Source organism: Symbiobacterium turbinis (assembly GCF_055383075.1).
Genome location: NZ_AP042433.1, coordinates 1,087,921 through 1,142,848 on the forward strand (window position 1 = coordinate 1,087,921; position 54,928 = coordinate 1,142,848).

Here is a 54,928-nt window from a genome sequence, read left to right on the forward strand (position 1 = left end):
GGGACCGCCACGCTGGCGGTCCCGCTTTCCTACTCCGAATCCTCCGCTTCCTGCCCCGCTTCGCCCCGCATGATCTGCGCCACGGTGACCGGCAGCGGCCGCATCGGCGTGATGGTGGACAGCGCGTGCTTGTACACGAGCTGCACCTTCCCCTCGAACTCCACCGCCACCGTGAAGTTGTCAAAGCCGCGAATCTGCCCCTTCAACTGGTACCCGTTGACCAGGTAGATGGTCACGGGGATGTTCTCCTTGCGAAGCAGGTTGAGGAACCCGTCCTGCAGGCTGGCTGACGCCTTTGTCACTTGATCCGCCCCTTCCTCTCTCTACAGGGCCATTTCTCCCTTATCAGTGTGACGATCTCCGCCACCGCCCGGTTGCGGGCCTCGTGCCCGGTCACATCCAGCCAGGTCAGCCGCCGCTCCCGCCGGAACCAAGTGAACTGCCGCTTGGCGAAGCGGCGGGTGTTCCGCTTGATCAGGGCCGCCGCCTCGTCCCAGGTGAGCAGGCCGCGCAGGTAGAGCACCAGCTCCCTGTACCCGAGGGCCTGCATCGACCGCACGTGCGGCGGGTACCGGGCCAGGAGCCCGCGCACCTCGTCCACCCAGCCGGCGGCCAGCATGGCGTCCACCCGCTGGTCGATGCGGGCGTAGAGCTGCGCGCGGTCCATCGTGAGGCCGATCATCAGGTCGTCGTACCGGGGCTCCGACTCGGCTGCGGTCTGCGTGGCCGAGATCGGCACGCCCGTCTGCGCGTAGACCTCCAGGGCCCGCACGATGCGGAGGAGGTCGTTGGGATGCAGCCTTGCGGCGGAGACCGGGTCCACCTCCGCCAGTCTGGCGTGGAGGTAGCCGGGGCCGTGCCGCTCCTCCTCCTCCCGGAGCCGGGCCCTCAGTTCGTGGTCGGCCTCCATCGGGGTGAAGGTGTACTTCTCCACCACGGCACGCACATAGAGGCCGGTGCCCCCCACCAGCATGGGCAGCCGGCCGCGGGCGCAGATCGCCGGGATCAGCTCGTCCACGCGGGCCTGAAACTCGGCTACCGAAAACTCCTCGTCCGGCTCCTTGATGTCGATCAGGTGGTGGGGCACCCCGCCCATCTCCTCGGGGCGGATCTTGGCGGTGCCGATGTCCATGCCCCGGTAGACCTGCATCGAGTCGCCGGAAATGATCTCGGCCCCCACGGCCTGCGCCACCGCCACCGAGAGGGCGGTCTTGCCCACCGCCGTGGGGCCCACCAGCACCACAAGTGGCAGTTTCACCGCTTGAACCTCTTCTCCAGTTCGGCTACTGACACGCAGATGATGGTCGGCCGGCCGTGGGGGCACGTGGCGGGCGAAGCGCACGCCGCCAAGTCGTGGAGCAGCGCGGCGATGTCCTCGGGCTGGAGCGCATCCCGCGCCTTGATGGCCGCCTTGCAGGCCGCCATCGCCGCCAGCACGCGCCGGCGCCGGTCGGTCACCGGCGTGCCCGGCGCCACCTGCTCCTCCTGAAGCCGGTCGAGGAAATCGGACACCAGCCGGGCCACGTGGTCGGTCCCGAGCCCGGCGGGCACCCCGTGAATCAGCAGGGTGCTTCCGCCGAAGGGCTCGGCCTCGAACCCGCTCTCGGCGAAGATGGCGGCGTTCTCCTGCCAGATGGCCATCTGCGCCGGCGTCAGGTCCAGGGTCAGCGGGAAGAGGAGCGGCTGCACGGCCGCGGCCTCCTCCTGCGCCGCCGCGTAGAGCCGTTCGAAGAAGACCCGCTCGTGAGCCGCGTGCTGGTCGATGAGGTAGAGCCCCTCCGGGCCGTCGCAGGCGATGTAGGAGCGGTGCACCTGGCCCAGCGGCCTGAGCGACCGGATCAGCTCGCCGGGGTCAGCGGGACGGGGCACGAAGCCCGCTTCGGCCAGGTCCATGGCCGGGGCGCCGGCCGCGACGACCTCAGTCGCCGACCGCTCCGAGAGGACCGCCTGCACGCCGCCCAGCGGAAGGTAGCTCTTCTCGGCCTCCCGGGCGGTAGTCTCCGCGCCCGCGCCGGCCGATACCCGCCACGGCGGCGGCGCGGCACGCCCGCCGCCCTCGCCGGGCCGCCCGGCGCCCGGCGGCACCCAGCCCCGCTGAACCGCCGCCTTCTCCGCGCTCCGGTCCGGCACCCGCACCTCGCCGTCGGGCGAGACCTCCGTGCCGGGAATCAGCAGGGCCGCGCCGAGCCCCTGGCGGGCGGCCTGGTAAACCGCCGCCCGCACCTCCCGGTCGCGCTGAAACCGCACCTCGGCCTTGGTCGGGTGGACGTTCACGTCCACCTCGTGCGGTTCCACTTCGATAAAGATGACACAGACCGGGTAGCGGCCGGTGGGCAGGAGGTGTGCATAGGCCTCCTCCAGGGCGTAGCGGGCGGCGATGGTGCGGACGGCCCGCTTGTTGACCAGGAAGTACTGGTGGCTCCGCCCGGCCCGGGCGATGGTGGGCCGTCCGATGAAGCCCCAGACCCGCGCGGCGTCGGTGCGGTGATCCACAGGAATTAGTTCCTTCGCCACCTCGCGCCCCAGCAGGGCGGTGATGGCCGCCAGCAGGTCGCCGGTCCCCGGGGTGGCGAAGACCTGGGCCTGACCGCTCTGGAAGCGGAAAGAAACATCGGGGCTCGCCAGGGCGAGGCGGGTCAGGATGTCGCCGATCTGGGCCATCTCCGTGGCGTTGGTCTTCAGGTACTTCAGCCGGGCGGGCACGTTGTAGAACAGGTTCCGCACCGTCACCCGGGTGCCGGCGGGGCAGCCGTGCTCCCCCTCCTCCACGATCTGGCCGCCCTCCACCAGGATGCGGTAGCCGGCCAGCTGGTCGCGGGGCCGGGTGATCAGCTCGAACTCCGAGACCGCGGCGATGGAGGGCAGCGCCTCGCCCCGGAACCCCAGGGTCGTGATGGCGCTCAGATCCTCGGCGGTGCGAATCTTCGAGGTCGCGTGGCGCTGCAGGGCGAGGCGCGCGTCCTCGGGAAGCATCCCCGCGCCGTCATCGCTCACCCGCACCAGCTCCCGCCCGCCGCCGCTCACCTCCACCACGATGCGCTTCGCACCGGCGTCCAGGGCGTTCTCCACCAGCTCCTTCACCACGCTGGCCGGCCGCTCCACCACCTCGCCCGCGGCAATTTGGTTGGCCGTCTGCTCGTCGAGCAGCCGAATCCTGGGCAAATCCTCACCTCCGACAACGGGCCCCGGCAGGGCGCAGTGACAGTGCGGCGGCGCTCTCCCAGCCGGAGGCGCCGCCCTTCAGGCTCACTTCTTCCTGGGCTCCTTGGGCTTGCCGTAGAGCTTCTCCATCTCCGCCTCGATCTGCTCCTGAAGCTGCATGACCTTCTTCTGCCGGCTCAGAATCGCCTTCTGCCGGAAGCCGCCGATCGCGGCCATCTGGTACATGGCCAGCGACTCCTTCGCGGCGGTGAGCGACATCTCGTGGAGCCGCTGGGCCTTCGGCGGTACCTTCATCTTGTTCATGTCCGCAATCAAGGCCTCGTAGGTGGAGATGATCTCCCGCAGCGGTTTGCGCATAAGTACGGGGTTCATGTTGGGGTTCTGGCCGAGCATCTGAGCCTGTTCGGCCTTCTCCTGGAGCTTATGCCTGTCATAAATGCGCTTGATGTCGATTGCGTACTTGCGAATCTTGAACCAGGGTGTCTGCCAGAGGATCAGAAAGGCCACACCGAGGGCGGCCAGTACGATGAGAAGCCATTGCCACCAGGTAAACACAGCGATTGTTCACTCCTCCAGGGAATCTCCCCACCGTCACATTGTGGCATGTCTCCTATGCAGAGGCAAGCCTTTCCGTTGACGGATTTCGGCAGGCGAGGGGCGAAGGATGACGGACTGCGGGCGGCGAAACGCCAGAGCATGACGGATTTCGCGTTCGCAGAGGAGGATGGGCGGTGGCCTGGTTCACACTGGTGAGCCACGGCGTCATCGTCGTCAGCCACGGCACCGTTACCGCCGCGCTCACGGGGCGTTCCCTGGCGTGCGGCGAGCACGTTCCGTACCGGCTGCCGCCACTTGAATCCGAAAGGGAGTGTCAAGCCTTGACCGCGTCCCCCGCTTACCTGCCCACCCAGGCCGCCGAGTTCAGCGGCCCGGACCGGCAGGCCATCGTCATCTTCTGCCCCGGCTGGACGGAACCCCTGCTTGCATTGCTGGAGAAGCGCCCCACCGCCTACGAGGCCGCCTGGCGCTACGCGGCGGACGAGCGGGCGCATGTGCTGGAGGTAGCCTATGAGGGCGCCGACCCGCTGCGCATCGCCCTGGTGGACGGGGTGCACAACCAGCTGATCGCCGCGCTGGTGCGAGGTCGGGCCCTGGTCCTCTCCCCGTACCCGCTCTACCGCGAGCCCGGCTGGGAGGGAGAGCTCTTCGCGCCGGAGACCTCGCTGGCGCTGCCGACCCTCCCGAGTCTCCTTGACAGCGCCGACGGAGGCTGACCAGCCGCTGCTTCAGCCCCGGCCGGTTCCCCCGCCCGGGCGTTGAGCATCACCGCGCTGCCCAGGACCAGCAGAATGCCGAGCATCTGGGGAAGCTGGAGCGGCTCCTGCAGGCGCAGGAACCCGAGGACCGCAGCCACCACCGGCTCCACCGTGGAAAGAATGGCCGCGTGGCTCGCCTCCACCGACTGCAGCCCGGTCAGGTAGAGGCCGTACGCCCCCAGGGTGGTCACCAGTGCGAGATAGGCGAGGGCAGGCAGCGCCTCGGGCGAGCGGGCGACCGCCAGGGCGGCTTCACGCCCGAAGAGCAGGAGCAGGGGGACCGCCCCCGCCAACAGCGAGTAGGTCTGCACCACCCACGGGTCGTAGCGCTTCAGGGCGTGCTTGCCGAAGATGGAGTACATGCCGTAGGTGAATCCGGCCCCGAGCCCCGTGAGCACCCCCAGGAGCTGTCCCCTGAAGGCGGCCGGCTCGTAGGCCTTGGCGACGAGGGTGCAGCCAGCCAGGGTCAGCGCCAGGGCCGCCAGCTTGATCCGGGTCAGCGGTTCGCCCAGGGTGAGGGCGGCCGCCACCGCGACGAACGCCGGCGCCGTGTAGAGCAGCACCGCAGCCGCGGCCACCGAAAGCTGCTGGATGGTCACGAAGTACAGCAGGTAGAACGCGGCGACGCTGACCAGCCCGTAGGCCGCGAAGAGCGGGACGTCCCGCAGGCGGACGCGCAGAGCGCGCGGCCGGAGCAAGAGCATCGCGGCCAGGAGCAGTGCAGCCGCCGCGCCCGCCCGCACCGTGACCACGGCCTGCGCAGAGAGGCCGCCGTCGTACAGGCCCCGGCTCACGACCCCCAGGGTTCCCCACAGACACGCGGCACCAGTGACCATGAGATAGCCCAGCGTACTCCGCCGCCTAACCCGCTCCATTGCGCCCGTTCCTCCCGGTTTCATCGGTCCCTGCCCGGCCGGGCAGGGACCGTCTCTTTAGTGCGTCTCTCTTTAATGGTCTGACGCCTGAGGCGGAAGGTGAGGTGCGGGCGGATGATTACACATAAAAAGATTGGGGCTGGACACAGCCCCCTGTTTCAGTGCAGCGGCGTGATGTTGAGCCGCCGCCCGTCCGGTCCAGCGTCCGGGTTTCGCTTCGGCGCCCTCACCTCCAGCAGGCCGTGCTGGAACGTCGCGGCCGCCTGCTCGCTGTCCACCGGAACGGGGAAGCTGACGGCGCGGCTGAAGGCGCCGTAGAAGCGCTCGGACCGGTACATGCCCCGCTGCCGGTCGGTCTCCTGGGCCCGTCGCTCGCCCCGGATGGTCACCCCCTGGTCGGTGATCCGCACGTCCACGTCCTCGGGGTTGAGCCCGGCCAGTTCGCAGCGCACCACGATGTCGCTGCCCTCTTCCACAACCTCCACCGGGAAGGCGTTGATCGCACCGCCGAAGGTCATCCCCGTGCCGAAGACGGGATCGGCGAAGAAGCGCTCCAGCGGCGAACGCACGCGCTCCAGCTCGCGCAAGGGATGCCACGGAATGAGATCCACGTCGTTCCCTCCTCGACCTGTTCCTCCGGGCGCCGCCGTGGCGGACGCGGCGCCCGTCAGGGAATCAGTATCTCCAGCGGCCCGCCGCCCAGATTCGCCTCAGGCACACACCGCGGCCCACAGCGTCGGAGGATTCTGACGCCCCGGACCGAATACTGACTCAGCGTAAAGGAGGTTGACACATGATCGCTGAAGCGCGCGCCTGTTCCGAACAACTGGCATTCGGGCTCCGTGCTCTGAAGAACGCCATCCGCGACCTCACCCCCGAGCAGCTGGCCTACGTTCCCCCCGGATTCGCCAACAGCATCGCCACGCTCGTGCTGCACGTCGCGGCCACCGAGGTGGTCGTGTGCGAACAGATCACGGGCAAGCAGGCCCCGGCGGACCTCAGGAAGGCGGTGCTCCTCGACAGGTACACGCCAGCCCCCGGCGGGCCCATCGCCTTCGCCGATCCCGGGGAGACGGTGGAGTCGCTCACCGAAAAGCTGGAGCGTGCCCGGGCCGAACTCACGGCCGTGCTGGAGCAGCTCACCGAGGCCGATCTGGAGCGCGGCTTCCCCATCTCCGCAGGCGGCCGCCCGCAGCCGCTCACCTTCTTCCTCCACCTCCTGCCCTTCCACCTCGCCTCGCATTACGGGCAGGTCATGATCATCCGACGCTTCTTCCAGCCTTCGGCCTGACAACAGCCGCCCCCCGGAACCCTCCGGGGGGCGGCTGCGCGTCAGCGGTTCTCCTTCGCCTTGGCCTGCAGCGCATACAGCATGTTGAGCGCCTCGATGGGCGTGAGGGCCATCACGTTCAGCCCGAGCAACTCCTCCACCACCGGGTCCTTCTTCGGTTCGAAGAAGCTGAGCTGCACCATGGGCTGCCGCCTGAGCTTCTGGGCCGCGGCCTCCCGGCGCGACTTGCGCTCGCCCTCCTGCTCCTCCAGGGTGGCGAGAATCTCCCGCGCCCGCTCCACCACCGCGCCCGGCAGTCCGGCCAGCCGGGCCACCTGGATGCCGTAGGAGCGGTCAGCCCCGCCGCGAATCAGCTTGCGGAGGAAGATGATCTCCTCCCCCTTCTCCATCACGGCGACGGAGTAGTTCTTGACCCCGGAGAGGATGCCCTCCAGCTCGCACAGCTCGTGGTAGTGCGTGGCAAACAGCGTCCGGCAGCCGATGGACTGGTGGATGTGCTCGGTGATCGCCCAGGCGATGGAGAGGCCGTCGAAGGTGGCGGTGCCCCGGCCCACCTCGTCCAGGACGACCAGCGAGCGCTCGGTGGCGCTGTGCAGGATGTTGGCCACCTCCGTCATCTCCACCATGAAGGTGGACCGGCCCGTGGCCAGGTCGTCGGAGGCGCCGACCCGGGTGAAGACCCGGTCGACCACGCCGATGTGCGCCGACTCCGCGGGGACGAACGAGCCCGCCTGCGTCAGGATCACCGCCAGGGCCGCCTGGCGCATGACCGTCGACTTGCCGCCCATGTTCGGCCCGGTGATGAGCAGCAGCCGGTTCTCGCCGGTGTCCACCAGCAGGTCGTTGGGCACGAAGGTGCCCTCCTCCATCACCCGCTCCAGCACCGGGTGGCGGGAGCCCTTCAGCTCCAGGACGGTGGAGTCGTCCACCAGGGGCCGGCAGTAGCCGTACAGGGCGGCCACCTCCGCAAAGGAGGCCAGGACGTCCAGCTCGGCCACCGCCCGGGCGGACTGCTGGATGCGGGTCACCTGCGCGGCCACCCGCTGCCGGATCTCTAGGAAGAGCTCGTACTCCAGGCTCATCACCCGCTCGGAGGCGTGGAGCACCTTCTCCTCCAGCTCCTTCAGCTCAGGCGTGATGAACCGCTCCTCGTTGGCGAGGGTCTGCTTCCGGATGTAGTCGGGGGGCACCAGGGAGAGGTTGGGCTTGGTCACCGCCAGGTAGTAGCCGAAGACCTTGTTGTAGCCGATCTTCAGCGACTTGATGCCGGTGCGCTCCCGCTCGCGCGCCTCCACCTGGGCGATCCACGCCTTGCCGTCCCGGGCGATGCGGCGCAGCTCGTCCACCTCCGGGTGGTACCCGTCCTTCAGAATGCCGCCCTCCGTGAGCGCGACTGGCGGCTCGTCGGCGATGGCGTGCTCGATGAGGTCCCGCACGTCGTCGAGCATGTCCAGCTGGTCCCGCAGCTGCACCAGCCGCTCAGCGGTGACCTCCTCCAGGGCAACCCGGATCGAAGGCAGGGCCACCAGCGACTTCTTCAGGGCCACCAGGTCCCGGGCCGTTGCGGTGCCCACGGCCACCCGGCCAGCCAGCCGCTCCAAGTCGTGCACCTCCTGCAGCAGGGCGCGCAGGTCGGCCCGCATCACCGGCATGTTGAGCAGCTCGCCCACCGCGCCGTGGCGCGCCTGAATCTGGCCGAGATCCAGCAGCGGCCGCTCGATCCAGCTCTTCAGCAGGCGGGCGCCCATGGCGGTCACCGTCCGGTCGATCACCCAGAGCAGGGTGCCCCGGCGCCCGCCGTCCCGCAGGGAGCGGGTGAGCTCCAGGTTCCGCCGGGTGGCGGGGTCCAGCACCATGTAGTCCCCGGGATAGTAGACGGCCAGCCCGCTCACGTGGCTCAGGCTGGACCGGTGCATCTCCTCCAGATACGCCAGGGCCGCGCCGGCGGCCGAGGTGGCCAGCTCCAGGTGCTCGCACCCGAAGCCGCTCAGGTTGGCGGTGCCGAAGTGCTGGGTGAGCCGCCGGTAGGCCGCCGCATGGCTGAAGTGACGCCCCTCGAAGACGGAGATGGCGATGCCCGCGGCCTTCAGCGGCCCAGTCACCGAGGGCTCCGCCGCCAGCCCCGGCTCCAGGATGACCTCCCGCGGCTCCAGCCGGCCGATCTCCTCCAGAAGGAGCCGGAGGCTGTCCGCGCCGTTCATCTGGGCCGCCGCAAACTCGCCGGTGGAGAGGTCGACGACCGCCAGGCCGAACCCCGTCCGCGACCAGGCAATGGAGGCCAGGAAGTTGTTGGCCTTCTCGGGGAGGAGACGGGGCTCCACCAGGGTGCCGGGGGTCACCACCCGGGTGACGTCCCGCCTCACGAGCCCCTTCGCCTTCTTCGGATCCTCCAGCTGCTCGCAGATGGCCACCTTGTAGCCCTTCTCGATCAGGCGGGCGATGTAGCCCTCAGCCGCGTGGTAGGGGATCCCGGCCATGGGCACCCGGCCCATGCCCTTGCCGGCTTCCCGGCCGGTGAGCACCAGCTCCAGCTCCCGGGCGACCAGCTCCGCGTCGTCCATGAAGGTCTCGTAAAAGTCGCCCAGCCGGTAGAACAGGATGCAGTCCGGGTACTGCTCCTTGATCTGCAGGTACTGGGCGAACATCGGTGTTGCCTTGGCTGGGTCCACTTGCCGCATATCCTCCTCATCCGCACAGCTTGACCCCTGCGGGCGGTGCGGTCCTTCCGGCTGTTCTTCGTCAGCCGCACCCGGTCTACCTTCTTTTCAAGTCGGGAGGGGGGCGACAGCCCCCCTCCCGACACCCACCCCTGCCAAATGCTACCCACTGCCACGGGGTCGGGCCGTACACGCCGCCCCGCCCCCGTGAAGGAAGGCAGGTGCCTCTGGCCATAGAGGGGGCCATAGCCCCCCCTCCCGACACCCACCCCTGCCAAATGCTACCCACTGCCACGGGGTCGGGCCGTACACGCCGCCCCGCCCCCGTGAAGGAAGGCAGGTGCCTCTGGCCATAGAGGGGGCCATAGCCCCCCCTCCCGACATCCACCCCTGCCAAATGCTACCCACTGCCACGGGGTCGGGCCGTACACGCCGCCCCGCCCCCGTGAAGGAAGGCAGGTGCCTCTGGCCATAGAGGGGGCCATAGCCCCCCCTCCCGACATCCACCCCTGCCAAATGCTACCCACTGCCACGGGGTCGGACCGTACACGCCGCCCCTCCCCCGTGAGGAAAGGCAGGTGCCTCTGGCCATAGAGGGGGGCCATAGCCCCCCTCCCGACACCACCTCATTTATCCTCCGCAGCCGCAGCCGCCGCCCGAGCCGCAGGCGCCGCCCTTCGTCTTCGGCGCCTCCTGGCCGGTGATCGGGAAGGTGATCACGGCGTTCAGCCGGTCCATGAAGGCATCCAGCGCCACCCGGGCGTTCCAGTAGGCCTGAATGGCCGGGTGGGCGTTGAACCGCTCCTCGACGGCCAGGAACCGTTCGACCAGGGCCTGCTGCTCCTCCGGGGGCCTGCCGCGGGAACGCTTCACCGCGCGCTTGGCCGCCTCGTACTCCTGAATGAGCGCGACCGCCTCGGGATCGGCCAGCACCGCGTCCTCGGTCCGCCGGTACTCCTGCAGCTCCGGCGTCTCCGCGATGGCCTCGGCCAGCTCCCGGGCGAGCATCCACACATCGCGACGTGTCGCGACCGACACGGAATCTCCCCCCATCGTGCTGACTAGGCCAGCGAGACCGGGCTCTCGACCAGCTCGCCCTCCAGCGTCCAGGTGCCGGCGCGGGTGATGCGCACGGGCACAATCTTGCCCCTGAGCGACTCGTCGCCGGGGAAGGTGACCAGGATGTTGCCCCGGGTCCGCCCGAAGACGACGTCGGGCTTGCCCTTATCGAGCCCCTCCACCAGGATGTCGTACACCTTGCCCACCCGGGCCTCGTTCTTGGCGCGGCCGATGCGGTTCTGCACCTCCATCAGCCGCTGGAGCCGCTCCTTCTTCTCGGGCACGCTGAGCCTGTCCTCCATCTCCGCGGCCGGCGTGCCGGCGCGCTCGGAGTACATGAACATGAAGGCGGCGTCGTACTGGACCTCCTCCACCAGGCTCAGGGTCTCCTGGAACTCCTCCTCCGTCTCACCCGGGAAGCCCACGATGATGTCGGTGGTGATCACCGCGTCGGGAATCAGCTCCCGGATCCACGACACCAGCCGCAGGTACTGCTTCCGGTTGTACGACCGCTTCATCCGCCTGAGCACGGCGTCGGAACCGGACTGCACGGGCAGGTGGAACCACTCGCACACCTTCTCGGCCAGGGCGATCTGCTCCACCATCTTGCGGGTGAAGTCCTTCGGGTGGTTGGTGGTGAAGCGGATGCGCTCGATGCCGGGGCTGTTCCGGTCGATGAGCTCGATCAGGTCGCCGAAGTCGAAGGCCCCCTCGCCGTGGCGGCCGTAGAGATCCTTGCCGTAGGCGTTGACGTTCTGCCCCAGCAGCGTGATCTCCTTGAAGCCCTGCCGTGCCAGGTCCTGCACCTCGGCCAGGATGACCTCGTAGGGCCGGCTGCGCTCCTTGCCGCGGGTGGTGGGCACAATGCAGTAGGTGCAGTGCTTGTCGCAGCCATACATGATGGTCACCCAGGCCTTCAGGTCGCCTTCCCGGGCGGCCGGCAGGATGTCCGGGAAATCGTCGCCCATCGACTCCCACACGTCGACCACGGTCTCCCGCTCATTGCGGGCCCGCTCGATCAACTCGGGCAGCCGGTGGATGTTGTGGGTGCCGAAGATCAGGTCCAGGTAGGGGAAGATCCGCAGCATGCGGTCGACCTGACCCTCCACCTGCGGCACGCAGCCGCAGACGCCGATCACCATGTCGGGGTTGGTGTACTTCAGGGGTTTCAGCTGGCCGATGCGGCCGAAGGCGTGCTCCACGGCCGACTCCCGCACGGCGCAGGTGTTGAAGAGCAGCAGGTCGGCGTCGCTGGGCCCCTCCGCCCGCACGTAGCCCATCTGGGCCAGGATGCCGTACATGATCTCACTGTCGTGCTCATTCATCTGGCACCCGTAGGTCTCAATATGCACCCGGGGCTCCGGCTTGCCGTGGATGCGCCGGCCGGCCTCGGGGTCGATTCTCATCTGGGCGACGGTGCGGGGCTCCAGGTGGTCGAAGCCGCCGGGCGTGAGGTCCGCATCGGCCTGCGGAGCGGCCATCGGCAGCTCCTCCAGCGTGCCTTCCTTCATCATCCGCTCCACCCGGTCGAGAATATGGTTGAGGTCATCTGCGCGATGGTCCTTTCGGGTCATGTATCGTCTCCCCCTTTGGGGCGGTGATTTACTGAATGTGCATCTAGTGTAGTGTACCACAACTGCGCGCCCACCCAAAGGGGCATTGGCCCGGTCGACGGCCGACCCCTGTCTCAGTCGGGCGCCTTCCTCCTGCGGCAGTAACGCAGGAAGCGCCGCGGTCGTCCAGAAAGGTACAGGGAGGGTATCACGAATGAGCGATAAGAAGCTGGAACTGGCCACCTTCGCCGGCGGCTGCTTCTGGTGCATGGTCAGCCCCTTCGAGGAGCAGCCCGGCATCCACAAGGTGGTCTCGGGATACACCGGGGGCCACAAGGAAAACCCCACCTACGAGGAGGTCTGCGCCGGCAACACCGGCCACTTCGAGGCCGTGCAGATCACGTTCGACCCGCAGGTCTTCCCCTACGAGCGGCTGCTGGAGATCTTCTGGCGCCAGATCGACCCCACCGACCCCGGCGGGCAGTTTCACGACCGGGGTGAATCCTACCGGACAGCCATCTTCTACCACAACGAGGAGCAGCGCCGGCTGGCCGAGCAGTCCAGGGCCGATCTGGAGGCCAGCGGCCGGTTCGACAAGCCCATCGCCACGCTGATCCTCCCCGCCGGCCCCTTCTACCCGGCGGAGGAGTACCACCAGAACTACCACAGGAAGAATCCGCTCCACTACCAGCGCTACCGTGCGGCGTCCGGCCGCGACGAGTTCATCCGCCGGCACTGGCGCGACCCCCGGCGCGAGGAGGAGCTGCGCCGCCGGCTGACGCCCATCCAGTACGCGGTGACGCAGAACGACGCCACCGAGCCGCCGTTCACCGGCGAGTACTGGAACCACTTCGAAGAGGGCATCTACGTGGACGTGGTCTCGGGCGAGCCGCTCTTCAGCTCGAAGGACAAGTTCGACGCCGGCTGCGGCTGGCCCAGCTTCACCCGCCCCCTGGTCGAGGGCAACATCGTCGAGCGGCTGGACCTCAGCCACGGCATGGTCCGCACCGAGGTGCGCAGCCGGGGGGCCGATTCCCACCTGGGCCACGTCTTCCCGGACGGCCCCGCGCCCACGGGCCTCAGATACTGCATCAACTCCGCGGCCCTGCGGTTCATCCCGAAGGAGGACCTCGAGAAGGAAGGATACGACGAGTTCCGGAAGCTCTTTGACTAACGCACAGAAACCGGCGCCCAAGTGGGCGCCGGGAGGGGGTGTGCCGAGGATGGCAGGCGATCGCCGCTGGGACGTGGTCATCGTCGGCGCCGGGATGGCGGGCCTCGCGACGGCGATCTGGGCCCGCCGGCTGGGGCTGGAGCCGCTGGTGCTGGAGCGGGAGGGCCGTGCCGGCGGACAGCTCAACCAGATCGGCGGGCGGATCTTCGACTACCCCGGTCTGGACCTGCCGAGCGGTGAGGCCCTCACCCAGCGCCTGGTGCGCCAGGCCGAGGAGGCCGGCGCCACCCTCCGGCTCGGCCGGCCCGTCTCCGCCGTGTCAGCCGCAGACCGCACCTGCGTGACCCCCGAAGGGCCGGTGACCGGCCGCGCCCTGGTGATTGCCACAGGGCTCAGCGCCCGGAGGCTCGGGGTGGACGGCGAGCAGGACCTCTACCGGGGCGGATGGGTCCGCCGCCCGTCCCACGACCTTCCCTGGTTCCAGGGAAGGCGGGTCGCCGTGATCGGCGGCGGCGACCGGGCGGTGGAGAACGCCGGCCTCCTGCTGCCGGTGGTGAGGCGGGTGCACCTGCTCAGCCGCAGCCCCCTCAGGGCACGCCCGGACCTCACGGCCCCGGTGCTCTCCAGCGAGAAGCTGGTTCACCACGAAGGGGCGACGGTGGCCCGCTTCCGGACCCGGCCCGACGCCGTCACGCTGGATGTGGAGCAGAGCGGCCGCCAGTGGAGCCTGGAGGTCGACGCCGTGTGCATCTACATCGGCAACCAGCCCAACAGCCAGCTCGTGGCGGGGCAGGTGGAACTGGACCCCGAGGGCTACATCCTCACCGACCGGTACGGGCAGACCTCGGTCCCCGGCGTCTTTGCGGTGGGCGACGTCTGCACCCCGCCCGCCTACCAGAGCCTGGTCATGGCCGGCGGGCAGGCCATGGCGGTGGCGAAGCGCATCGCCCTGAGCCTGTGATCCGGGCTCCCTCAGCAGACGGGGGCAGCCCATCCATCTCCCCGACTGTCGCCCACCGCTAACCGGGGCGGCCTGCGTCCCGGTTAGCCACCTGCTCACGCAGCCGCGGCGCCGACCCGTCAAACGGGAACCGGCGCTCCTCCACGAGCCGGATCAGTTCGGCCAGCCCTTCCCGGGCCAGCTGCACCAGCTCCTCGGGATAGCCCCACTCCCGCCGGTGCGCCTCGAACTCATCTTCATCTTCCACCCGATAGGAGAGGTCTTCCCACACGATCAGGTCCAGGTCGATGCTGGACAGCACATCGTCCGACAGCGCGGCCGGCGTCGTGATGTTGCAGTAGTAGTGCAGGAAGGAGCCGTCGGCGTGCCAGCCGGCGCTCACGCTGTAGGGCCGGGTGGTGAAGTGAAACTCGATGGACTCGTTGGGCACCGGCCAGTCCACCAGCCCCCGCCCCGGATGGGTCAGGGGGCGTCCGTACGGGCCGTGGACGATGACCACGTCAGGCCGCTCCTCGATGAGCCGGACGGGGTAGCTGTAGTGCCTTCTGCCGCCGTACTTGTACTCCTGAACCGATACTGTGCGCATCTGCGGTCTCCTCTTCTGTGTCCTCGCCGGATCGGCCCCGGCAGGCTCAGGTTTGCGCCGTAACGCCCCGCATCATGCTGCTGAAGCCCGCGACCGGGGACTCCGGGGGCGCCGCACGACCACCGCGCTTGCGGCACCATTCTGGCAAGCGCCATTCTACAGCGTGCCGATCGCCGGAGCAAGACGTACCTGTATACAGAAAAAAGCGCCCGGTGCATGTGCACCGGGCGCTGCGGTCTGCTCCGCTGTTTAGCGGCGAGGGCCGCGCTCCGGACGAGGCTGGGCCTCGTTCACGGTGAGCGCACGGCCGGCCCACTCGGCACCGTTCAGGGCGTCGATGACGGCCTGAGCCTGGTCGGCCGGAACCTCAACGAAGCCGAAGCCGCGGCTGCGGCCGGTCTCCCGATCGGTGGCGATGCGGGCGCCGAGCACCTCAGCATGCTGCGACACGGCGTTCTGAAGGTCCTCCGGCGTAACGGCCCACGGAAGGTTGCCGAAGTACAGGGTCTTGGTCATTCGCATTCTCTCTCCCATCATTCATGATATTTGGATTCGCGTTCGGGAGGGAGACGCGAGGAATTCGCCCGTAGTTCGGCAAACCAGCGCACCGCTCACCAAGCCGCTAACCAATGACAGGGTACGCCTTTTCCTCGCGAAATGCAACCCCTGTTTTTCGTTATCGGTGCGGATCTCCCCAGCGGCTCTTCCGCATCGGCCTTCCGGGGCTTCCGACACCGGGCTCCAGCTCGGAGCCGATCTCGTAGTTAGCCTTGGCGTCTGCGTCGCGCCAGCCGCCCCGCCGTTGGGCGAGAATCCGCCGCAACCCCTGCCCCGCTTTTAGCTTGCCGATCTTGTTGCCCGGCATATGCACACCTCCTCATGCCGTAGTCTTCCCTGCCCGCGCGCTACATAACGGCGGCGCGGCCGGTAAAGACTACTGTGCGCAACCACAGCGCGACAGGAGGTCGGAGAAGCGGTGCACTTCACTCTCAGGGCCCGCGGGGCGGTGTCGGGCGTGTCGCTCTTCGAGCTATCGGTGGACGGAGACGGAAACTGGCACTACCAGAGCCGCGCCATCGCGAGTGCGCACGGTCGGCTCTCAGAGGCCGACCGTGCGCAGCTGAAGGCACGCTATGAACAGGTGGACTGGGACGCCGAGGTGCTGAACGGCCCCATCGGCCGGGATGCGCACACCCTCTTCGAGCTGGAGGTCACCGGCGCCGGGGGCGAGACGCGGCTTTACCAGTTCGACGACGAGTTCCACCACCGGTCCTGGCAGTTCCGCGACCTGGTCCACTTCCTCAGGCACAACGTGGCCACCGGCGGGGAGCCGGTCGGCACGGGGGAGGCTGCTGCGCTACGGCGACGGGATGGTGACACTGTACCGCTGTTTCAGTAGGCCCAGGAAGGCCTTCACGGCGTCGCTGCGCCGCTCGCCGCGCCGCAGGATGAGCGAGGTGGTGCGGCTCGAGCGGGGCAGCCCCGGCACGTTGAGCCGCACCAGCTGGCCGGAGATCAGCTCCCGCTGCACGGCCGACACCGGCTCCAGCGCGATGCCGAAACCCAGGGCCACCATGGTCTTGATCGCCTCGTGATTGTCGAACTCCATGACGAACTTGGGCTGGATGCCCATCTCCTCCAGCACCTGGTCGGTGGTCATGCGGAAGCGGGCGCCGCGCACGTAGCCGATGAAGGGCAGCTGCGCCAGGTCGGCGTTACTGAGCACCGGCGGCAGGTCCGCCGCGAAGGAGGGGCCGGCCACGACCACCAGGGGGTCCTCGAAGAGGGGCACCACGTCGATGCGCTCGTGCACCTGCGGGGTGGTGACCAGGCCCACGTCCACCTCGCCGTGCAGCAGCATCGTCACCGTCTCACGGTTGTTGCCGGTCTTCACGTTGATCTTCACCCGCGGGTTCTCCCGCACGTAGGCCGCCAGCAGATCCGGCAGGGTGAAGAGGCCAATGGTGTGCACGCACCCCACCGTCACACTGCCGCTTCCCGGTGAGCGGAACTCCTGAACCGCAGCCTCGCACTGCCCCACCAGGTGGATGACCTGGCGGGCGTAATCGTAGACCAGCTCTCCCACGGGAGTCAGGTGCACCCGTTTTCCCTGCCGGGTAAAGAGCTGCACCTGCAGATAGTCTTCCAGCGCGCCCACCTGCTTCGTGACCGAGGGCTGCGTCAGGTTCAGGAGATGCGCCGCGCGGGTGAACGAGCCTTCCTCCACCACGCGGCAGAACGTGGTCAGGTGCTGAAGCAGCATGTAACTCCTCCTCTGGTCGGCTCTCGCAGCCTGCGCGGAATCCGATTCAAATGAGGAATGGGAAGGCAGATGTTGCCTTCCCGCTCATTATAGGTTAAGGCGATTACATAGTGAAGTCCTCGTCGCAACTCTCCTGCCAAGTCGCAGCCGCTGCCGCGACCGCCTTCGCATCGGGCGGGCGGGCGCCGTAGCGCTCCTGGTTGTACACCGCCGTCACGGCGGACACGGCCTCGGCCGCCCCGGGTTCCGCCGCCGCCAAAGCCGTCCGGTACGCGTTCGGGGTCTCCGCCGGCCGGCGCGGTCGCCCCCTCGCCGCTCCCCAGCGCTGTAGCCGCCGGTACAGCGCCCGGGCGCTGCCGGCCGGTACCGGCTCCTCGCCGGCCGCACCCCCGCCCGGCCCGCCTTCTGACCGGCGCTGCAGGAGCCCACGCAGGTCCTGCCAGAGAGAGGCCCAGAACCCGAGGCTGGTCCGCTCCTCCTCCACCTCCACCGTTCGCCGCCCGCCGGCCGTGGCGCGCCAGAGCCAGACCGCCAGAAGCCCCAATGCCAGCAGGAGCAGTCCGGCCCTGAGGAACGGTTCCAGGTCAACACCGGGGCCGGGGTCCGGCAGCAGGTCCGGGGCGCCCAGCTCGACCTCCTCACCGCCGCCGGATTCCACCGGTTCCACGCGGGCGGCCATGCGCTGCAGGAGGCGGAACAGCGGCTCCAGCAGCAGAGCGATCCACATCGCCACAGTGGCAACGGCCTCCGCGATGAAGTGGTAGACCGGCGCCACAGCCCGGCCGACGGCACGCAGGGCGGCCGTCACGCGGTCGACCGTCAGCACTGCCGACGCGGCCACCGTTCCCGCCACGAGGGCGAGCACGAAGCCCGTCACGGCGGGGGAGGCGGCCTCTGCGGCCTGCTCGCCGGCCTCCTGTGCGCCCAGCAGGGCCCTTTCACGCGTGAGGATGAGGAGCGAAAGGCCCGCCGCGAAGAGCAGCACGACGGCCCAGGCGAGCACCAGCTGCACCGGCCCCGACCGGCCCTCGCCCAACAGCAGGAGCAGGATGATGCCGGCCAGCTGCGCGCCGAAGGGAACCCAGGCACGGCTGAACAGCCGGCCGTACTCCAGCCCCTCCAGGGCATGGCGGGCCCCGGCGTACCAGAGGTACGCGGCCGCGGGCACGAAGGCCACGGCCGGGTTGGGCCTGAGCAGTCCGGTCTGCAGGTCGCCGGGCTGCACCGCGTACGCAGCCAGGTAGCCGAGGAAGGTGCCCGCGAGCATGGCCAACAGCCGTGCTGGGCGCGATTCGGCGCGGCTGCCCGATGTCCACACGGCGGCCGCAAGGAAGACCGCCAGCGGGAGCCAGGCCCCGGGCACAGCCGCGAACCAGTCCGCCGCGCCATCCGCGGCGTAGAAGAGCAGCATCCACGGGAGGGCCGCCGCCGTCTCCACCAGCGCGGCCAGTAGCCACCGCAGCGCCTGGCCGCTACTTCGCCAGAACCGCGCCATGCAGCCCCTCCTCTCCGCCCACACGGTAGATCCGCACGCCCGGCAGCTCCGGCGCCGGGGGTGCGTCCGCCCCCGTCAGCACCAGCGTCACCGGCCGGCCGGAGCGCTGGGCGCGGAGGATCGCGCCGGCCAGTTCGGGCCCCACCTGCCGGCTGATCACCACCAGCGAGGTGCCGTACGGCAGCGCAGGCACCTCCACCGCCATCAACTCCCACAGCGGCTGGGGCGAGCCGGTCTGCAGGCGGGCCAGCCCCTCCAGGGCCTGCACCAGCACCCCATCCCCCCTGGCCGGGGGCAGGCGGAGGCTGAAGCCCCACTCGTAGACCAGGCCGTTGGCGTACAGGCCTACGGGCAGGGCCTGCTCGTGCGCCCAGTTGACCACGGAGGCGGCCACGCTCACCCCCGCCTCCAGCGCATCCGCGTCATCGCCCTCCCAGAAGCGCTCGTAGGACCAGGTGTTCAGAAACACCGCCAGCCCCAGGCTGGCCGAGGGGTCCAGCAGCTTCACCTGCAGCTCCCCGGCCGCAGCCGTCGCCTTCCAGTGCACCTGGTTCAGCGGGTCGCCCGGCCGGTACTCGCGCACCCCGGCGAATCGGAGCGGGTCGGCGAAGAGCCTGTCGCGGGAGGCCAGGTCGCCGAAGGGGCGCCGGGAGGGCAGCCCCACCGCCTCCAGCGGCAGCACCCGGGGGTAGACCAGCAGCACGTCCGACGAGGGGACCTCCATGCGCTGCTCCGCCCAGCCGAACGGATCGCCCGCGCTCACCACCGCCGGCCCCAGCCGGTACGCGCCGCGCCGCGTCGCGCGCAGGGTGAAGCGCCGCTCCACCCGCTGGTACCAGCCCAGGCTGAAGCGCAGCCGCAGCCGCTCCCGGCCCCGCCCCTGAAAATGAAGCCGCTGCGCCTCCACGTGCAGGGCCGCGGGGACAGACTCGTCCACCACCACATACGTCAGCGGCAGCACCTTCCGGTTGGTCACCGCGACGCTCAGGGTGACCGTCTCCCCGGCGAAACACCGGCTCTGCTCAAAGCGGCGTTCATAGCTGAGCCGGCTGAGCCCGAACCGGCTCCAGAGGGCCACCACCCCCAGGACCAGGGCCACCAGGCCGGCCACCAGCAGCAGGAGGCCGCTCCGCAGCCACAGGGCCGCCAGCAGCAGGGCGCCCACCCCGAGCCACTGGAGCCCGGACCCGCCGCCTGCGCCCACCTACACCGCCCCCTTCGGCACGGGCTCGGCCGGCACGGGCGTGGACGCGAGGATCTGATCGAGCGCCTCGGCGGCGCCCCGCCCCCGCAGCCTGAGCTGGGTCGAGGCCACCAGCCGGTGAGCCAGCACGGGCCGCGCCAGGTGCTGCACGTCGTCGGGCAGGACGTAGTCGCGCCCGCGCACCGCCGCCAGGGCCTGTGCGGCGCGCAGCAGGGCCAGGGTGCCCCGGGGGCTCACCCCAAGTTCGATGCCCTCCGCGGTGCGGGTGGCCCTGGCCAGGTCCACGATGTACTGCTGCACCGGCCGGGCCACGTGCACACGCGGCACCGCCTCCTGCAGCGCGATGATCTCCCCGGCCTTTGCAACCGGCGCCAGCTCCCGGTAGGGATCGCCGCTCCGAAAGCGGTCCAGCATCGCCATCTCCTCGTCGGCCGAGGGGTAGCCCGCGGGCAGCTTCAGCAGGAACCGGTCAAGCTGCGCCTCGGGCAGGGGGAACGTTCCCTCCTGCTCCACCGGGTTCTGGGTCGCCAGCACCAGGAAGGGGCGCGCCAACTGCCGGGTGACGCCCTCCACGGTGACCTGCCGCTCCTCCATGCATTCCAGGAGGGCGGACTGGGTGCGCGGCGTCGCCCGATTGATCTCATCGGCCAGGAGCACCTGGGCGAACACGGGCCCGGGCCGGAACTCGAACTCGCCGCTCTTCTGGTTGAAGTAGGAGAGGCCGGTCACGTCGGAGGGCAGCAGGTCCGGGGTGAACTGAATGCGGCGGAACGACACGTCCAACGACCGCGCCAGCGACTTCGCCAGCATCGTCTTGCCCGTTCCCGGCACATCCTCGATCAGCACGTGCCCGCCGGCCGCCAGGGCCACCAACAGCAGTTCGATGACCTCGGCCTTGCCCACCATCACCTTCTCCATGTTGGCGCGAATGCGTGCTGCCAGCTCTGCCATCTGCTCCATCTCGCTGCCTCCCTGGCTGTACCCATGCCTGTACTTACTCCAAAGGACGTGTGGGTGGCATGAATCGTTCAGGGAAAGTGAAGACTAACACAGGCGGCTGGTTTCGCCTGGAACCTTCACTTGGTGCGAAGTGCTTGGTACAATGGCCTCAGAAGGAGCGAACAGGAGGTGGAGCTCGTGACCGAGAAGCGCAAGCAGACCCGGAACGGTGGCTCCGTCCTGAGCCTCAAGGAGATGGTACCCGAGGGCTGGCGGGATGAACGCCCGGCCTTCGCCGGCGATCCGTTCTTCGACTGGGAATCCCGCCCCGAACCTCCTCATCCAGATCGCCAGATTCGCTTCGGCGTTAAGCAGAGCAAACCTCAGCAGACATAGAGAGCAGGCGCCCCCGGGGAGATTCCCGGGGGCGCCCCGCTTCACCGGCCGGGCTTCCTCTGCACAGTCCCGCTAACCGGAAGAGGCGTCGTTCTGCCGCCGCAGCGACTCCTCCAGACGTACGATCCGGATGTTCTGCTCCAGCACCGCCCGGGCGAACCGGGCCTTCTCCCGCTGCAGGCGGCCGTTCTCCGCCTCCAGGCGGGCGATGAGCGCCCGCCGCTCACGCTCCTGCGCGGCCAGCAGGTTCATCAGAATCCGGCGGCTCGTGCGGAGCCCCCGCACCCGCTCCTCCAGCACGCGGACCCGATCGCGCAAGGCCTGCAGTTCGTCGTATCCCACGTTCGCACCCCTCAGGCAGCGGTATGCTCCAGGGTAGTTTACCGCCTGAGGAGAGAGATTATGCCAGTGAACCGCCCGTTCTCCGGTACCAGGGCGAAAGCGCCTTCAGCTGCTGCACCACGTCCATGCTGACGCTCACCGTGCCCGGCACGATCGTCCGGGTTCCCCGCGGACCGTGGCTGTCGGTGCCGCCGGTCACGACCAGGCCGGCGTCGAGCCCCCAGCGCGCGTAGAACTGCCGCTGCAGGTCGCTGTGGTCGGTGTGGTAGGCCTCGATGCCCATGACGCCCGCGGTAATCGTCTCCCGCACCCGCCGGTCGTCGCCGATCAGGCCCGGGTGGGCCAGCACCGGCACCCCGCCGGCCCCCTTCACGATGGCGATGGCCTCGGCGGGCTCCAGCTTGGGCCGAGGGACGTAGGCCGGCCGGCCACGGGCCAGGAACCGCTCGAACGCCTCGGCGATAGTGCGCACCACACCCAGTTCCACCAGCTCGGCCGCGATGTGCGGCCGGCCGACCGACTCCCCGCCGCGGGCGAGGATCCGCTCCAGCGAGACCTCCGTGTAGCCCAGCTGGTGAAGCTTCGCCACCGCCTCCTCGGCGCGCCTGCGCCGGCCGCCGCGCATGCGCCGCAGCAGGTCGGCCATCGCCGGTTCGGTGGGGTCGAAGTAGTAGGCCAGGATGTGCACCTCGGTCTTCCCCACCTCGGTGGAGAGCTCGCACCCGGGGACGAGATCGATCCCCGCCTCCTCAGCCGCGGCCCGGGCCTCCGCCCAGCCGGCGATGGTGTCGTGGTCGGTAATGCCCACGGCGGCCAGCCCCTGGCTGGCCGCCCATTTCACGTGTTCCGCGGGACTCAGCGTCCCGTCCGAGGCCGTGGTGTGGTTGTGCAGGTCCGCGCGCCCCGCGGGCGGGGGCATCGGCATCCGCACCATCTAGCGACCGCCCTCCGCAAAGCGGCGCGCCGCCTCGACGAAGGTGCGGGTTCCGGCGCCGGTGGCCCCCTCGTCCTCGTACTTGTCGCCGCTGTTCTTCCAGGCCAGGGCGGCGATGTCCATGTGCACGCACGGGGTGTCGCCCACATGCCGCATGAGGAAGAGGCCGCCGGCCACCGTGCCCGCCGCGCGGTTCTTCGTGCCGTTGATCATGTCCGCGATCGGCGACTTGATCAGGTCGTAGTACTCCTCGTCGTGGGGCAGCTTCCAGCCGCGCTCGCCCGCCGCCTCGCCGGCCTGGTACACCTCCTCCTCCCAGGCGTCGTCATTGGCCACCAGACCGAACCGGATCGGCCCCAGGGCGATGTTCACGGCGCCGGTGAGCGTGGAGGCGGTGATGATTTTCTGGCACCCCTGGCTGGCGGCGTAGGCCAGCCCGTCCGCGAGGATCAGCCGCCCCTCGGCGTCGGTGGAGCGGATCTCGACCGTCTTGCCCGAGAGCCCCACGACGACGTCGCCCGGCCGGTACGAGCCGCCGTCCGGCATGTTGTCCGTGGAGGGGATGACCGCCAGCACGTCGGCCTTCAGCTTCAGCCGGGCGATCGCCTGCATCGCGCCGATGACCGCCGCGGCGCCGCCCATGTCCATCTTCATGTTCCACATGCCCTCGGTGGGCTTGATCGAGATGCCGCCGGAGTCAAAGGTGAGCCCCTTGCCCACGAGGCCCAGCCACGGACCCTTGCCGCCGCCCCCCTTGTACCGCATCACGATGAAGCGCGGCTCCTCCCGGGAGCCCTGGTTCACCGCCAGCAGGAGGCCGAGGCCCAGCTCCTCGCAGCCCTTCTTGTCGTAGACCTCCACCTCGATGCCGTTCTGCCGGCACATCTCGGCGGCCCGCTCGGCCAGCCTGGTCGCGGTCATGTGGTTGCCCGGGGTCCAGGCCAGGGTCCGCGCCAGGTTCACGCCCTCGGCCACCGTGCGCCCGTGCTCCACACCCTCGGCGACCTCGTCGCCGCCCAGGATGTGCACGACCTCCACCTCGGGCCGCTCCTTCTTCTCCGACTTCCAGTCGGGCAGCCGGAAGAGGCCGTGCAGGGCGCCTTCGGTCACAAAGCGGGCCGCGGTGGCCGCCTTCATCTCAACGGTGCGCGGCTGGGCGAAGGCGATGGAGCGCGCACCGCTGGAGCGGGCCGCCCGGGCCCCGATGCCCGCGGCGCGGCGCAGCGACCGGTTGGTTACCTTTGCCGCCTTGCCGAGCCCCAGAAGCAGCACCTTGCGCGCCGGCAGCCGGCCGCCTGTGTACAGCAGGGTGGTTTCACCCAGCTCACCCTTGAAGTCCGCGCCGACCACCTGCGCGCAGAGCCCGCCCAGGGCCTCGTTCACATCGGCCGGAGCAGGGGTTCCCTCCGTCAGCGGCAGAATGAGCACGTCCACTGCGACCTCGGTGGGAGCCTGTCTGGTAACCTGGACTTTCATCACATGGCCTCCTCTGATGATTCATCTCCCGCGCCGGAAACGCTACCGCAGCACCTGCCGGAAGACCCGCAGGTAGTTGCCGCCCAGGAGCTTCTCCAGATCGGCCACGCCATACCCCCGGCGGAGCAGTTCTGCCGTCAGCCTGGGCAGGCAGGTCACGTCCTCCAGACCGGGCGGCGTCGTCGCGCCGTCGAAGTCCGAACCCAGGGCGACGTGGTCGGCGCTGCCCAGCAGCTGGCAGACGTGGTCGATGTGGTCCGCGACCGTCTCCAGCGTGGCGGTCTCCCGGCCCATGAAGCTGGCCACGAAGGAGATCCCGAAGACGCCCCCGCTCGCCGCCAGGGCCCTGATCTGCTCGTCGGTCAGGTTGCGGGGGTGCGGATACAGCGCGTGGCAGTTCCCGTGGGTGAAGAGCACCGGGTCCTCCGACAGCTCGAGCACCTGGAAGAAGCCCGTTGGCGTGATGTGCGCCAGGTCGATGAGCATCCCGAGCCGGTTCATCTCCCGCACCACCTCGCGGCCGAAACGGGTGAGGCCGCCGCCGGACTCCGGCTCGCCCACGCCCTCGGCCACCTCGTTGCGGTGGTTCCAGACGAGGCCCATCATGCGCACGCCGAGGCGGTAGTAGCTGCGCAGCAGCGCCAGCGACCCCTGCAGCGCCTCGGCCCCCTCGATGTTCAGCAGCACGGCCAGCTCGCCGGCGGCATGGGCCTCGGTCACGTCCTCGGCCCGCAGCACGAGCCGCACGCCCTGTGTCCCCTCGATCTGGCTCAGCAGCCCGTCGATGGCCTCCAGCGCCCGGCGGGGGGCCACCGGGTAGTAGACCGGGTCGGTCCAGGCCGCCTGCACGGTGCAGGTCAGCCCGCCTTCCCGGGCCCGGGGCCAGTCGATGTGCCCCTTGTCAGACCGCTCGATCAGGGTGCGTTCGCCGGCCAGGACCATCAGAATCGAATCGGCATGCCCATCAATCACCAGGCAGCGGCGATGCAGCGCCGCCGCCTCCTCCAGGTGCTCCATCCGCGTTCCCTCCTGCGCGAGTTGCCGTTAGGAGTGTTTCCATCTCCCCGGGCGAAACCCCTCCTCCGGACTACATAGCACCGCCCGACCCTTGCGGGCCGGGCGGCTTATGTGCCTACCTGTCACTCACCCTCGGACTTGCCTCGGTATCTCGGCTCAGCGCGGCTCCACAATCAGCTTGATGGCAGTGCGCTCCTCGCCATCAATCTTCAGATCGGTGAACGCCGGAATGCAGATCAGATCGACGCCGCTGGGGGCGACAAACCCGCGGGCAATCGCCACCGCCTTAACCGCCTGGTTGAGCGCTCCTGCCCCAATTGCCTGGATCTCGGCGGCCCCACGTTCCCGCAGACACCCTGCGAGTGCTCCCGCCACTGCGTTCGGGCTCGACTTTGCCGATACCTTTAGCACTTCCATAACCAATGTCCCCTCCACTGGAATTTGGTGGTTGATGAGTTGCTAATATCCTACCATCTTCCAAAGAGACTAGCAAGTGGTTCTGTCACCACTTCTCTTTCCAAAATCCGCTGGATGCTGGTCGCCCTGCCGGTCGCCTCATCCACCTCGACCAGCACCGCCGACAGGATCGCGGGACCCCGCGCGGCCTCCAGCCGCACGGGCCGCTGCGTCAGGAACCGTTCCAGCACCAGCTCCCGGTCGGCGCCGATCACCGATACCCACGGACCGCACATGCCCACGTCGGTCAGGTAGGCCGTACCGCCCGGCAGAATGACTTCATCCGCGGTCTGCACGTGTGTATGCGTACCGATGACGGCGCTCACCCGGCCGTCCAGGTACCATCCCAACGCCTGCTTTTCAGACGTGGCTTCCGCATGACAGTCGACAACGATGACCGGCGTGCTCTGCCTGAGCCGCTCCACCTCGTCATCCACCGCCCGGAACGGATCCTCCAGCAGCTGCGGGGAGTAGACCCGTCCCTGCACCTGCACCACGGCCAGCAGGGGCCTGCCCCCACGACGAATGATGTACGAGCCGGCCCCGGGCGTGCCGGGCGGGTAGTTGAGCGGGCGGATCAGGCGTGGTTCCTCATCAATATACGGGGCGATCTCCCGCTTGTCGAAGGCGTGATTCCCCAGCGTGATTGCGTCGACACCCAGTGAGAACAGCTCCCGGCAGATCTGAGCGCTGATGCCCTTGCCCCCCGCTGCGTTCTCACCGTTGACGACCACCGCATCCGCGCCGGTCTCCTTCACCAGCGGGGCCATCCGCCGCGCTACCACCTCCCGCCCCACTCGCCCGTATACGTCACCAAAGAACAAAATGCGCAAGGCGCAGCGCCTCCAGTCTTCTGCCCACTTTTCCCATCGTTCGCGATATGCACTATTATACCCGACCCGATGGGTTAAGGGCTGACTGGATTCCGCGTAGTGCGCTCACCAATCAATACGCAGAGACGAGCACAAAAGTTCGCAAGTCACACAGCAAAGTTGTGATTCCGCCGCCCGCCTCGGCTGCCCTCGGCTTCAGCATACGCAAACAGGCCGGTCTGCGCCCCTGGGGGCCGACCGGCCTGGCATGACATGCCGCGCTACTTATGGAAGATCATCAGCCTGCCGTTCTCGCGGATGGCGATGAGGTTCGGCTGCCGCCGCTGGCTGCTGAGCGAGGCCATGACCTCCTCGATCAGCTCATCCTGCGCCATCAGCTCCTCCTCGCCAAAGAACTCCATGGGTTCGGTGAGCAGCCGCTGCTGGAACAGCGTCCGCATGACCGCAACCACGGTGTAGAGCTCCTCGGGGGTGAGGCTCAGAACGTCTCGCTCGACGGCAACGGTGTTCAGTTCGCCGAACGCCGACTGCCGCACGTCGATGAGTTCGGCCACCCGCTGGTTCATCATGTGGTAAACCTCCAGCGTCTCCCGAATGCGACCGGCCGCCGCCGAGAACTCCTCGTCCGTCAGCGGGCCTTTCACCAGGAAGGAGAGACGCAGGGCCCGGCGCCCCGGGTCGTACCGCACCGTGGCGATTTCGGGGTAGCGAATGGCATAGCTCATCAGCAACTGAATGGTGCGAGCCGAGGGCTCGTCGCCCCTGCGCATGTTCACCCCATCATGCCTCCTTCACAGGGGAAGCGGAGTTCCCCGAACGAGCTGCCGCACCAGTGACGCTGCGCCGACACCTCTTGGCGAGTGTCGGCGCAGTGTGCGCTCTCTTTGTATGACGTCCGCGGCAGGAGAAAGGTTCGCCGGCCTCAGCGGGCGTACTCCACCGCACGGGTCTCCCGGACGACGACCACCCGGATCTGCCCGGGGTACTCCAGTTCGTCCTCGATCCGCTTGGCGATCTCCTTCGTCAGCTTCATGGCGGCGTAGTCGTCGATCTTCTCGGGCTTCACCATGACCCGGATCTCGCGACCCGCCTGAATGGCGTACGACTTGTCGACGCCGTCAAAGCTGTCCGCCAGCGACTCCAGCTTCTCGAGCCGCTTGATGTACGTCTCCAGGGTCTCGCGCCGGGCGCCGGGCCGGGCCGCCGAGATGGCGTCCGCCGCGGCCACCAGGTGCGCCTCCACCGAGCGCGGCTCCACGTCTCCGTGGTGGCACTCCATGGCGTGGATGACGTCGGGGTGTTCCTTGTACCGGCGGAGCAGGCTCACGCCGATCTGCACATGGGAACCCTCGATCTCGTGGTCCACCGCCTTGCCGATGTCGTGCAGGAGCCCGGCACGCTTGGCCACCTCCACGTTGACGCCCAGCTCGGCGGCCATGACGCCGGCCAGGTGTGCCACCTCGATGGAGTGCTTCAGCACGTTCTGACCGTACGAGGTGCGGAACTTCAGCCGGCCCAGCAGCTTCACCAGCTCCGGGTGCAGGTTGTGGATGCCCAGCTCGAAGCAGGCGGACTCGCCCTCCTCGCGGATGCGGGCCTCAACCTCCTTCTGCGCCTTCTCCACCATCTCCTCGATGCGGGCGGGGTGGATGCGGCCGTCCTGGATCAGCTTCTGCAGGGCGATCTTCGCCACCTCACGCCGCACGGGGTCGAACCCGGACAGCACAACCGCCTCTGGCGTATCGTCGATGATCAGATCGATTCCGGTGAGCGTCTCCAGCGTGCGGATGTTCCGCCCCTCGCGCCCGATGATCCGGCCCTTCATCTCGTCGTTGGGCAGGGTGACCACCGAGACGGTCAGCTCCGACGAGTGGTCGGCCGCAACCCGCTGCACGGCGATGCCCACCAGCTCGCGGGCCTTCTTCTCGGCGTTCTCCCTGGCCTCGGCCTCGATCTCCCGCATCAGCTTTGCGGCATCGGCGCGGGCCTCCTGTTCCACGTGCTCCAAAAAGAGCTGGCGCGCTTCCTCCATGGTGAGCTGCGAAATGCGCTCCAGTTCTGCCAACTGCTTGTTCACCAGTTCCTGTGCAATCTGGTTCTTGCGGTCGAGCTCCCGTTCCTTGCGGTTCAGGACCTCTTCCTTGCGCTCCAGCTGCTCCACCTTGCGGTCGAGCGCCTCCTCCTTCTGGACCACCCGGCGCTCCAGCCGCTGGACTTCGGCGCGCCGCTCCTTCAGCTCGCGCTCGGTCTCCGTGCGAAGCCTGTGAACCTCTTCCTTAGCTTCGAGGATCGCTTCCTTCTTCTTAGCTTCCGCCTCGCGCAGGGCCTCGTCCACGATGTGCCGCGCCCTTGCGTCTGCGGAGTTCAGCTTCAACCGGGACTCACGCTGAAACCACTGGTAACCGCCTGCCACACCGGCCGCGGCGCCCAGGATCAACGCGATGACAGCAACAAGAACATAGAGAATTGCCTTCACCTCCTGTCTGCCCGTGTCGTGAAGTTGCGCATTCGAGCGAAAAGAAAAACGGACCATGCACCGGTCCGTACTCCGTGCTCGCCATATGCCTGTACACGCCGTCCTCGCGGGCGGCGCGCGGGTTGTCGACCAGATCGGTTTTGCCTGCAATGACAAACCCTAAGGTACAGAATCGCCTTAGGAGACATTTCTATAGCAAAACACGGGGCCTTTGCCCGTGGTTACCAACTGGCCTGGGTAACAAAACCCATCGAATGTACAACCATTGGCTCGCACAAAGAGGGCGGACCTCACTTCATGATAACCCTCAACGCGCTTTCTGTCAAGGTTAAGAAAATTGCGTATTAAGGCGTGTGCATGTCCGGTTCCCGAGAGGCCAGCAGCAGCCAGGTGGCCAGCCCCACCGTCCCCCGGCCGTCCGGGCGCGCCTGGCCGGGCCCCAGCACGTAGGGGCCCAGGTCAAAGTGCCAGGTGGTGTTGATCTGCAGCAGCAGGTTCACCACCCGGCCGTACCGCGGCCGGCTGTCGCGGCTCAGACCCGAGAGGAGGCGGAAGGTTACCACCGCCTCCTCGTACAGGCGCGCGAGCGTCCGCGCCAGCCCCCGCTGCACCGAAGGCTCCAGCTCCATGGTGGCCAGCTTCAGGTCGAGCCGCTCGTACAGCAGGTGCCAGTGGCGGTAGCGCCCGTCCAGCTTCGCCTCCTCCTCGGGCCGGAGGTCGGCCGGCGGCAGGTCCGCCTCGATCTCCTCCCGGGCGGCGAGGGTCGCTGGGTCCAGATCGAGGCTGTCCAGCAGCCGGTTGGTCGCCGCGGCCGTTTCCCGGGTCCAGGTCTCGGCGCTGCGGGTCCAGCGCAGCAGGGCCAGCGCGTGGCGCCTCCAGGCAGGCCGGTCGCCGTCGGCAACCTGCAGGAGGCTGTCTACCAGCTTGACGAGATCGGCGCAGAGCAGCTGGAGCGCGGCCAGGTCGAATGCGGCAAGATATGCCGCATCGGGCTCCAGCCCCGCCTGCACCAGCCGCTGCCACAGCGCCTCACTCAGTGTGGCGGCCGAGGTCGTGCGGTGGATGCGGGCCTCCGTCTCCTCCCACCAGTGCACGGCGATCCTCCTCCTGTCGGGCCGGTCAGGCCTCCGCGGGCTCAGAGCTGCCGGAGCCGGGAGGCGACCTCTTCCAGCAGGTAGTCCACGGCCTCCCGCACCTCGGCCTCATCCGCCTCGTAAGTGCTGATCTCCGCAACGGTTCCCCGGTGCAGGTGAACCGTGATCAGCGAGCCCCTGGGAAGCTGAAAACACCACATGGCATGCTCGTGCGGGCCCAGGTGCGCGCTGGGCACGCCCAGCATCGCGCGCATGATCACCCGCACGCTGCGCTCACGCCCGCGGGTGAGCTGCAGCCAGTCGTTCTTCCGATAGGTCAGCGGCCGGCACTTGGACAGGTAATTGCCGAAGACCTTGCGGTGAACGAAGGTTTGCAGGGTATAGGCCAACGTGTTACCTCCTCATTTCGGTCAGCGCACGGCCAGTTCGCTCTCGGCGTCGAACAGGTGCACCTTCTCCGGGTCGAAGGCGAGGTCGATCTGGTCGTGGGGGCGGAAACGCAGGTGCGGCTCCACCCGGGCCGTGATCTCGTCATCGCCGGAACGCAGGTAGAGATAGATCTCCGCTCCCAGCGGCTCCACCACCTCGATCCGGGCCGGGATGCGGGGCCCGTCGTGCGCCGCCAGGTACTGCGGATCGGCGTGCATGTTCTCCGGCCGGATGCCGAGCACCATCTCACGGCCGGCGTACGGGCGCGCCGCCGCCGAGAGCCGCTCCGGCACCGGGAACTGGAACGTGGCGGCGTGGAAGGTCCGCGCATCGTCGGAGAGGCGGCCCCGCAGGAAGTTCATGGCCGGCGAGCCGATGAAGCCGGCGACGAACAGGTTCGCGGGCCGGTCGTACAGCTCCTGCGGCGGCGCCACCTGCTGGATGACGCCGTCTTTCATGACCACGATGCGGTCGCCCATCGTCATGGCCTCCACCTGGTCGTGGGTCACGTAGATCGTCGTGGTCTGGAGCCGCTCCTGCAGCTTGGCGAGCTCGGTGCGCATGGAGGCCCGCAGCTTCGCATCCAGGTTGGAGAGCGGTTCATCCATCAGAAAGACCTTCGGGCTGCGCACGATGGCGCGCCCCAGCGCGACCCGCTGCCGCTGGCCCCCCGAAAGCGCTTTCGGCTTGCGGCCCAGCAGGTTGGAGAGGCCCAAGATCGCCGCGGCCTCCTTCACCCGCCGGTCGATCTCATCCTTCGGGACCTTCCGGAGCTTCAGGCCGAAGGCCATGTTCTCGTACACGTTCATGTGCGGGTACAGTGCGTAGTTCTGAAAGACCATCGCGATGTCGCGGTCCTTCGGCGCCACGTCGTTCACCAGCCGGTCGCCGATGTAGATCTCGCCCTCCGTGATCTCCTCGAGCCCGGCAATCATGCGCAAGGTGGTGGACTTGCCGCAGCCCGACGGCCCCACGAACACGATGAACTCCCGGTCCTTGATCTCCAGATTGAAGTCCCTGACAGCCGTAAACTCACCGAACCTCTTGTAGACGTGCCGCAAACTGACCTCGGCCATTCCGGCGCTTCACTCCTTTGGCCCCCTGAGCCCTGGCGTATTGGAGGCGGGGCGGTCCCGACTCACCAGCAGGACCGGTCTGCCCAGCCTGCTGGATTTTCAGATGCGGAAGCGCGCATCCGCTCAGATGGCGCAGGAAGGCGCTCCCACTATCCAGTTTCGGGGAGCGCCCTGACTTTTCCTCTTATGGCTGTATTAAGGGTACGTTGCGGTTCACCGGCGCGCCGGGCGCCGCCCGCGGGGCTTGCCGCCCAGCCGAAGACCGGCGGCCCGGTACAGATCGGCCACCTCCTGGTCGGTCAGGTAGCGCCACTCGCCTGCCGGAAGGTCCCCGAGCTTCAGCGGCCCCAGGGCGATGCGCTTCAGGTGAATCACCTCGTGCCCCAGCGCGGCGAACATACGGCGCACCTGCCGGTTGCGCCCCTCGTGGATGCGCAGCGAGATCGTCGCGCTGTTGGGCGCGCGCACCTCCAGCACCTTCACGTCGGCCGGCGCGGTCGGGCCGTCGTCCAGCTCGATGCCCTCCCGCAGGGCCCGGATCTTGGCCGGTCCGGGCACCCCCCGCACCTTGGCGATGTACGTCTTCTTCACCCTGCGGGCCGGGTGCATCAGCCCGTTGGCCAGGTCGCCGTCGTTGGTGAGCAGCAGGAGCCCCTCGGTGTCGAAGTCGAGCCTGCCCACGGGGTATACCCGCTCGGCCACCTCGCCCTCCAGCAGGTCGGTCACCTTCGGCCGCCCCTGCGGGTCGAAGAGGGTCGTCACGTATCCCTTGGGCTTGTTCAGCAGGACGTAAACCTTCGTCTCCGGTCTGCCCAGCGGGCGGCCGTCCACCTCGATGATATCCCGGCCCGGCACCACCTTCGTGCCCAGTTCGGTGACCACCCGCCCGTTCACGGTCACCCGCCCGGCCTGAATCAGGGCTTCGCTGTGGCGGCGCGACGCCACGCCCGCCCTGGCCATCACCTTCTGCAGCCGCTCGGCAACCTCCGCCTCAGCGGCCGTGAGCCGGGGGCCCTGGTCAACCTTCGGGCCCCGACCCGACGCGGGCTTCGCCCTGCGCCGCCCCCGCCGGCCCAGCAGCCCTCGTTCCAGCCTGTAGCGCAACTGCTCGTCCACCGAAGCGAAACCGCCGCCGGACGCGGCGAACGCGCGGGCGCTCCTCCCGGCCCGCTTCGCACCGGGTCCCGGCTTCCGGGGTCGATCTGCCATCGGATACACCTCACCATGCTCTGCTGCGGGTCATAGGATGGGGTACTGCGTCAGGATGGCGGCCGCGGTTCCGCCGTTTCCAGGGGGGAAGCCTGCCGTGAAACTCGGGATGGAGCTGACCGCGCGCCATCCGATCCAGCTGAACCTGGGAACCTTCTTCGAGACCTGGCTCGCCACCGCCGCCGGCAGCGCCCGCCGCTCCCTGGGGCGGGACGAGTACCACCTGCGCATCACCATCGGCGCAGGGGCCAGACTGGCCGGGACGGGGCGCACGCACCTCTGCCAGGTGGACCTGGAGGCGGCCGGGCTGGGGCGGAACGGCGTCCGGCAGGCGTTGCTGACCCCCCTGGAGTTCCCGGAGGAGGGCCCCGTCATCTGGGGCATCCGCACCAACCGCTTCCTCCACCTGTCCGACCTGGTCGCGTCGGCCGGCGGCTGCATGCTGCGGGAAGACCGCCCGCCCGAAGAGTTCGCGCTCGACGACCCTCGGGTGCGCGTGGAGTGTGTGTCCCCCGGGCGCTACATCGTCGACGTCACCGGGCTCCTCACCGACTGAGCAAAGAACAGGCTGCCCCTGAGCAGCCTGCCCCGGCTCGAGCGGCCTATTCGGAAATGCGGGCGATGACCTCGACCTCGACCGCGGTATCCATGGGCAGTTCCGGAGCGCCCACGGCGGACCGCGCGTGGAGGCCGGCATCGCCGAAGACCTGCTGGTACAGCTCCGATGCCCCGTTGGCCACCGCCGGCTGTCCCGTGAAGCCGTCGGCGCTGTTCACGAACACGACCACCTTCACGATCTGGGCCACCTTGTCCAGCGAACCCACGGCCGACTTCAACACAGCCAGGGTGTTGATGGCGCACAGCCGTGCGGCCTGGTAGCCCTCCTCGGGGGTCAGGTCCCTGCCGACCTTGCCCTTGTACTTCAGCTGACCGCCCTCCACCGCGATCTGGCCGCTGGTGAAGATCAGGTCGCCGCTGCGGACGAACGGAACGTAGGCCGCGACCGGCTTCGGCGCGTCCGGAAGGGTGATGCCCAGTTCCTGCAACCTCTGTTCTGCACTCATGAACGGCGTGTGCCTCCTCCGATGGGTTCAATCCGCTCTATTTTTACCATAAGCTCACCGAAAAAACCACTGGCACACGTAAAGCGCGGCCAGAAACCCGACCAGATCGGCCGTCAGCCCCACGGCGGCGCTGTAGCGCACCCGCCGGATGCCCACCGAGCCGAAGTAGACGGTGAGCACGTAGAAGGTGGTGTCGGTCGAGCCCTGCATGATGGAGGCCAGCCGGCCGATGAACGAATCGGGGCCGTGGGTCTTCAGCAGGTCCGCCGTCACCGCCAGCGCCCCCGCGCCCGAGAGCGGCCGCACGATCATCAGAGGGAGCACCTCGGAGGGGAAGCCCAGGGCCCCCGTAATCCCGCTCATGGCCTCGGCCAGCAGTTCCATGGCGCCGGAGGCCCGGAAGATGGAGAGGGCCATGAGCATGCCGACCAGGAAGGGGATGATCTTGACCGCGATCTCCAGCCCCTCCTCCGCCCCCTCGATGAAGGCGTCGTAGACCGGCACCCTGCGAATGGCGCCCCACAGCGGGATCAGCGCGAGCATCCCCGGCACGGCCCAGAGCGAGAGCGAGTTCAGCACAGACACCGGCCCTACCTCCCCCGTGCCCGGAGCGCCGTGCGCACCGCCCAGTCGAGCCCGATCGAGAAGATCCCCGCCACCACCGAGGCGATCAGCGTGGCCACCACGATCTCCGCCGGGTTCACCGACCCGTACGTGGCCCGCAGCGCGATGATCGTCCCCGGCACCAGCGTGATGGATGCGGTGTTCAGGGCCAGGAAGGTGCACATGGCCTCAGAGGCGGTCTCCTTGTCCGGGTTGAGCTCCTGCAGCTCCTGCATCGCCTTCAGCCCGAAGGGGGTGGCGGCCGAACCCAGCCCCAGCATGTTGGCGGAGATGTTCATCAACATCGCCCCCACGGCCGGGTGGTCGCGGGGCACGGTGGGAAAGAGCCACCTCACCACCGGGCGGAGCAGCATCGCCAGCCCTTCCATGAGCCCGCTGCGCTCCGCGATCTTCATGATGCCCATCCACAGGGCCATAAGCCCCGCCAGCCCGATGGCCGTCTCGATGGCGAGCTTGCCCCCCGCGAACGCCGCATCGGTCACCTCGGCGGCCCTGCCGGTGGCGGCGGCTACCGCCACCCCGGCCAGGATGAGTCCGAGCCAGACCAGGTTCATCATGCTGCTGCAACCCCCCCGCCCGCGATGGATATGCCGGGTGGGACAAATTCAGCCCTCGTCCGCGGACAGGTCCGCGCAAAAGGGCGCCCCCGCACGGGGACGCCCCTTACCCTGCTGTCTGATTACACTTTCAGCATGCGCTCCACGCCCAGGATGAAGACCGTTGCGGCGGATTGCGGCGTGGTCTTGCCCGCTTTCGCGCTGCCCTGGCTCACCTGCGTGCCGGGGCATACGCCGCGGATGGCGTCGAGCGCATCCTCCAGCTGATCCTCCCGGACGCCGATGAGGAAGGTGGTGTTGCCGGCCTTCAGAAACCCGCCCGTGGAGGACAGCTTGGTCGCGCTCAACCCCTTCCTGGTGAGCGTCTCGGTCACCTGCGCGGCGAACTCGTCCCGCACCACGGCTACGATCATCTTCACGAACTGATCCCTCCTGATGACCCTGCTCGGGCAAGTGACATCTTTCGGCACGGCGCGCCTGTTTCCCTGCGCCCTGCGGCCAGAATGACGCGGCGTCGCATAGCCCGGCGACGTTGGACATACCGTTTGGCGAAGGCAGATGAGGGGTGGTTGCCATGTACCGGTCTCCACGGGCGCAGTTCTTCGTCGTGCGGGTGAACCGCTGGTGGGCGGCGGGCCTGGCGGCCCTGTTGCTGGCGGTTCTCGCCCTTCCCTGGGGCTCCCCGCCGCCGGCTGCGGGCACGGGCGGGCCTCGGGTGGCTGAGGGTGTGACCCTGCTGGGGTTCGACTTCTCGGGAATGTCTGAGCGGGAGGCCCGGGCGCTGCTTGGCGAGCTGGCCACCGGCTACCGCGCCATGCCCGTGGCCGCCCGCCGGTTCGAGTCGGCCGACGGCATCCCTTATACCGTACCCGAACTGAACGGCTTCCAACTCGACGTGGAGCGCACCTGGCTCAGGCTGGCCACCGCCCCGCCGGGCACGATCGTGGAGCCCGCGGTGCAGGTAGAGCCGGCCACAACCCGCCTGGCCGACCTGCCCCTCAGCGCGATCCGCCAGGGCAACGGTGAGAAACAGGCGGTGGCCCTCCTGATCAACGTCGACTGGGGCGCCGACGAGCTGGCGCGCATGCTCCCGATCCTGAAGCGCAAAGACGCCAGGGCCACCTTCTTCCTGTCCGGCCGGTGGGCCGAGCAGAACCCGAACCTGACCCGCCTCATCGCCGCCGACGGCCACGAAGTGGCCACCCACGGCCACAACCTGACCCACGGCCCGAAGGCCCTGGCCCGCGCCGGGCGGCTGAAGGACGACATCGCACAGTCGGTCAGGGTCATCGAGGAGATTACCGGCCAGACGGTGAAGTACTACGCGCCGCACAAGTCGGAGGTCGACCAGTCGATTCTGCAGACCGCGGCCGACCTCAACCTCCAGACGGTCCTCTACAGCCTCGACACGGTGGACTGGAACGAGCAGTACGCCACACCGGAACGCATCCTGGAGACGTTCCGGCAGGCCAAGGCCGGCGATCTCATCCTGATGCACCCGAAGCCCAACACCCTGAAGGTGCTGGAGCAGGTCATCGACCTGCTGCAGAGCAGGGGCTACCGGCTGGTCACCCTGAGCGAGATGCTCTCCCCCGATCCGCTTCTGCCGGGCAGGAGCAGCGGGCACGAAAGCGGGGACTGAGAACTGCCGCCTGGGGCAACATGAATCGGCCCAACTGCCTTATGGGAGAAGATCCTATTTTCTTGTATAATCAACACATAGAATGATTCCGGCCGCGCTGTGCACCCACAGTTCGAAAACGGTCAGATCTGCATTTCCCGCAACTTTTTCCACTGGAGGCAGCCTATGCGAATCACGATACGTCAGAGGCTCATGTTGGGATTCGGCAGTGTCGTGTTGCTGCTGGGCGTGGTGGCCTACGCCGGCATCACCAGCCTGCAGGATATCACGGTCAGGTACGACGACGTGGTCCACCGGGTCGACGCCAGTGCGATGAAGGCCCGCGAGATCGAGGCGGGGGTCCAGGACGAGGCGCGCGCCCTGGCGAGCTACCTCCTGACCGGCGAGGCCGCCTACGCGGAGGAGTTCGAAAGGGCCTCAGCCCAGGTGGCCGCGGCGCTCGATGAGCTGTCGGGCCTGGCCACCGGCGAGGCCCATGCGCTCGCCGACGAGCTGCGCACGCGGGTGCAGGCCTACGAGGCTGTTTCCCGCAACCTGCTGAAGCGCACGCGCTACGGACAGGCGGAGGCCAGCTTCATCCTGTCGGAGCAGCTCCGCCCCCTGCGCGAAGACGTCGTGCTGGCTGCGGCGGCGCTGAAGGAGACCACCGATCGGGTCGTGAACGACCAGACCCTGCTCGCCCGGGAACGGGCGAACCAGTCCGTGTACATCGTCGGCGCCGTCAGCCTGGCTGCGGCGGTTCTGGGGGTCATTGCGGCGCTTAGTGTCTCCGGAAGGGTGGCCCGCGCCGTGCACGACGTGGCCGCCGTGGCTGAACGGGTCGCGGGAGGCGACCTCAGCCACGGCGAGATCCGCGCCGGCAACAATGAACTGGGCGACATGGCCAGGTCCATGCAGCGGATGGTCGAGCAGTTCCGCGCGCTGATCGGCAGCATCCAGCGTGTCGCCAGCTCGCTCATGGCGTCGGCGCAGGAGCTCGCCGCCTCGTCGGCCCAGTCGGCGAGCGGAGCCCAGAATGCGGCAGAGATGGCCGCGCGAATCACATCCGGCGCGGCGGCGCTCACGGCCGCGGCGGGAGACGTGCGCCAGATCATGGCAGAGCTCCGGCAGACCAGCCACCAGATCGCCCAGGGTGCGCAGACCACCGCCGCGGAAATGACCCGCGCCACCGAGCTCCTGGCCAGCTCGGCCCGTTCCGCTGCCGCGGTCGCCGCCAGGACGGGCGAAGTCTCAGCCCAGACGACCCGCACGGAGCTGCTGGCCCAGGAGGGGGCCCAGGTCGTGCGCGAGTCTCTGGCCGCCATGCAGCGGATTCAGGCGGCGGTGACCGACTCGGCAGCGCGCATCCGCAACCTGGAGGCGCTCTCGGCTCAGATCGGCGAGATCACCGCGGTCATCGGCGCCATCGCCGACCAGACAAACCTGCTCGCGCTCAACGCCGCGATCGAGGCGGCCCGTGCCGGCGAGCAGGGCCGCGGCTTCGCCGTGGTCGCCGAGGAGATCCGGAGCCTGGCGGAGCGCTCCGCGGCCGCCACGCGCGAGATCGCCGATCGCATCGCCGGCATCCAGGCCGGAACCGCCGAGGCCGTGGCCGCCATGGAGACAGGCCTCCAGCAGGTGCGGGAAGGCAGCGGGAGGGCCAACGCAGCGGGAGATGCCCTCGGCGAGATCCTGAGCGGTCTGCGGGACACCGCCGCCGACGTGCAGGAGATCGCCGGGAGCGTGCAGGCCATGCAGGCCGACATCGACCGGCTGGTGGAGTCGTTCCAGGCCGTCGCGGCGCTGGCCGAGGAGTTCACCGCCGCCACCGAGGAGATGGACGCCTCCACCGCGCAGGTCTCGGGCGCCATGGAGCAGGTAGACGAAACCGCCCGCTCGAACGAGCGGGCGGCGCAGGAGGTCTCCGGCTTCGTGGAGCAGCTGACGGCAGCGGTTGAAGAGGTCGCCGCCTCGGCCGACGGCCTCAGAGGGATGGCGCAGGAACTGCAGGCCTCCGTCGCCTGGCTGAAGCTCTAGCGCAGCTTCCCCTCCATCACGGGAACGCGTTCCCGACGGCCTCCCAGATGGCCGGTTCGTTGAGCCCCAGCCGCCAGATTGCGATGCCGCCCAGTCCGTACTTCTCAACAATCTGCAGCTTGGCGGCCGCGGAGTGGCTGTTCTCGAAGTAGACGATGTGCGCTCGGCCGCCCTCGCTGTAGGTGAAGTAGGGAACCTGCGCCACATCGTCCCACTGCACCTGGGCCCCGTGCCTGGCCGCCAGGGTGTAGGCGCCGCCGGTCGAAAGCCCCTTCACCACCTGCCGCGTGCCGTGGATCCAGTCGTAGCCGTAGGCCGGTATCCCCAGCAGGATCTTCTCCGGCGGGATCTGGGTAACGGCGTACGCGGCGACGCGGTCGACCCAGGGCAGCGATGCCACCGGACCGTGGGGCAGGCCGTAGGTGTGCTCGTCGTAGGTCATGATGGCCACCTGGTCGGCCGCCTCACCCAGCGCGGCGTAGTCGAAGGCGCCGCCCCAGTTGGACGTGGTGTCGTCCCAGACCTTCGCCGGCACGGACACCGTAAGGTGAATCCCGTGGGGCTTCAGGGCCGCCGCGGCCTCCCTCACGAGGGCGGTGTAGTGCGGCCGCAGGTCCCCGGGCACGTTCTCGATGTCGATGTCGATGCCGGCGAGGCCGTGCACCTGCGCGATGGCCAGCATGTCGGCCACCGCCCGGCCCCGCCGCTCCGGGTCGGAGAGCACCGCCCGGGCGATCTCGGCGCTGAAGTGGCCGTTCTCCATGTTGTAGATCAGACCATACACGGGTACGCCCATCTCCCCGGCGGCCGCGGAGAGGTCGGGATACGGCCGGGTCGTGATGGAGCCGTCGGCGTTCAGCTGCAGGGCGAAGTTCACGACCCGGTCCACGTGCGCGCCGGCCTCGCGCAGGGCGTTGAGCGCGCGCACGTCGCCCTGCCAGTCCTCCGCGTAGTAGGCCACGACGAGCGGGCCCTCCTCCTCGGCCGGCGGCTCCTCGACGGGCGGCTCCCCGGCCGTCAGCACCACCCACCCGTCGCCCGCCAGGTCGGGCAGCACCCAGGCCTCCGCCGACTGCAGATCCGCCGGGGAGGGCAGCGCGCCGGCGGGCACCCCGGGCGCCGCAGCCCCCGATGCGCCAACCACGAGCAGCGCCACCGTCATCAGCCCCAGCCAGAGCCGTCTCCCCAGCCTGTGCACAGCCCCACCTCCGTATAATCGAACGCAAAAAACTAATCGTGTTCGATTATACCGGTCGTGGTATGTCTGTGTCTTGCGGGAGTTATTGGCCGCGGGCGGCAGGCCTGCCTCCGTCCGGCGAGTTTGTGAAGGAAAGCGCATGTGCCGGGGCGAAACGGAATAACAGACGCTTCCAGTCGTACTTCATGCAGACGTCTCAGCTGCCAGACGCCACAGCGGTCGGCCCCAACGGCCGCCCACGGCGCCGCGGAAGGAGGTCATGTCCCATGCGCGTTGCCGGCCAGTTCCGCTTCGATGCGCCGCCACAGGTCATGTACAAGCTGTTCACCAACGAGGAAGCTCTCCTGAACGCCACCATCGCCCTTGAGTCCCTGGAAGAGATCGCCCCCGACAGGTGGGCCGCCCGGCTGAAGGTGGGCATCGGCGGCTTCGCCCTGATCTACAAGGGCATTCTGGAGGTCACCGACCGCGTCCCGGGCGAGAGCTTTCACCTGCGCATCGCCGCCGAAACCCACAACGGCTCCGCCCATGCGGAGGCCGATCTGCGCTTCCTCCCCGACGGCGACGGCTGCGTGGTCGCCTACGACGCCGACATCGAGTTCCGGGGCGCGCAGAAGCTCCTGCCCTCCCTCGCGAAGGGGCTGGTGGACTACTTCATGCACGGCATGCGGGAGTACCTGGACAAGGCGAAGGCCCGCGACCTCATCTGATGCGCAACCCCCAAACAACACGTTAAATGAGCCGGTGCAGACGCACCGGCTCTTTCACACGCCGCTGAGGAACCGCCTGAGGCGTTCTGCCGCGCCCCGCAGGTCCTGCGGGGCGTTCAGCATCGGGGCGAACAGGTCCCCCACCGCCGCCAGGCGAGCGTGCATTGTGCGCAGGGTAAACCGCGGCGGCTCCCCTTCGAGCTCCTCCCAGGTGACGGGCGCCGAGACCGGCGCCCCCGGCAGCGGGCGCACGCCGTAGACGCTGGTGATGGTTTGCCCCCGCCGGTTCTGCAGGTAGTCCACGTAGACCTTCGGGCCCCGCTTCGCGACCGCGCGCTCCAGCGTGACCTTCTGCGGGTACGCCCTGAGCAGCACCCGGCCCACCAGCTCGCAGAAGGCGGCCGTCTCGGCGTAGGTCGTGCCAGGCCCGGCCCTGCAGAAGATGTGTACGCCCGTCGCCCCCGAGAGCTTGGGGAAGCCCTCCACCTGCACCTCCCCGAGGATCTGCCGGACCAGCCGGGCCACCACCAGGACGTCCTGGAAGGTGGCCCCCTCCGACGGGTCCAGGTCGATCACCGCCCAGTCCGGCTGGTCGGGGGCGGCGCAGGAGGAGAGCCAGGGGTGCAGCTCAATCGCCCCGAGGTTGGCCGCGTAGGCCAGGGCGGCCGGCTCCTCGATGCGCAGGTAGCGGATGACCCGGCCGTCGTCGGCCCTGTCCGCCCAGGTGGGCAGCCAGTCCGGCAGGCCGGCCGGCGCGTCCTTCTGGTAGAACCACTTGCCGCCGATGCCGTGGGGGTACCGGGTGAGCACGACGGGCCGGCCCCGCAGGTGCGGCAGCAGATACGGGGCCACCGAGACGTAGTACGCGATCAGGTCGCCCTTGGTGAGCCCGTCCTCGGGCCACAGGGGCTTCTCCAGGTTGGTCACGGCCAGCTCCCGGCCGGCCACCGCCACCCGCCGCCGCTGCGACCTGGCCACTACTGCAGCCGCACTTCCTGCGGGCCCCAGGCCGAAACCAGGGCCAGCACTTCGTCCACCTGCCGCTGCCCGACCCGGGCCTCCACGCGGAAGCGCGCGCGCCTTTCGCCCCCGGCGGGGTCCGCGCCGCGCCGGTCCGCAGCCAGCCCCTGGTCCGCCAGGTTCCCGAAGAAGGTGCCCAGGCCCGCCCCGGCCAGCGTGGTCAGCATGGTGCCGGTGGCCGACGCGGCGCCCAGCGGCGGCACGAGGTACGTGGCGGCCAGGAAGCCCGCGGTGGCCCCCACGCTGGCCCCCAGCACCACCCCCCGCCCCATCCCGCGCTCCGGCAGGGCTGCCTCTGCGTCCGGCGGCGCTGCCTCTGCTGCGTGGGGTTCTGCCGCCAGCGTCACCTCCACCGCGCGGGCCTTCAGCCCGCGGAAGCAGGCCCGCGCGTCCCCTTCCTCGGCAAACCAGGCGACGACCGTGTGGCTGCGTTCCTCGGGCCAGGGCAGCGGCCGCTCGTCGGGGAAGCCCGGGGCCGGCTCCGCGGGATGCGGCTGCTCCTGCCACTCCTGCTCGGTCATCTGGCTCTCCTCCTCTTCCAGGTCTGTCACGGCATCACCGCCGCCTCAGGGGGATCCGCGGTGAACCCGACCACCGCCGGGTCCCGGAGCCGCCCCTCCTCCGTCCACTCGGTGAAGGCCACCCGCACCGTCAGACGGGGCTCCACCCAGACCACCGGGCCCGGCTCCCCGCCGAACCGGTCCCGCAGCCTCGGAACTTCGGGAAACGGGCATCCGGCCGGCGGCAGGTGCTGCCTGATCGCCGCCAGCTCCTCTCCGGTCAGCCCCGAACCCACCCGGCCGATGTACTGGAGCCGGCCGGAGCGGTAGGCCCCCAGGAGCAGACCGCCCGGTCGGCCGACCGGATTGGTGTACCCCGCCACCACGGCCAGCATCTCCGAACGGCGCTTCACCTTCAGCCAGTCCCGGCTGCGGGCGCCCGGCACGTAGGGGCTGCCGCGCCGCTTGGCCACCACCCCCTCCAGCCCCTGGTCCACCGCTGCGGCAAAGAGCGCCGGCCCCTGGTCGCCGGGGAACGAGGCCACCACCTGCCAGGCCTCGGCGGGGGGCACCACCTCCTCCAGCAGGGCCAGCCGCTCGGTGAGCGGACGCTGGTAGAGCGGCTCGCCGTCCCACTCCAGCAGGTCGAACAGCATGAGGGTGGCCGGCGGGCGGCGGCCGGGCCGGGTGCTGCCAGACGCCAGGTCCCGCTCCAGGACGGCGGAAAAGCTGGGCCGCCCGTCCCGGAGCACGATGATCTCGCCGTCCAGCACCGCCCGCCGGCCGGAAAGGGCGGCCGCCAGGCCGTTGAACTCGGGAAACAGGTGAGTGCGCTCCCGCAGCCGGCGGCTCCAGTGGCGCACCCGGCCGCCCTCCACCAGCGTCAGGTTCCGCACGCCGTCCCACTTCACCTGGTAGAGCCAGCCGGCGTCGGCGAAAGGCGCCTCGGCCCGCTCCAGCAGCATCGGCGGGAAGGGAAGGTCCACCGGCTACGGCCTCCCGGGCACCGTCTCGTCAGGCCCGACGTCAGCCGGCACCGGCGGAACCCCGGGGACGGATGCGGGAGGCGCTCCGGGCAGCCCAGGGATCGTGCGGCGCGGGGGCTCGTCCGCGCCCCGCCGCCCCTCCGCCGCCTGAATCGACGCGCGCAGCGCCTCCATGAGATCGACGACCCGGCCCTGTTCCGGCGCGGGCCCGAGCTCTTCCGGGGGCGCTCCCGCGATCTTCGCCTCGATGCGCTCCAGAAGCGCCTTCCGGTACTCGTTCTCGAACCGTTCGGGCGTGAACGGCATGGTCAGCGATTCGATCAGCCCGGTGGCCATCTCGATCTCCTGGGGCCGCAGCTCCGGCTGGGCGATGCCGGTGAGGCCGGCTACCGATCTCACCTCGTCCGGGAAGTGCATCGTCTCCATGGCCAGCACGCCGTTTCGGAAGACCCGCAGGGCCGCCAGCGACTCCTTGGAGCGGATGACCACGCGGGCGACGGCGACCCTTCCGGTCAGCTCCATCGCGTGGCGCAGCAGGGCGTAGGCCTTCGCGCCGCCCTCGCCGGGCTCCAGGTAGTAGGTCTTGTCGAAGTAGACCGGGTCGATCTCCGACAGGTGCACGAAGGCGACGATCTCCAGGGTGCGCCGGGCCGCCAGGGGTATCGACTCGAAGTCCTCTTCCTCCAGCGTGACGTAGCGCCCCCGGTCGAACTCGTAGCCCTTCACGATCTCACCGCTTTCGACCTCGCGTTCACAGCTCGGGCAGTACTTCCGATACTGTATGGGCGTCTGGCAGGGCTCGTGGAGCAGGTTGAAGCGCAGGGCCTTAGACTCGGTTGCGGCGTACAGTTTCACCGGAATCGTCACCAGCCCGAAGCTGATGGTCCCCTTCCACATGGCACGCAGGGCGTCCACCCCCCGTTTGGTAGCGTAAGCCGACCGCACGCCGGCTATTCCGCCATGCTATGCGAGGGGGCCGGGCGCAATACCGCCCGGCCCCCAGGCCACTAGGTGAGGGTTGTATTGGGTGTGCCGTCGGCCCCGGTGGTGCCCTCGACCCCGGGCTCCCACGGCTCGTCCCTGCCGCGCCTCTCCAGGGCCGCCTTCAGCTTGTCGATGAGCTGCGGGGCCAGGTCGATGATGCGGTGGACCGGCTGCCCCCCGTCCACCGGCAGCATGCGCACCTGGTCCTTCGCCACCACCAGGAAGCCCACCGGGGAGACCGACACCCCGGCCCCGCTGCCGCCGCCGAAGGGGTGGTCGTGCCCGGGCTCCTGCTCGTGAGCAGGGGCAAATTCCGAACCGCCCGCCGCAAAGCCGAAGGCCACGCGCGACACGGGCACGATCACGGTGCCGTCCTGCGTCTCCACCGGGTCACCGATGACCGTGTTCACGTCCACCATACTCTTCAGGCTTTCCATGGCCGTCTTCATGAGGCCTTGAATCGGGTGATCGGCCACCGGTTCTGTCCCCTTTCCTCCGCTGACGCTGCTGAATCCGGGCCTTCGCCGCCCTGCGCCGCATGGTCTCCCGCAGCACCATGCCGGCTGCCAGAGTAGCCTTTCCCAGCCGCACACGCAGTATGCAGTCGAGGTCCGTGCGCAGGAGCGGCCGCTGGAAGTTGGGCACAACCGCCACTGCGACGCCGTCCCGGTCCAGCGCAACCCACCGGCCCAGCTGCGCCAGCAGCGCGTAAATTGCGCTCCAGCCGAGCCCGGTCAGCACAGCAGAGTCGCACGCGTCGAGGCCGCCCACCTCCATGCGCAGGCGGAAGCGGGGACAGCGGGTGGCCCGGGCCAGGTACCGCAGCCCGGGGGCCGACGCGGCCAGCAGTTCGCGAACATCCTGCTTGCCCAGGTCCAGGCGGCGCCGGGCTCGCCTCACCTGGCGGCGCGCCCGCTCCCCGAGGGCAATCTCCCGGGTGAGGCGCAGCCAGCCCACCCGCAGTTCCACCAACACCTTCGCCTTCAGGTTGAGCTGGGCGAGGCGCAGGTGCAGCTGAACCGGCACGAGCCCCAGCAGAAGGAGCGACGCCGCCAGGAAGCCCGCGGCGATCAGCCAGCCCATCTTTACCCACCCCCGGCAAACTTGCCCGCCTCGACAAGGTGAGTCTTGCCAATCCAGTCAGGGGCCATACCGCCGGGGCCTTCGGAGCGGCCGCGCCGCCTCTCGGAAACCAGGAAGCGGCTGACCCCATGCTCTGGGATCAGCCGCCCGTCACACCGCCAACCGGAACCGCTGCGCCAGGAGGCGCGGCAGCTCGCCAATATGCGACAGCCGGTGGTAATTGGGATCGTCCTCGTCCACGTCCAGGTGGTCGTAGGCCCAGGTCTCCACGTCCACGTGGTAGGCCGCAATGCCGACCGCCAGGGCGGGGCGGATGTCGGAGTGGCGGGAGTTGCCCACCACGAAGCAACGGCCCGGATCCCGGTCGCCCATGAAGGCCCTCAGCCGCTCGGGCGTCTTCTCCAGCACCACGGCCTCCCGGTGGATCCAGCGGCCGAGGCCGGACTCCCGGATCTTCCGCCGCTGGATGGGCTCTTCGCCCGCGGTCCAGATCGTCACCTCGAACCCCGCCTCGTGCAGCCAGCGCAGCGTCTCCACCGCGCCGGGCAGGAGCTCCTGCCGGGTCTCGTAAGGTATGGCGCACAGCCGCCTGAGCTCGGCCTCCACCTCCGGGTCGGCCTGCAGCCCCGCACGCCCGGCGAACTCCTGGTAGCAGGCCAGCCACGCCGCAGCCAGCGACTCCTTCACCAGGCCCATCTGCCGGGCCACGACCACGTCCAGTTCGGCTCCGCGCCGCTGCACCTCGCCGGCGTCGAAGCCGGTCCGGCGGGCGATGAGGCGGCTGGTCTCGGCCTCGACCTCCCGGAAGTAACGGATATTCTCCGCGATCGTGTCATCCCAGTCCACGAAGGCGTGCCCCGTGAAACCCAACCGTTACCCCTCCTCCTGCTGCGGGGGCTCCCCGCCTTCGCCCGCCGCCTCCTCCGGGGCCGGCTGCCCCTCTTCCGCAAAGAGCGACGCCTGCACGTCCCGCTCGCCCTCCTCGGCGGCAGCCCCGGTGGGCACGATCAGCCCGGCCTCCGAGGTGTCGATCTCCACCGGCGGCAGGTCGCTCAGCTCCTTCAACCCGAAGTACCTCAGAAACTCGGGGGTGGTGCCGTAGAGAATCGGCCGGCCCGGAGCGTCCTTGCGCCCCTGGTCGGCGATCAGCCGCCGCTCCAGCAGCGTCTCCAGGGCGCTGTCCACCTTCACGCCGCGCACGCTCTCGATCTCGGCCTTGGTGATGGGCTGCCGGTACGCGATGATGGCCAGGGTCTCCAGGGCGGCGTGGGAGAGCCCCCGCGACCGTGGCTGGAGCAGCCGCTCCACGTACTCGGCGGCCTCGGGCCGGGTGGTCAGCACGTAGCCCCCGGCCAGTTCCCGGATGGCCAGCCCGCGGTGAGGCGCCTCGTAGTCCTTCTGCAGGTCGGCCATGAGCAGGGCGGCGTCCTTCTCGTCGAGTCCGATCACTTCGGCGATGCGTTTGATCGTCAGCGGCTCCGGCGAAGCCAGGAGCAGCGCCTCCAGGATCATCTTGCCATGGTTCCAGATCATCCGTCCTCGTGGCCTCCCTCGGCCTCATGGTGCGGCGGGTCCGCCTGCAGAACCAGGATCTCCCCGAAGCAGCTCCCTCTGCACCACCCTGACGTGCCGCTGGCGCATGAGTTCCAGCAGCGCCAGAAACGTAACGACCACCTCCAGGCGGCTGCAGCCGCCGGAGAAGAGGTCGTGGAAACGGACCCCTCCGGGTGAGCGGGCCACGCGAAAGCGGATCTCCCTGATCTTCTCACGCAGCGGGATCTCCGCCCGGGGCACCTCGCGCCAGTTCCACTCTTCCTTCAGGACCTCCTGAAAGGCCCTGACCAGGTCGGCGAGGTCGATCCCCTCCAGCGGGGGCGGACCCCCGGGCTCCTCCACGAAGAGGCCGCGCGTGTAGACCCGGAACATCTCCCGCTCCCGCTCGCGCAGCATCTCGGCGGCCTCCTTGAAGCGGCTGTAGGCCACCAGCTGCCGCACCAGGGCCTCGCGCGGATCCTCCTCCTCCGCCTCCGGCCCCTCCTCGTCCACCTCCGGGCGGGGCGGCCTGGGCAGCAGCATGCGCGACTTGATGCGCAGGAGCGTCGCGGCCATCACCAGGAACTCGCTGGCCCGGTCAAGATCCAGGTCTGCCAGGTCCTGAATCGCGGCCAGGTACTGCTCCGTGATCCGGGCGATGGGGATGTCGTAGATGTTCATCTCTTCCCGGCGGATCAGGTGCAGGAGCAGGTCGAGGGGGCCCTCAAAGTTGGCCAGGTGAACCACGTAAGGCTCTGACCCTGTGGATCGATCCACACCCGTTCCCCCTCTCTCCCGGCGCCGCGGGCCCGGTTTCGTACAACCTCTTTATATTACATGCATTTTAGCATCCCTGGCAATGTCACAGCAGCTGCAGCACCGGCGAGGCCACCCAGATGACCGCGCCGAAGATGGCGTTGTAGATCGGCGACAGGTCGACGAGACCCGTCACGAACAGGAAGATGAGGATCATGGGGCCGAACCGGTAGAGGGTGTGGACGAGCTCATGCGACCCGGCCGGAAAGGCGTACACCAGCACCCGGAAGCCGTCCAGCGGCGGGATGGGCAGCAGGTTGAAGCCCACCAGGAACACGTTGATGGTCACCACGGCGTAGAGGGTCTGGCTCAGCACCGGGTGATGCCAGCCCAGCCGCCCGGTCTCCGCCAGGGCGAAGAGCACGACGAACACGAGCGCCAGGAGGAAGTTCATGGCCACGCCGGCCAGGGAGACCGCGATGTCTCCCAGCACCCGCGGGCGCAGCCGGGCGGTGTTCACCATCACCGGCCTGGCCCAGCCAAAGCCGCCCAGCAGGAGCAGCAGGGTGCCGACAGGATCCAGGTGGGCCAGCGGATTCAGTGTGAGACGGCCCTGCAGGCGCGGCGTGTCGTCGCCGAACCAGGTGGCGACCAGCGCGTGGCCGAACTCGTGGAACGCGAAACCCATCACGACACCGGGGATGAACATCACAATCTGCTGCAAGCTGGGCAGTGCCAAGGGATTCACTCCTCCTGTTGCGCTGCGTGGCGGCGGGCCAGATCTAGCTGCGCCGCCCTGTCAAGAGCCTGCCCCGAGAGCCGGGCCGCGAGCACCCGCTCCAGGATCCGGCCGACTCGCGGGCCCGGGGCGACCCCCAGGGCCTGCACGTCGGCGCCGGTGATGGCGAGCCGGATGTGCCGCCACTCATGCCAGAAGGCCGACACCCGGTCGCCGCCGCCCAGCAGGTGCAGCAGCAGCAGCCCCTCGGGCGGCCAGTCGCGCAGCCGGGCGACGATGGCCGCCGGGTCGGGCCTGGGGGCCGTCACCAGGTCGTGGGCGATGCGCCACCCCGCGAGCACCTGCAGGCAGCACTGGGACTCCGCCCGCCTGAGGCGCAGCCGTTTCACCAGGGCGGCGCCCCGGTTCAGCGGCAGCCGGTGTATGAGCACCAGCAGCTTCGCCAGCCAGAGCTTGCTCTGCGCGGCGATGTCCGGCTCCTCCTCCGGGAGCGAATCGGCCGCATCCAGCAGGGAGAGCAGCTCTGGCGTCAGGTCCACCCCCGGCAGGATCGCGTCCAGCCCGCCCAGGTCGGCCAGCATCTGCAGGGCGCCGCCGCAGCCGGGCTCCTGCAGCATCAGCAGCAGCTCGTTGCGCAGCCGCTCCCGGCTCACCCGGCCAAGGAAGCCCTCCGCGATGGCGCGGCGCGCGCAGACCTCGGTCTCGGGCTCCAGCCGGAAGCCGTACCGGTGGGCGAACCGCACCGCCCGCAGCAGCCGGGTCGGGTCCTCCACGAAGCTGAGCGTGTGCAGGATGCGCACCTGCCCCGCCGCCAGGTCCTTCAGTCCGCCGAAGAAGTCGATCAGCCCCGAGGGGCCGGCCGAGCCCAGGCGGATCGCCAGGGCGTTGATCGAGAAGTCCCGGCGGTACAGATCCTCGTGCAGGTCGGCGTGCTCCACCCGGGGCAGGGCCGCCGCGTGCTCGTAGAACTCCCGCCGGGCGGTGGCCACGTCGATGCGGGAGGGCAGGTCGGGCTCGTCGGGCTCCAGGTAGATGTGGGCGGTGCCGAAGCGGGGCACCTCCTTCACGCGCCCGCCCAGCTCCCGGGCCAGGCTGTGGGCAAAGGCGATGCCGTCGCCCTCCACCACGATGTCGAAGTCCAGGTTCGGCCTGCCCAGCAGCAGGTCCCGCACGAAGCCGCCCACGGCGTAGACCGCCACCCCTTCCTGCTCGGCCACCCGGCCCGCGGTGCGCAGCAGCGCGCGGATCCCCGCGGGTGCGGACTCCACCGCCTCCAGGGCCAGCTGTACGGCCGGGTCCCGCAGGTCCTTCGGCGCATCGGGCGCCGCGTACAGCCTGCGGTGCCAGCGCGGCGCCGGGGCGCCGTAGATGAGGCCCAGGATGTCCGACCGGGTGATGATGCCCACCAGGTTGCCGTCGGCCACCACCGGCACCCGGCCGATGTCCCGCTCGATCATCAGCTCCTGCACCTCATCGATGGGCGTCTCGGGGTGGACGGCGATCACGCGCGCCTTCATCACGGACTTGACCGGCGCATGCTCCAGCCCGTGGCGGCGGGCCTTCTCCACATCGCGCAGCGACACGACCCCCACCACCTGCCCCCGGTCGTCCACCACCGGCAGCCCCGTGTGCCCGTGGCGCAGCATGAGCCGCTCGGCATCGCGGATCGGCTTGCCGGCCAGGATGGTCTTCACGGGGGCCGACATCACATCCCGCGCCATCAGCGGCCGCTCGACGCCGGCTGGCAGCGCCTCCTCCAGCTGCGCGGCCACCTCCGCCACCGGCAGCCCCTTCACCACCGCCGAGGCCGCCGCGGCGTGGCCGCCCCCGCCGAACTGGCTCAGCACACGCGCCGCATCCACCCAGGGCACCGACGAGCGGCCAACCAGGTGCACCCGGTCCTGCATGCGCACCGCGGCGAAGAGCGCCGGCACCGGCTCCAGCTCCATGAGCCGGTGCACCACCAGGTTGAGGCCTCCCACGTACTCGGGCACCTCCGCCGCCAGCAGGCGGATGCGCGCCCCCCGCACATTCACCCAGCGGCCCCGGTTCTGCAGCTGCTGCAGCAGGGTCTGCTGCACCGGCGAGAGCGAGACCTCCATGAAGCGGGCGGCGGCCTGCAGGCTCGCGCCCCGGGAGAGCAGGAAGCCCGCCGCACGGGCATCGCGGTCGGTGGTGCCCAGCAGGCTCAGCGACCCGGTGTCGGCGTAGATGCCCACCAGCAGGGCGGTGGCCTGGAAGGGGGTCAGCGGCGCCCCGGCCTCCTCGATCAGCTCGGCGATCAGGGTGCAGGTCGCCCCCACCGGCGCACGCACCTCCAGCCGCCCCTGCAGGTCGTCGGCCTCGGGCGGGTGGTGGTCGTACAGGTGCAGCTCGACCGAGGGCAGGAGGGTCCGCAGCGGGCCGAGCCGGGCGGCGTCGGCGGTATCCACCACGATCGCGCGCTGCACCTGCGTCAGGTCGACCTCCTTCACCCGGTAGACCCGCAGGTTGTACCGGTGCAGCGAGATGAACTCGGCGGCCATCGGGTTGGCCGTGCCGGGCAGCACGATCTGGGCCTTGGGGTACAGCACCTGGGCCCCGATGGCGGCGCCGATGGCGTCGAGGTCGGTGTTGGTATGCGGAACGATGATCTGCATGGCAGTTCGTGGTCTCCCGAAGGCGCGCCCCGAAGGGCGCTAGATCTCGATCGTCAACTATTCTGCTACAGGGGTCACAAACCCTGCACATCCTGTCGCGCGGCCTTGCGCTCGGGACGAGCTTGCGTTATAATGGGCACGCACTGGGCGGTTAGCTCAGCGGGAGAGCACTTGCTTCACACGCAAGGGGTCACTGGTTCGATCCCAGTACCGCCCACCAGATGGCTGACAGCGGCCCAGACGGGCCGCTGTCTCGTTGTACGCGCATGGACTGCAGACAGGGGGTCAGCACCGGATGACGCAGACGAAAAAGGCGGGCCCGCTTGTGGGCATCATCATGGGCAGCCGCTCGGACCTGGAGACCATGCAGGAGGCCGCAGCCGTACTCGATGAACTGGGCGTTCCCTACGAGATGAAGGTCGTCTCGGCGCACCGCACGCCGGACGCCATGTTCGCCTACGCGGAGTCCGCGGCGGCGCGGGGCCTGAAGGTGATCATCGCCGGCGCCGGTGGCGCCGCGCACCTGCCCGGCATGACCGCTTCCAAGACGATCCTGCCGGTGATCGGCGTGCCCGTGAAGAGCTCCACCCTGAATGGCCTCGACTCGCTGCTCTCCATCGTGCAGATGCCCGGGGGCGTGCCGGTGGCCACGATGGCCATCGGCAAGGCGGGCGCCAGAAACGCCGGCCTCCTGGCGGCGCAGATCCTCGCCCTGCAGTCGCCCGAGCTGCAGGCCACGCTGGAGGAGTACCGGTCCTACATGCGGCAGATGGTGGAGGAGAGCCAGCCATGATCCTGCCCGGCGAGGTGATCGGCATCGTCGGCGGCGGGCAGCTGGCCCGCATGTCCGCCCTGGCCGCGCGGGCGATGGGCTACCGGGTGGCCGTGGCCGATCCGGACCCCGACTGCCCCGCGGCCCCGGTGGCCGACCACGTGGTCGTCGGGGCGCTGAACGACCCCGAGGCCCTGGCGCCGCTGGCGGACGTGGCCAGGGTCATCACCTACGAGTTCGAGAACATCGACGCGCGGATGCTGGAGCGATTGGCTGCCAGCCGGCCGGTCCACCCCTGGGTCGAGATCCTGCGCGCCTGCCAGAACCGCATCTACGAGAAGCAGGCCCTGGAGCGGCTGGGCATCCCGGTCGCGCCCTGGCGGCCGGTAGAGGCGGCGGAGGAGTTCCCGGCCGCGCTGGAGGCCGTGGGCCTGCCGGCCGTGCTGAAGACCGCCACCATGGGCTACGACGGCAAGGGCCAGGCGGTCATCCGCACGCTTGAGGAGGCGGACCGGGCCCTTCAGGCCCTGGCCGGCCGCCCGCTGGTGCTGGAGCGGCTCATTCCCTTCGCCTGCGAGCTCTCCGTGGTGGTGGCCCGCAGCGAGTCGGGGCAGGTGGCGGCCTTCCCTGTCGCCGAGAACATCCACGAGCTGAACATCCTGGCGTACTCCATCGTGCCGGCCCGGGTCGATGCGGCGACGCAGACCGCCGCCCGGGACCTGGCGGTGCGCATCGCGGAGGGGCTGGGGCTGGTGGGACTGCTGGGGGTGGAGATGTTCTGCCTGCCCGACGGCAGCCTGCTGGTGAACGAGCTGGCCCCCCGCCCCCACAACTCGGGGCACTACACGCAGGACGCGTGCGCGACGTCCCAGTTCGAGCAGCACATCCGGGCCGTCTGCGATCTGCCGCTGGGCGCCGTGGACCTCCTCAGCCCCGTCTGCATGGTGAACGTGATGGGCGAGGACTTCCCGCTGAACGTGGGCAGGGCCCTCGCCGACCCGCACGTGAAGCTGCACCTCTACGGCAAGCGGGAGGCCCGGCCGCACCGGAAGATGGGCCACATGAACGTGCTGGGCGCGAACGCCGAGGAGGCGCTGGAGCGGGCCCGGGCGGCCAAGGCGGCCATTCGTGGGCAGCGTTAGGCAGACTCGCCAACGCCCAACCAATATGGGGGCCCACCAATACGGCAGGAGACTTCTCCTCCCCCGTGAATTACAGTACCCGTAGAAGATTTGCGCTCGAGCATACGGCTCGATTCGCCGTACGCTCGACGGGCTGTGGGAATGGCACGGGGGAGGAGTTCGCATTTCTCGGGTAGCCCACACCAGGCTTGTTGCCATGCTGGCGCTGATCGTCATCCTTGCCGGTATCATCGCCATTTTCGCGGCGGCTCACTTTCACCCGCTGGTGGTTGTCGGCCTGCCCGTCCTGTTGCTGATCCTGCGCCGGATCCAGCGGCAGGCCCTGCGGCAGTTCTTCCAGGGACGCCCGTTGCTGGATGCGGGAGAGCCGGAAGCTGCGCTGGAACGGTTCCAGCGCCTCAGGGATCGCCTGCACGAACAACCCCGGCTCCGGCGCTGGTTCATGCTGGTCTCGGTGTACACCCCGAGTGCGGATGGATGCGGTCACGCAGAGGGCACAGTCCATCGCGGCCCGCATCGACGGGCGCGGCGACGCCACAGACTGACCGACAGCAGGGGCGGTGCATGGTCTGCACCGCCCCTGCTGCGCGCATAGGGAACTCGCCCACTGGTGGGCGACGATCTTGTTCTTACTCGTACCGCAGCGCCTCGATCGGATCCATGCGCGCGGCCTTCACCGCCGGGTAGACGCCGAAGATCAGCCCCACGGCCGCGGAGAAGCCCAGGGCCAGCGTGATCGCGTAGAGGTCGATGCTCAGCGGCGCATCGAGGAAGTTGGCAGCCACCGTGACCGGCCCCGCCGCCAGCAGGATGCCGATGGCGCCGCCGATCAGGCAGAGCGTGAGGGCCTCCACCAGGAACTGCATGAGGATGTCGCTGCGCCGGGCGCCGATCGCCTTGCGCAGCCCGATCTCGCGGGTGCGCTCGGTCACCGAGACCATCATGATGTTCATGATGCCCACGCCGCCCACGACCAGCGAGATGCCGGCGATGGCCGCCATCACGCCGGTCACGATCGAGATCACCTGGTTGAACTCGCCCATGAAGTCAGTCCAGATGTGGGCCTGGTAACCCGTGCCCGGGTACAGGCGCTCCATCACCCGCACCGCGAGGTCCTTGACCTCCACCGGGTCGTAGCCGTCGTGCACCCGCACGGTGAGGTGGTCGTAGCTGTTCTGGCCCGTGACGCGGGTGATGTAGCTGCGGGGGATGTAGAAATCGCCGCCCTGGCCGCCCAGGAGCTGCGACAGCATGCCCGTATTGGGCGCGATCACGCCGATCACCTGGAAGGGGTAGCCGTTGATCATCAGCTCGATCCCCAGCGGGTCGACGCCCTCGCCGAGCAGGTACGTCAGACGGTTGGCCGCGACCACCGCCACCCGGTCGCCGCGGATGATCTCCTCCTCGGTGAACCAGCGGCCCGAGGAGAGCTCGATGTTCATCAGGGACGCCGTGTCGGTGCCCGCGCCCCGCAGCCAGTCCCACGCGGTCTCCCGGTGGAACTTGATGGTCGCGCCCATGCCGACCTGCGGGTCGATGACGTCGATCTCCGGCAGGGCCTCCTTCAGGAGCCTGATATCCTCCTCGGTGAACATGCGCAGCCTGGCCGTCGGCTGGCCCTCGGGCGACCACTCGGGCATGGCCATGAGCTGGAAGACGCCGCCGTTCAGGGCGTCGAGTTCGGCGGCCACCGCCTTCTGAGTGCCCCGCCCGATGGCGATGATGGCGATCACCGAACCGACGCCAATGATCAGGCCCAGCATCGTCAGAGCCGAGCGCAGCTTGTTCGCCCAGAGCGCGGAGAGCGCAACGCTGAAGGTCTCCAGCAGGTTCATCGCACCCCGCCCCCCGTCAGGAGGCCGAGCGGCACCACCCGAACCCGCCCGGGCATCGGCCCACCCCCCGGCCTCATCCCCGGTCCCATGCCGGGATCCATCCAGGGACTCACCTCAATGCGCACCTGGTCGCCGTCCTGGAGCGTCTCAATCAGCCCGAACGGGGAGGTGATGATCATCTCACCCTCCTCCAGCCCCGAGATCACTTCGACCTCGCGGTTGGTGACCAGTCCGGTCTGGATGGGCCGCAGCTCCACGGTGTAGTCGTTCACCACCAGGACGAAGGCCTGGCCGGCTTCCTCCTTCACGGCCAGCAGCGGCACCACGATCACGTCCTCGCGCTGGGCGGTCTGAATGCGCATCTCCACCTGCATGCCGCTCTTCAGGCGGCCATCGGCGTTCTGCACCTCACCCCGGACCTCGAAGGTCACGGAGTCGCCCATGTAGTACGGGCCGCCGTAGTAGTCGTTGCTCTGCGCCGTCTGCTGGCTGATGCTCGTGACCACGCCCTCAAAGTGAGCCAGCGGCAGAAGCGCCGAGGTGACCATGATGGTCTGCCCGGGCTCCAGGCTGTCCAGATCCACGGCCTCCACCTGGCCGACCAGCTCCATGCGCTCCATGTCGCCCACCCGCAGGAGCGGGGCGCCCTGCTGCACCGGGTCGCCGTCCTTCACGCTGACGCTCAGCACCGTTCCCGGGGCCGTGGCGACGATGCGGGTCGACTCCAGATTGGCGCGCAGCTTGTCCAGCGTGGCCTGCGCGGCCTCCACACGGGCCTCGGCCAGCTCGACCTGGCCCATGTCCGGGCCGCGGCGCAGGGCCTCCTCGGCCTCCCGCACGGCCACCTCCGCCAGG

The 54,928-nt window shown here is 69.2% G+C and carries 59 protein-coding genes and 1 tRNA gene (1 of these 60 cut by a window edge); 14 read left to right on the top strand and 46 right to left on the bottom strand.

Annotation, left to right across the window (positions count from 1 at the left end; all coding sequences use genetic code 11):
- Positions 1-29: 29 nt before the first annotated feature.
- The 4 genes from hfq to ACZ45O_RS05215 form a co-directional block, all read right to left on the bottom strand.
- On the bottom strand, positions 30-302 hold the full coding sequence (hfq, locus tag ACZ45O_RS05200; protein ID WP_464856237.1) for an RNA chaperone Hfq: 273 nt from the start codon (positions 300-302) through the stop codon (positions 30-32).
- Positions 299-1,258 carry a tRNA (adenosine(37)-N6)-dimethylallyltransferase MiaA gene (gene miaA, locus ACZ45O_RS05205; RefSeq protein ID WP_464856239.1) on the bottom strand — a complete coding sequence of 320 codons (960 nt, stop codon included), beginning with the start codon at positions 1,256-1,258 and terminating at the stop codon, positions 299-301. The genes hfq and miaA overlap by 4 nt, the downstream gene beginning before the upstream one ends.
- Entirely contained in the window at positions 1,255-3,162 is a 1,908-nt protein-coding gene (gene mutL, locus ACZ45O_RS05210) for a DNA mismatch repair endonuclease MutL (RefSeq protein ID WP_464856241.1), read from the bottom strand. The genes miaA and mutL overlap by 4 nt, the downstream gene beginning before the upstream one ends.
- A gap of 84 nt (positions 3,163-3,246) precedes the next feature.
- Positions 3,247-3,717, bottom strand: coding sequence for a hypothetical protein (locus ACZ45O_RS05215; RefSeq protein WP_464856243.1), 471 nt, complete (start codon positions 3,715-3,717; stop codon positions 3,247-3,249).
- 176 nt (positions 3,718-3,893) lie between these two features.
- Between ACZ45O_RS05215 and ACZ45O_RS05220 the strand changes: the two genes are divergently transcribed.
- Positions 3,894-4,436, top strand: coding sequence for a hypothetical protein (locus ACZ45O_RS05220; protein ID WP_464856245.1), 543 nt, complete (start codon positions 3,894-3,896; stop codon positions 4,434-4,436).
- Here the strand turns inward: ACZ45O_RS05220 and ACZ45O_RS05225 are convergent.
- Together ACZ45O_RS05225 and ACZ45O_RS05230 are read right to left on the bottom strand one after the other, a co-directional pair.
- Positions 4,337-5,353 carry a DMT family transporter gene (locus ACZ45O_RS05225; protein ID WP_464856247.1) on the bottom strand — a complete coding sequence of 339 codons (1,017 nt, stop codon included), beginning with the start codon at positions 5,351-5,353 and terminating at the stop codon, positions 4,337-4,339. The genes ACZ45O_RS05220 and ACZ45O_RS05225 overlap by 100 nt on opposite strands.
- Before the next feature lie 158 nt (positions 5,354-5,511).
- Positions 5,512-5,964, bottom strand: a complete 453-nt coding sequence (locus ACZ45O_RS05230; protein WP_464856249.1) for an Hsp20/alpha crystallin family protein — start codon at positions 5,962-5,964, stop codon at positions 5,512-5,514.
- Positions 5,965-6,146: 182 nt separating this feature from the next.
- Here ACZ45O_RS05230 and ACZ45O_RS05235 point away from each other — a divergent pair, with 182 nt between their 5' ends.
- The gene (locus ACZ45O_RS05235; protein ID WP_464856251.1) at positions 6,147-6,644 is read left to right on the top strand and encodes a DinB family protein; all 498 of its coding nucleotides are present in this window, start codon (positions 6,147-6,149) and stop codon (positions 6,642-6,644) included.
- Between the two features lie 41 nt (positions 6,645-6,685).
- On the opposite strand, the gene mutS is transcribed toward ACZ45O_RS05235, so the two are convergent.
- From mutS to miaB, 3 genes are all read right to left on the bottom strand, one after another.
- A complete protein-coding gene (mutS, locus tag ACZ45O_RS05240) occupies positions 6,686-9,289 on the bottom strand; it encodes a DNA mismatch repair protein MutS (RefSeq protein ID WP_464857660.1) in 2,604 nt (867 codons plus the stop codon).
- A gap of 642 nt (positions 9,290-9,931) precedes the next feature.
- Complete coding sequence (locus ACZ45O_RS05245) at positions 9,932-10,339, bottom strand: YlbF/YmcA family competence regulator (protein ID WP_464856253.1); 408 nt, start codon at positions 10,337-10,339, stop codon at positions 9,932-9,934.
- A 23-nt stretch (positions 10,340-10,362) separates the two neighbouring features.
- Entirely contained in the window at positions 10,363-11,766 is a 1,404-nt protein-coding gene (miaB, locus tag ACZ45O_RS05250) for a tRNA (N6-isopentenyl adenosine(37)-C2)-methylthiotransferase MiaB (protein WP_464857662.1), read from the bottom strand.
- A 361-nt stretch (positions 11,767-12,127) separates the two neighbouring features.
- Between miaB and msrA the strand changes: the two genes are divergently transcribed.
- Positions 12,128-13,087, top strand: a complete 960-nt coding sequence (gene msrA, locus ACZ45O_RS05255; protein ID WP_464856255.1) for a peptide-methionine (S)-S-oxide reductase MsrA — start codon at positions 12,128-12,130, stop codon at positions 13,085-13,087.
- 49 nt (positions 13,088-13,136) lie between these two features.
- Positions 13,137-14,048, top strand: a complete 912-nt coding sequence (locus ACZ45O_RS05260; RefSeq protein WP_464856257.1) for an NAD(P)/FAD-dependent oxidoreductase — start codon at positions 13,137-13,139, stop codon at positions 14,046-14,048.
- Between the two features lie 58 nt (positions 14,049-14,106).
- Here the strand turns inward: ACZ45O_RS05260 and ACZ45O_RS05265 are convergent, their stop codons facing one another.
- The 3 genes from ACZ45O_RS05265 to ACZ45O_RS05275 form a co-directional block, all read right to left on the bottom strand.
- Entirely contained in the window at positions 14,107-14,634 is a 528-nt protein-coding gene (locus tag ACZ45O_RS05265; RefSeq protein WP_464856259.1) for a DUF402 domain-containing protein, read from the bottom strand.
- Between the two features lie 249 nt (positions 14,635-14,883).
- The gene (locus ACZ45O_RS05270; protein WP_209464926.1) at positions 14,884-15,150 is read right to left on the bottom strand and encodes an RNA recognition motif domain-containing protein; all 267 of its coding nucleotides are present in this window, start codon (positions 15,148-15,150) and stop codon (positions 14,884-14,886) included.
- A gap of 160 nt (positions 15,151-15,310) precedes the next feature.
- Positions 15,311-15,499, bottom strand: a complete 189-nt coding sequence (locus ACZ45O_RS05275) for a hypothetical protein (protein WP_464856261.1) — start codon at positions 15,497-15,499, stop codon at positions 15,311-15,313.
- Between the two features lie 111 nt (positions 15,500-15,610).
- On the opposite strand from ACZ45O_RS05275, the gene ACZ45O_RS05280 reads away from it, so the two are divergent.
- Entirely contained in the window at positions 15,611-16,033 is a 423-nt protein-coding gene (locus ACZ45O_RS05280) for a hypothetical protein (protein WP_464856263.1), read from the top strand.
- On the opposite strand, the gene ACZ45O_RS05285 is transcribed toward ACZ45O_RS05280, so the two are convergent.
- The 4 genes from ACZ45O_RS05285 to ACZ45O_RS05300 all read right to left on the bottom strand — a co-directional run bounded on the left by ACZ45O_RS05285 (position 15,992) and on the right by ACZ45O_RS05300 (position 20,556).
- Complete coding sequence (locus tag ACZ45O_RS05285) at positions 15,992-16,897, bottom strand: LysR family transcriptional regulator (RefSeq protein WP_464856265.1); 906 nt, start codon at positions 16,895-16,897, stop codon at positions 15,992-15,994. The two genes, ACZ45O_RS05280 and ACZ45O_RS05285, sit on opposite strands and share 42 nt — an antisense overlap.
- 103 nt (positions 16,898-17,000) lie before the next feature.
- Positions 17,001-18,392, bottom strand: coding sequence for a DUF4129 domain-containing protein (locus tag ACZ45O_RS05290; protein ID WP_464856267.1), 1,392 nt, complete (start codon positions 18,390-18,392; stop codon positions 17,001-17,003).
- The gene (locus ACZ45O_RS05295; RefSeq protein ID WP_464856269.1) at positions 18,370-19,596 is read right to left on the bottom strand and encodes a DUF58 domain-containing protein; all 1,227 of its coding nucleotides are present in this window, start codon (positions 19,594-19,596) and stop codon (positions 18,370-18,372) included. Before ACZ45O_RS05295 ends, ACZ45O_RS05290 begins: the two co-directional genes overlap by 23 nt.
- The gene (locus tag ACZ45O_RS05300; protein ID WP_464856271.1) at positions 19,597-20,556 is read right to left on the bottom strand and encodes an AAA family ATPase; all 960 of its coding nucleotides are present in this window, start codon (positions 20,554-20,556) and stop codon (positions 19,597-19,599) included.
- Between the two features lie 177 nt (positions 20,557-20,733).
- Here ACZ45O_RS05300 and ACZ45O_RS05305 point away from each other — a divergent pair, with 177 nt between their 5' ends.
- Positions 20,734-20,931 carry a hypothetical protein gene (locus ACZ45O_RS05305; RefSeq protein WP_464856273.1) on the top strand — a complete coding sequence of 66 codons (198 nt, stop codon included), beginning with the start codon at positions 20,734-20,736 and terminating at the stop codon, positions 20,929-20,931.
- A gap of 72 nt (positions 20,932-21,003) precedes the next feature.
- Here the strand turns inward: ACZ45O_RS05305 and ACZ45O_RS05310 are convergent, their stop codons facing one another.
- The 12 genes from ACZ45O_RS05310 to ACZ45O_RS05365 all read right to left on the bottom strand — a co-directional run bounded on the left by ACZ45O_RS05310 (position 21,004) and on the right by ACZ45O_RS05365 (position 32,273).
- Positions 21,004-21,273, bottom strand: coding sequence for a translation initiation factor 2 (locus tag ACZ45O_RS05310; protein WP_464856275.1), 270 nt, complete (start codon positions 21,271-21,273; stop codon positions 21,004-21,006).
- A 58-nt stretch (positions 21,274-21,331) separates the two neighbouring features.
- Entirely contained in the window at positions 21,332-22,207 is an 876-nt protein-coding gene (locus ACZ45O_RS05315) for a PHP domain-containing protein (protein WP_464856277.1), read from the bottom strand.
- Positions 22,208-23,683 carry a leucyl aminopeptidase gene (locus ACZ45O_RS05320; RefSeq protein WP_464856279.1) on the bottom strand — a complete coding sequence of 492 codons (1,476 nt, stop codon included), beginning with the start codon at positions 23,681-23,683 and terminating at the stop codon, positions 22,208-22,210.
- A gap of 42 nt (positions 23,684-23,725) precedes the next feature.
- Positions 23,726-24,700, bottom strand: coding sequence for a dipeptidase (locus tag ACZ45O_RS05325; RefSeq protein WP_464856281.1), 975 nt, complete (start codon positions 24,698-24,700; stop codon positions 23,726-23,728).
- A 156-nt stretch (positions 24,701-24,856) separates the two neighbouring features.
- Positions 24,857-25,117: a stage V sporulation protein SpoVS gene (gene spoVS / locus ACZ45O_RS05330; protein ID WP_209464917.1), complete on the bottom strand. Its 261-nt coding sequence runs from the start codon at positions 25,115-25,117 to the stop codon at positions 24,857-24,859.
- Between the two features lie 50 nt (positions 25,118-25,167).
- Complete coding sequence (locus tag ACZ45O_RS05335; protein ID WP_464856283.1) at positions 25,168-25,989, bottom strand: TIGR00282 family metallophosphoesterase; 822 nt, start codon at positions 25,987-25,989, stop codon at positions 25,168-25,170.
- 260 nt (positions 25,990-26,249) lie between these two features.
- Positions 26,250-26,765: a hypothetical protein gene (locus tag ACZ45O_RS05340; RefSeq protein WP_464856285.1), complete on the bottom strand. Its 516-nt coding sequence runs from the start codon at positions 26,763-26,765 to the stop codon at positions 26,250-26,252.
- 146 nt (positions 26,766-26,911) lie between these two features.
- Entirely contained in the window at positions 26,912-28,522 is a 1,611-nt protein-coding gene (gene rny, locus ACZ45O_RS05345; protein ID WP_464856287.1) for a ribonuclease Y, read from the bottom strand.
- A 287-nt stretch (positions 28,523-28,809) separates the two neighbouring features.
- On the bottom strand, positions 28,810-29,559 hold the full coding sequence (locus ACZ45O_RS05350; RefSeq protein ID WP_464856289.1) for a hypothetical protein: 750 nt from the start codon (positions 29,557-29,559) through the stop codon (positions 28,810-28,812).
- A gap of 41 nt (positions 29,560-29,600) precedes the next feature.
- Complete coding sequence (locus ACZ45O_RS05355; RefSeq protein ID WP_464856291.1) at positions 29,601-29,948, bottom strand: hypothetical protein; 348 nt, start codon at positions 29,946-29,948, stop codon at positions 29,601-29,603.
- A gap of 21 nt (positions 29,949-29,969) precedes the next feature.
- Positions 29,970-31,064 carry an ABC transporter ATP-binding protein gene (locus tag ACZ45O_RS05360; protein WP_464856293.1) on the bottom strand — a complete coding sequence of 365 codons (1,095 nt, stop codon included), beginning with the start codon at positions 31,062-31,064 and terminating at the stop codon, positions 29,970-29,972.
- Between the two features lie 213 nt (positions 31,065-31,277).
- Complete coding sequence (locus ACZ45O_RS05365) at positions 31,278-32,273, bottom strand: pseudouridine synthase (RefSeq protein WP_464856295.1); 996 nt, start codon at positions 32,271-32,273, stop codon at positions 31,278-31,280.
- 97 nt (positions 32,274-32,370) lie between these two features.
- Here ACZ45O_RS05365 and ACZ45O_RS05370 point away from each other — a divergent pair, with 97 nt between their 5' ends.
- Positions 32,371-32,829, top strand: coding sequence for a hypothetical protein (locus ACZ45O_RS05370; protein ID WP_464856297.1), 459 nt, complete (start codon positions 32,371-32,373; stop codon positions 32,827-32,829).
- 46 nt (positions 32,830-32,875) lie between these two features.
- Here ACZ45O_RS05370 and ACZ45O_RS05375 read toward each other — a convergent pair whose 3' ends face one another.
- The 4 genes from ACZ45O_RS05375 to ACZ45O_RS05390 form a co-directional block, all read right to left on the bottom strand.
- Entirely contained in the window at positions 32,876-33,337 is a 462-nt protein-coding gene (locus ACZ45O_RS05375; RefSeq protein WP_464856299.1) for a RidA family protein, read from the bottom strand.
- A gap of 54 nt (positions 33,338-33,391) precedes the next feature.
- The gene (locus ACZ45O_RS05380) at positions 33,392-33,922 is read right to left on the bottom strand and encodes a spore maturation protein (protein WP_464856301.1); all 531 of its coding nucleotides are present in this window, start codon (positions 33,920-33,922) and stop codon (positions 33,392-33,394) included.
- A 5-nt stretch (positions 33,923-33,927) separates the two neighbouring features.
- Positions 33,928-34,518, bottom strand: coding sequence for a nucleoside recognition domain-containing protein (locus ACZ45O_RS05385; RefSeq protein WP_464856303.1), 591 nt, complete (start codon positions 34,516-34,518; stop codon positions 33,928-33,930).
- A 122-nt stretch (positions 34,519-34,640) separates the two neighbouring features.
- Positions 34,641-34,931, bottom strand: a complete 291-nt coding sequence (locus ACZ45O_RS05390; protein WP_464857664.1) for a cyclic-di-AMP receptor — start codon at positions 34,929-34,931, stop codon at positions 34,641-34,643.
- Between the two features lie 161 nt (positions 34,932-35,092).
- Between ACZ45O_RS05390 and ACZ45O_RS05395 the strand changes: the two genes are divergently transcribed.
- Both ACZ45O_RS05395 and ACZ45O_RS05400 read left to right on the top strand, forming a co-directional pair.
- Entirely contained in the window at positions 35,093-36,160 is a 1,068-nt protein-coding gene (locus tag ACZ45O_RS05395; protein ID WP_464856305.1) for a polysaccharide deacetylase family protein, read from the top strand.
- A gap of 165 nt (positions 36,161-36,325) precedes the next feature.
- Positions 36,326-38,176, top strand: a complete 1,851-nt coding sequence (locus ACZ45O_RS05400) for a methyl-accepting chemotaxis protein (protein WP_464856307.1) — start codon at positions 36,326-36,328, stop codon at positions 38,174-38,176.
- 16 nt (positions 38,177-38,192) lie between these two features.
- On the opposite strand, the gene ACZ45O_RS05405 is transcribed toward ACZ45O_RS05400, so the two are convergent.
- Positions 38,193-39,374, bottom strand: a complete 1,182-nt coding sequence (locus tag ACZ45O_RS05405) for a glycosyl hydrolase family 18 protein (RefSeq protein ID WP_464856309.1) — start codon at positions 39,372-39,374, stop codon at positions 38,193-38,195.
- A gap of 266 nt (positions 39,375-39,640) precedes the next feature.
- Between ACZ45O_RS05405 and ACZ45O_RS05410 the strand changes: the two genes are divergently transcribed.
- Positions 39,641-40,084, top strand: coding sequence for a CoxG family protein (locus tag ACZ45O_RS05410; RefSeq protein ID WP_464856311.1), 444 nt, complete (start codon positions 39,641-39,643; stop codon positions 40,082-40,084).
- Between the two features lie 54 nt (positions 40,085-40,138).
- Here the strand turns inward: ACZ45O_RS05410 and ligD (ACZ45O_RS05415) are convergent, their stop codons facing one another.
- The 11 genes from ligD (ACZ45O_RS05415) to ACZ45O_RS05465 all read right to left on the bottom strand — a co-directional run bounded on the left by ligD (ACZ45O_RS05415) (position 40,139) and on the right by ACZ45O_RS05465 (position 50,324).
- Positions 40,139-41,062, bottom strand: coding sequence for a non-homologous end-joining DNA ligase (gene ligD / locus ACZ45O_RS05415; protein WP_464856313.1), 924 nt, complete (start codon positions 41,060-41,062; stop codon positions 40,139-40,141).
- The gene (locus ACZ45O_RS05420; protein ID WP_464856315.1) at positions 41,062-41,655 is read right to left on the bottom strand and encodes a hypothetical protein; all 594 of its coding nucleotides are present in this window, start codon (positions 41,653-41,655) and stop codon (positions 41,062-41,064) included. The genes ligD (ACZ45O_RS05415) and ACZ45O_RS05420 overlap by 1 nt, the downstream gene beginning before the upstream one ends.
- Positions 41,652-42,590, bottom strand: coding sequence for a non-homologous end-joining DNA ligase (gene ligD, locus ACZ45O_RS05425; protein WP_464856317.1), 939 nt, complete (start codon positions 42,588-42,590; stop codon positions 41,652-41,654). The genes ACZ45O_RS05420 and ligD (ACZ45O_RS05425) overlap by 4 nt, the downstream gene beginning before the upstream one ends.
- 3 nt (positions 42,591-42,593) lie before the next feature.
- Positions 42,594-43,505, bottom strand: a complete 912-nt coding sequence (gene ku, locus ACZ45O_RS05430) for a non-homologous end joining protein Ku (RefSeq protein ID WP_464856319.1) — start codon at positions 43,503-43,505, stop codon at positions 42,594-42,596.
- Positions 43,506-43,597: 92 nt separating this feature from the next.
- Complete coding sequence (gene ytfJ, locus ACZ45O_RS05435; RefSeq protein ID WP_464857666.1) at positions 43,598-43,993, bottom strand: GerW family sporulation protein; 396 nt, start codon at positions 43,991-43,993, stop codon at positions 43,598-43,600.
- On the bottom strand, positions 43,965-44,657 hold the full coding sequence (locus ACZ45O_RS05440) for a DUF2953 domain-containing protein (RefSeq protein WP_464856321.1): 693 nt from the start codon (positions 44,655-44,657) through the stop codon (positions 43,965-43,967). The genes ytfJ and ACZ45O_RS05440 overlap by 29 nt, the downstream gene beginning before the upstream one ends.
- A 150-nt stretch (positions 44,658-44,807) precedes the next feature.
- Positions 44,808-45,527 carry an HAD family hydrolase gene (locus ACZ45O_RS05445; RefSeq protein ID WP_464856323.1) on the bottom strand — a complete coding sequence of 240 codons (720 nt, stop codon included), beginning with the start codon at positions 45,525-45,527 and terminating at the stop codon, positions 44,808-44,810.
- Between the two features lie 3 nt (positions 45,528-45,530).
- A complete protein-coding gene (gene scpB, locus ACZ45O_RS05450) occupies positions 45,531-46,190 on the bottom strand; it encodes an SMC-Scp complex subunit ScpB (protein ID WP_464856325.1) in 660 nt (219 codons plus the stop codon).
- A gap of 24 nt (positions 46,191-46,214) precedes the next feature.
- Positions 46,215-46,967, bottom strand: a complete 753-nt coding sequence (locus ACZ45O_RS05455) for a segregation and condensation protein A (RefSeq protein WP_464856327.1) — start codon at positions 46,965-46,967, stop codon at positions 46,215-46,217.
- Positions 46,968-47,052: 85 nt separating this feature from the next.
- Positions 47,053-47,670 carry a site-2 protease family protein gene (locus ACZ45O_RS05460; RefSeq protein WP_464856329.1) on the bottom strand — a complete coding sequence of 206 codons (618 nt, stop codon included), beginning with the start codon at positions 47,668-47,670 and terminating at the stop codon, positions 47,053-47,055.
- Positions 47,671-47,690: 20 nt separating this feature from the next.
- Positions 47,691-50,324 carry a CBS domain-containing protein gene (locus ACZ45O_RS05465; protein WP_464856331.1) on the bottom strand — a complete coding sequence of 878 codons (2,634 nt, stop codon included), beginning with the start codon at positions 50,322-50,324 and terminating at the stop codon, positions 47,691-47,693.
- A 145-nt stretch (positions 50,325-50,469) separates the two neighbouring features.
- Between ACZ45O_RS05465 and ACZ45O_RS05470 the strand changes: the two genes are divergently transcribed.
- The 4 genes from ACZ45O_RS05470 to ACZ45O_RS05485 all read left to right on the top strand — a co-directional run bounded on the left by ACZ45O_RS05470 (position 50,470) and on the right by ACZ45O_RS05485 (position 52,833).
- Positions 50,470-50,544: transfer RNA gene (locus ACZ45O_RS05470), tRNA-Val, on the top strand.
- A 75-nt stretch (positions 50,545-50,619) separates the two neighbouring features.
- The gene (gene purE / locus ACZ45O_RS05475; protein WP_464856333.1) at positions 50,620-51,117 is read left to right on the top strand and encodes a 5-(carboxyamino)imidazole ribonucleotide mutase; all 498 of its coding nucleotides are present in this window, start codon (positions 50,620-50,622) and stop codon (positions 51,115-51,117) included.
- A complete protein-coding gene (locus tag ACZ45O_RS05480) occupies positions 51,114-52,238 on the top strand; it encodes a 5-(carboxyamino)imidazole ribonucleotide synthase (protein ID WP_464856335.1) in 1,125 nt (374 codons plus the stop codon). The genes purE and ACZ45O_RS05480 overlap by 4 nt, the downstream gene beginning before the upstream one ends.
- Positions 52,239-52,434: 196 nt before the next feature.
- Positions 52,435-52,833 carry a hypothetical protein gene (locus ACZ45O_RS05485; RefSeq protein WP_464856337.1) on the top strand — a complete coding sequence of 133 codons (399 nt, stop codon included), beginning with the start codon at positions 52,435-52,437 and terminating at the stop codon, positions 52,831-52,833.
- Between the two features lie 34 nt (positions 52,834-52,867).
- On the opposite strand, the gene ACZ45O_RS05490 is transcribed toward ACZ45O_RS05485, so the two are convergent.
- Together ACZ45O_RS05490 and ACZ45O_RS05495 are read right to left on the bottom strand one after the other, a co-directional pair.
- The gene (locus ACZ45O_RS05490) at positions 52,868-54,073 is read right to left on the bottom strand and encodes an ABC transporter permease (protein ID WP_464856339.1); all 1,206 of its coding nucleotides are present in this window, start codon (positions 54,071-54,073) and stop codon (positions 52,868-52,870) included.
- A protein-coding gene (locus ACZ45O_RS05495; protein ID WP_464856341.1) for an efflux RND transporter periplasmic adaptor subunit crosses the window boundary here: on the bottom strand, positions 54,070-54,928 show its 3' portion. Its footprint extends 827 nt past the window's final position; only the last 859 of its 1,686 coding nucleotides appear in the window; its start codon lies off the right edge, out of view; the stop codon is at positions 54,070-54,072. The genes ACZ45O_RS05490 and ACZ45O_RS05495 overlap by 4 nt, the downstream gene beginning before the upstream one ends.

Bases quoted from the DNA above. Each gene is read 5' to 3' on its own strand.
- ACZ45O_RS05440 (WP_464856321.1), bottom strand. From the start codon at position 44,657: ATGGGCTGGCTGATCGCCGCGGGCTTCCTGGCGGCGTCGCTCCTTCTG.
- ACZ45O_RS05365 (WP_464856295.1), bottom strand. From the start codon at position 32,273: ATGGCAGATCGACCCCGGAAGCCGGGACCCGGTGCGAAGCGGGCCGGG.
- ACZ45O_RS05385 (WP_464856303.1), bottom strand. From the start codon at position 34,518: ATGATGAACCTGGTCTGGCTCGGACTCATCCTGGCCGGGGTGGCGGTA.
- ACZ45O_RS05320 (WP_464856279.1), bottom strand. From the start codon at position 23,683: ATGAAAGTCCAGGTTACCAGACAGGCTCCCACCGAGGTCGCAGTGGAC.
- scpB (WP_464856325.1), bottom strand. From the start codon at position 46,190: ATGATCTGGAACCATGGCAAGATGATCCTGGAGGCGCTGCTCCTGGCT.
- miaB (WP_464857662.1), bottom strand. From the start codon at position 11,766: ATGAGAATCGACCCCGAGGCCGGCCGGCGCATCCACGGCAAGCCGGAG.
- ACZ45O_RS05235 (WP_464856251.1), top strand. From the start codon at position 6,147: ATGATCGCTGAAGCGCGCGCCTGTTCCGAACAACTGGCATTCGGGCTC.
- purE (WP_464856333.1), top strand. From the start codon at position 50,620: ATGACGCAGACGAAAAAGGCGGGCCCGCTTGTGGGCATCATCATGGGC.
- ACZ45O_RS05400 (WP_464856307.1), top strand. From the start codon at position 36,326: ATGCGAATCACGATACGTCAGAGGCTCATGTTGGGATTCGGCAGTGTC.
- ACZ45O_RS05490 (WP_464856339.1), bottom strand. From the start codon at position 54,073: ATGAACCTGCTGGAGACCTTCAGCGTTGCGCTCTCCGCGCTCTGGGCG.
- msrA (WP_464856255.1), top strand. From the start codon at position 12,128: ATGAGCGATAAGAAGCTGGAACTGGCCACCTTCGCCGGCGGCTGCTTC.
- ACZ45O_RS05395 (WP_464856305.1), top strand. From the start codon at position 35,093: ATGTACCGGTCTCCACGGGCGCAGTTCTTCGTCGTGCGGGTGAACCGC.
- ACZ45O_RS05265 (WP_464856259.1), bottom strand. From the start codon at position 14,634: ATGCGCACAGTATCGGTTCAGGAGTACAAGTACGGCGGCAGAAGGCAC.
- ACZ45O_RS05410 (WP_464856311.1), top strand. From the start codon at position 39,641: ATGCGCGTTGCCGGCCAGTTCCGCTTCGATGCGCCGCCACAGGTCATG.
- mutS (WP_464857660.1), bottom strand. From the start codon at position 9,289: ATGTTCGCCCAGTACCTGCAGATCAAGGAGCAGTACCCGGACTGCATC.
- ACZ45O_RS05465 (WP_464856331.1), bottom strand. From the start codon at position 50,324: ATGCAGATCATCGTTCCGCATACCAACACCGACCTCGACGCCATCGGC.
- ACZ45O_RS05485 (WP_464856337.1), top strand. From the start codon at position 52,435: ATGCTGGCGCTGATCGTCATCCTTGCCGGTATCATCGCCATTTTCGCG.
- spoVS (WP_209464917.1), bottom strand. From the start codon at position 25,117: ATGGAAGTGCTAAAGGTATCGGCAAAGTCGAGCCCGAACGCAGTGGCG.
- ACZ45O_RS05300 (WP_464856271.1), bottom strand. From the start codon at position 20,556: ATGGAGCAGATGGCAGAGCTGGCAGCACGCATTCGCGCCAACATGGAG.
- ACZ45O_RS05390 (WP_464857664.1), bottom strand. From the start codon at position 34,931: ATGATCGTAGCCGTGGTGCGGGACGAGTTCGCCGCGCAGGTGACCGAG.
- rny (WP_464856287.1), bottom strand. From the start codon at position 28,522: ATGGTCCGTTTTTCTTTTCGCTCGAATGCGCAACTTCACGACACGGGC.
- ACZ45O_RS05260 (WP_464856257.1), top strand. From the start codon at position 13,137: ATGGCAGGCGATCGCCGCTGGGACGTGGTCATCGTCGGCGCCGGGATG.
- ACZ45O_RS05285 (WP_464856265.1), bottom strand. From the start codon at position 16,897: ATGCTGCTTCAGCACCTGACCACGTTCTGCCGCGTGGTGGAGGAAGGC.
- ACZ45O_RS05375 (WP_464856299.1), bottom strand. From the start codon at position 33,337: ATGAGTGCAGAACAGAGGTTGCAGGAACTGGGCATCACCCTTCCGGAC.
- ytfJ (WP_464857666.1), bottom strand. From the start codon at position 43,993: ATGGTGGACGTGAACACGGTCATCGGTGACCCGGTGGAGACGCAGGAC.
- ACZ45O_RS05315 (WP_464856277.1), bottom strand. From the start codon at position 22,207: ATGGTGCGGATGCCGATGCCCCCGCCCGCGGGGCGCGCGGACCTGCAC.
- ACZ45O_RS05325 (WP_464856281.1), bottom strand. From the start codon at position 24,700: ATGGAGCACCTGGAGGAGGCGGCGGCGCTGCATCGCCGCTGCCTGGTG.
- ACZ45O_RS05360 (WP_464856293.1), bottom strand. From the start codon at position 31,064: ATGGCCGAGGTCAGTTTGCGGCACGTCTACAAGAGGTTCGGTGAGTTT.
- ACZ45O_RS05290 (WP_464856267.1), bottom strand. From the start codon at position 18,392: ATGGCGCGGTTCTGGCGAAGTAGCGGCCAGGCGCTGCGGTGGCTACTG.
- ACZ45O_RS05225 (WP_464856247.1), bottom strand. From the start codon at position 5,353: ATGGAGCGGGTTAGGCGGCGGAGTACGCTGGGCTATCTCATGGTCACT.
- ACZ45O_RS05270 (WP_209464926.1), bottom strand. From the start codon at position 15,150: ATGACCAAGACCCTGTACTTCGGCAACCTTCCGTGGGCCGTTACGCCG.
- ACZ45O_RS05480 (WP_464856335.1), top strand. From the start codon at position 51,114: ATGATCCTGCCCGGCGAGGTGATCGGCATCGTCGGCGGCGGGCAGCTG.
- ACZ45O_RS05275 (WP_464856261.1), bottom strand. From the start codon at position 15,499: ATGCCGGGCAACAAGATCGGCAAGCTAAAAGCGGGGCAGGGGTTGCGG.